The sequence below is a fragment of the Dechloromonas hortensis genome, from assembly GCF_009469765.1.
In the GTDB taxonomy this organism is placed as follows: Bacteria; Pseudomonadota; Gammaproteobacteria; order Burkholderiales; family Rhodocyclaceae; genus Azonexus; species Azonexus hortensis.
In genome coordinates this window covers 166,843-222,090 of the sequence record NZ_SSSQ01000001.1, presented here as the reverse complement: position 1 = coordinate 222,090, position 55,248 = coordinate 166,843, and the positions used below count along the sequence as shown (strand labels likewise).

The 55,248-nt window shown below is 63.3% G+C and carries 54 protein-coding genes and 1 tRNA gene; 26 read left to right on the top strand and 29 right to left on the bottom strand.

The window, feature by feature from the left end; translation table 11 throughout:
* Positions 1-32: 32 nt before the first annotated feature.
* The 6 genes from GH663_RS01105 (at position 33) to GH663_RS01080 (ending at position 5,620) form a co-directional block, all read left to right on the top strand.
* A complete protein-coding gene (locus GH663_RS01105; RefSeq protein WP_153129903.1) occupies positions 33-629 on the top strand; it encodes a hypothetical protein in 597 nt (198 codons plus the stop codon).
* Positions 630-693: 64 nt separating this feature from the next.
* On the top strand, positions 694-2,079 hold the full coding sequence (locus GH663_RS01100; RefSeq protein ID WP_153129902.1) for an efflux transporter outer membrane subunit: 1,386 nt from the start codon (positions 694-696) through the stop codon (positions 2,077-2,079).
* The gene (locus GH663_RS01095) at positions 2,079-2,528 is read left to right on the top strand and encodes a hypothetical protein (RefSeq protein ID WP_153129901.1); all 450 of its coding nucleotides are present in this window, start codon (positions 2,079-2,081) and stop codon (positions 2,526-2,528) included. Before GH663_RS01100 ends, GH663_RS01095 begins: the two co-directional genes overlap by 1 nt.
* Positions 2,525-3,529 carry an HlyD family secretion protein gene (locus GH663_RS01090; RefSeq protein ID WP_153129900.1) on the top strand — a complete coding sequence of 335 codons (1,005 nt, stop codon included), beginning with the start codon at positions 2,525-2,527 and terminating at the stop codon, positions 3,527-3,529. The genes GH663_RS01095 and GH663_RS01090 overlap by 4 nt, the downstream gene beginning before the upstream one ends.
* A 76-nt stretch (positions 3,530-3,605) precedes the next feature.
* The gene (locus GH663_RS01085; RefSeq protein ID WP_153129899.1) at positions 3,606-3,938 is read left to right on the top strand and encodes a potassium channel family protein; all 333 of its coding nucleotides are present in this window, start codon (positions 3,606-3,608) and stop codon (positions 3,936-3,938) included.
* Between the two features lie 26 nt (positions 3,939-3,964).
* Positions 3,965-5,620: a SulP family inorganic anion transporter gene (locus tag GH663_RS01080; protein ID WP_211371035.1), complete on the top strand. Its 1,656-nt coding sequence runs from the start codon at positions 3,965-3,967 to the stop codon at positions 5,618-5,620.
* Positions 5,621-5,639: 19 nt separating this feature from the next.
* Here GH663_RS01080 and GH663_RS01075 read toward each other — a convergent pair whose 3' ends face one another.
* The 7 genes from GH663_RS01075 to GH663_RS01045 form a co-directional block, all read right to left on the bottom strand.
* Positions 5,640-5,918, bottom strand: coding sequence for a type II toxin-antitoxin system HicA family toxin (locus GH663_RS01075; protein ID WP_153129898.1), 279 nt, complete (start codon positions 5,916-5,918; stop codon positions 5,640-5,642).
* 55 nt (positions 5,919-5,973) lie between these two features.
* Positions 5,974-6,471, bottom strand: coding sequence for a phosphatidylglycerophosphatase A family protein (locus GH663_RS01070; RefSeq protein WP_246181470.1), 498 nt, complete (start codon positions 6,469-6,471; stop codon positions 5,974-5,976).
* On the bottom strand, positions 6,464-7,432 hold the full coding sequence (gene thiL / locus GH663_RS01065) for a thiamine-phosphate kinase (RefSeq protein WP_153129896.1): 969 nt from the start codon (positions 7,430-7,432) through the stop codon (positions 6,464-6,466). Before thiL ends, GH663_RS01070 begins: the two co-directional genes overlap by 8 nt.
* 4 nt (positions 7,433-7,436) lie before the next feature.
* A complete protein-coding gene (gene nusB / locus GH663_RS01060) occupies positions 7,437-7,925 on the bottom strand; it encodes a transcription antitermination factor NusB (RefSeq protein WP_153129895.1) in 489 nt (162 codons plus the stop codon).
* The gene (gene ribH / locus GH663_RS01055; RefSeq protein ID WP_066887382.1) at positions 7,922-8,395 is read right to left on the bottom strand and encodes a 6,7-dimethyl-8-ribityllumazine synthase; all 474 of its coding nucleotides are present in this window, start codon (positions 8,393-8,395) and stop codon (positions 7,922-7,924) included. The genes nusB and ribH overlap by 4 nt, the downstream gene beginning before the upstream one ends.
* 3 nt (positions 8,396-8,398) lie before the next feature.
* A complete protein-coding gene (gene ribBA / locus GH663_RS01050) occupies positions 8,399-9,508 on the bottom strand; it encodes a bifunctional 3,4-dihydroxy-2-butanone-4-phosphate synthase/GTP cyclohydrolase II (RefSeq protein ID WP_153129894.1) in 1,110 nt (369 codons plus the stop codon).
* A gap of 103 nt (positions 9,509-9,611) precedes the next feature.
* Positions 9,612-10,205, bottom strand: a complete 594-nt coding sequence (locus tag GH663_RS01045; protein WP_170291307.1) for a YceI family protein — start codon at positions 10,203-10,205, stop codon at positions 9,612-9,614.
* A 61-nt stretch (positions 10,206-10,266) separates the two neighbouring features.
* Between GH663_RS01045 and GH663_RS01040 the strand changes: the two genes are divergently transcribed.
* Positions 10,267-11,766 (top strand): polyamine aminopropyltransferase, encoded by a 1,500-nt coding sequence (locus GH663_RS01040; RefSeq protein ID WP_153129892.1) that lies wholly within the window; start codon positions 10,267-10,269, stop codon positions 11,764-11,766.
* Here GH663_RS01040 and GH663_RS01035 read toward each other — a convergent pair.
* From GH663_RS01035 to GH663_RS00995, 9 genes are all read right to left on the bottom strand, one after another.
* A complete protein-coding gene (locus GH663_RS01035; protein ID WP_246181469.1) occupies positions 11,756-13,510 on the bottom strand; it encodes a putative bifunctional diguanylate cyclase/phosphodiesterase in 1,755 nt (584 codons plus the stop codon). The genes GH663_RS01040 and GH663_RS01035 overlap by 11 nt on opposite strands.
* A gap of 15 nt (positions 13,511-13,525) precedes the next feature.
* On the bottom strand, positions 13,526-14,617 hold the full coding sequence (gene ychF, locus GH663_RS01030) for a redox-regulated ATPase YchF (protein WP_153129891.1): 1,092 nt from the start codon (positions 14,615-14,617) through the stop codon (positions 13,526-13,528).
* Positions 14,618-14,640: 23 nt separating this feature from the next.
* Complete coding sequence (gene pth, locus GH663_RS01025; protein ID WP_153129890.1) at positions 14,641-15,219, bottom strand: aminoacyl-tRNA hydrolase; 579 nt, start codon at positions 15,217-15,219, stop codon at positions 14,641-14,643.
* Between the two features lie 69 nt (positions 15,220-15,288).
* Positions 15,289-15,882 (bottom strand): 50S ribosomal protein L25/general stress protein Ctc, encoded by a 594-nt coding sequence (locus GH663_RS01020; protein WP_153129889.1) that lies wholly within the window; start codon positions 15,880-15,882, stop codon positions 15,289-15,291.
* A gap of 56 nt (positions 15,883-15,938) precedes the next feature.
* Complete coding sequence (locus GH663_RS01015) at positions 15,939-16,889, bottom strand: ribose-phosphate pyrophosphokinase (protein WP_066887402.1); 951 nt, start codon at positions 16,887-16,889, stop codon at positions 15,939-15,941.
* An 81-nt stretch (positions 16,890-16,970) separates the two neighbouring features.
* A tRNA-Gln gene (locus GH663_RS01010) sits at positions 16,971-17,047 on the bottom strand.
* Between the two features lie 77 nt (positions 17,048-17,124).
* Positions 17,125-17,970 carry a 4-(cytidine 5'-diphospho)-2-C-methyl-D-erythritol kinase gene (gene ispE / locus GH663_RS01005; protein ID WP_153129888.1) on the bottom strand — a complete coding sequence of 282 codons (846 nt, stop codon included), beginning with the start codon at positions 17,968-17,970 and terminating at the stop codon, positions 17,125-17,127.
* The gene (gene lolB, locus GH663_RS01000; RefSeq protein WP_170291306.1) at positions 17,967-18,542 is read right to left on the bottom strand and encodes a lipoprotein insertase outer membrane protein LolB; all 576 of its coding nucleotides are present in this window, start codon (positions 18,540-18,542) and stop codon (positions 17,967-17,969) included. Before lolB ends, ispE begins: the two co-directional genes overlap by 4 nt.
* The gene (locus GH663_RS00995) at positions 18,539-20,263 is read right to left on the bottom strand and encodes a tetratricopeptide repeat protein (protein WP_153129886.1); all 1,725 of its coding nucleotides are present in this window, start codon (positions 20,261-20,263) and stop codon (positions 18,539-18,541) included. The genes lolB and GH663_RS00995 overlap by 4 nt, the downstream gene beginning before the upstream one ends.
* Positions 20,264-20,364: 101 nt before the next feature.
* Here GH663_RS00995 and mutM point away from each other — a divergent pair, with 101 nt between their 5' ends.
* Positions 20,365-21,198 (top strand): bifunctional DNA-formamidopyrimidine glycosylase/DNA-(apurinic or apyrimidinic site) lyase, encoded by an 834-nt coding sequence (gene mutM, locus GH663_RS00990; RefSeq protein ID WP_153129885.1) that lies wholly within the window; start codon positions 20,365-20,367, stop codon positions 21,196-21,198.
* 66 nt (positions 21,199-21,264) lie between these two features.
* Positions 21,265-23,214 (top strand): dynamin family protein, encoded by a 1,950-nt coding sequence (locus GH663_RS00985; protein ID WP_153129884.1) that lies wholly within the window; start codon positions 21,265-21,267, stop codon positions 23,212-23,214.
* A gap of 70 nt (positions 23,215-23,284) precedes the next feature.
* On the opposite strand, the gene GH663_RS00980 is transcribed toward GH663_RS00985, so the two are convergent.
* The 5 genes from GH663_RS00980 to GH663_RS00960 are packed head-to-tail and all read right to left on the bottom strand — an operon-like array spanning position 23,285 to position 27,259.
* On the bottom strand, positions 23,285-23,542 hold the full coding sequence (locus GH663_RS00980; RefSeq protein WP_153129883.1) for a YfhL family 4Fe-4S dicluster ferredoxin: 258 nt from the start codon (positions 23,540-23,542) through the stop codon (positions 23,285-23,287).
* 25 nt (positions 23,543-23,567) lie between these two features.
* On the bottom strand, positions 23,568-24,056 hold the full coding sequence (gene coaD / locus GH663_RS00975) for a pantetheine-phosphate adenylyltransferase (protein WP_153129882.1): 489 nt from the start codon (positions 24,054-24,056) through the stop codon (positions 23,568-23,570).
* Complete coding sequence (gene rsmD, locus GH663_RS00970; protein ID WP_153129881.1) at positions 24,053-24,595, bottom strand: 16S rRNA (guanine(966)-N(2))-methyltransferase RsmD; 543 nt, start codon at positions 24,593-24,595, stop codon at positions 24,053-24,055. Before rsmD ends, coaD begins: the two co-directional genes overlap by 4 nt.
* A complete protein-coding gene (locus GH663_RS00965) occupies positions 24,592-25,881 on the bottom strand; it encodes a M16 family metallopeptidase (protein ID WP_153129880.1) in 1,290 nt (429 codons plus the stop codon). The genes rsmD and GH663_RS00965 overlap by 4 nt, the downstream gene beginning before the upstream one ends.
* A 19-nt stretch (positions 25,882-25,900) precedes the next feature.
* A complete protein-coding gene (locus GH663_RS00960; RefSeq protein WP_153129879.1) occupies positions 25,901-27,259 on the bottom strand; it encodes a M16 family metallopeptidase in 1,359 nt (452 codons plus the stop codon).
* A gap of 109 nt (positions 27,260-27,368) precedes the next feature.
* Between GH663_RS00960 and ftsY the strand changes: the two genes are divergently transcribed.
* From ftsY to GH663_RS00935, 5 genes are all read left to right on the top strand, one after another.
* On the top strand, positions 27,369-28,385 hold the full coding sequence (gene ftsY, locus GH663_RS00955) for a signal recognition particle-docking protein FtsY (RefSeq protein ID WP_153129878.1): 1,017 nt from the start codon (positions 27,369-27,371) through the stop codon (positions 28,383-28,385).
* Entirely contained in the window at positions 28,382-29,032 is a 651-nt protein-coding gene (gene ftsE, locus GH663_RS00950; RefSeq protein ID WP_153129877.1) for a cell division ATP-binding protein FtsE, read from the top strand. Before ftsY ends, ftsE begins: the two co-directional genes overlap by 4 nt.
* Positions 29,029-29,928, top strand: coding sequence for a permease-like cell division protein FtsX (gene ftsX, locus GH663_RS00945; protein WP_153129876.1), 900 nt, complete (start codon positions 29,029-29,031; stop codon positions 29,926-29,928). Before ftsE ends, ftsX begins: the two co-directional genes overlap by 4 nt.
* Positions 29,921-31,561, top strand: coding sequence for an FAD-dependent oxidoreductase (locus GH663_RS00940; RefSeq protein ID WP_246181468.1), 1,641 nt, complete (start codon positions 29,921-29,923; stop codon positions 31,559-31,561). Before ftsX ends, GH663_RS00940 begins: the two co-directional genes overlap by 8 nt.
* A 106-nt stretch (positions 31,562-31,667) precedes the next feature.
* A complete protein-coding gene (locus GH663_RS00935) occupies positions 31,668-32,483 on the top strand; it encodes a M48 family metalloprotease (protein WP_153129875.1) in 816 nt (271 codons plus the stop codon).
* Between the two features lie 66 nt (positions 32,484-32,549).
* On the opposite strand, the gene GH663_RS00930 is transcribed toward GH663_RS00935, so the two are convergent.
* The 3 genes from GH663_RS00930 to GH663_RS00920 all read right to left on the bottom strand — a co-directional run bounded on the left by GH663_RS00930 (position 32,550) and on the right by GH663_RS00920 (position 36,050).
* Positions 32,550-34,199, bottom strand: coding sequence for a methyl-accepting chemotaxis protein (locus GH663_RS00930; protein WP_153129874.1), 1,650 nt, complete (start codon positions 34,197-34,199; stop codon positions 32,550-32,552).
* 94 nt (positions 34,200-34,293) lie between these two features.
* Positions 34,294-35,508, bottom strand: a complete 1,215-nt coding sequence (locus GH663_RS00925) for an exo-beta-N-acetylmuramidase NamZ family protein (RefSeq protein ID WP_153129873.1) — start codon at positions 35,506-35,508, stop codon at positions 34,294-34,296.
* The gene (locus GH663_RS00920; protein ID WP_153129872.1) at positions 35,505-36,050 is read right to left on the bottom strand and encodes a DOMON-like domain-containing protein; all 546 of its coding nucleotides are present in this window, start codon (positions 36,048-36,050) and stop codon (positions 35,505-35,507) included. The genes GH663_RS00925 and GH663_RS00920 overlap by 4 nt, the downstream gene beginning before the upstream one ends.
* A 171-nt stretch (positions 36,051-36,221) precedes the next feature.
* Between GH663_RS00920 and GH663_RS00915 the strand changes: the two genes are divergently transcribed.
* From GH663_RS00915 to GH663_RS00895, 5 genes are all read left to right on the top strand, one after another.
* Entirely contained in the window at positions 36,222-37,586 is a 1,365-nt protein-coding gene (locus GH663_RS00915; RefSeq protein ID WP_153129871.1) for a TrpB-like pyridoxal phosphate-dependent enzyme, read from the top strand.
* 4 nt (positions 37,587-37,590) lie between these two features.
* Entirely contained in the window at positions 37,591-38,313 is a 723-nt protein-coding gene (locus GH663_RS00910; RefSeq protein WP_153129870.1) for an SPOR domain-containing protein, read from the top strand.
* Positions 38,310-38,933: a dephospho-CoA kinase gene (coaE, locus tag GH663_RS00905; protein ID WP_153129869.1), complete on the top strand. Its 624-nt coding sequence runs from the start codon at positions 38,310-38,312 to the stop codon at positions 38,931-38,933. The genes GH663_RS00910 and coaE overlap by 4 nt, the downstream gene beginning before the upstream one ends.
* Before the next feature lie 61 nt (positions 38,934-38,994).
* Positions 38,995-39,753, top strand: a complete 759-nt coding sequence (zapD, locus tag GH663_RS00900) for a cell division protein ZapD (RefSeq protein ID WP_153129868.1) — start codon at positions 38,995-38,997, stop codon at positions 39,751-39,753.
* Positions 39,753-39,950, top strand: coding sequence for a DNA gyrase inhibitor YacG (locus GH663_RS00895; protein ID WP_153129867.1), 198 nt, complete (start codon positions 39,753-39,755; stop codon positions 39,948-39,950). Before zapD ends, GH663_RS00895 begins: the two co-directional genes overlap by 1 nt.
* A gap of 17 nt (positions 39,951-39,967) precedes the next feature.
* Here GH663_RS00895 and GH663_RS00890 read toward each other — a convergent pair whose 3' ends face one another.
* Positions 39,968-40,912 carry a Nudix family hydrolase gene (locus GH663_RS00890; RefSeq protein ID WP_153129866.1) on the bottom strand — a complete coding sequence of 315 codons (945 nt, stop codon included), beginning with the start codon at positions 40,910-40,912 and terminating at the stop codon, positions 39,968-39,970.
* Entirely contained in the window at positions 40,909-41,799 is an 891-nt protein-coding gene (locus GH663_RS00885; protein ID WP_153129865.1) for an ATP-binding protein, read from the bottom strand. The genes GH663_RS00890 and GH663_RS00885 overlap by 4 nt, the downstream gene beginning before the upstream one ends.
* Positions 41,800-42,097: 298 nt before the next feature.
* On the opposite strand from GH663_RS00885, the gene mltA reads away from it, so the two are divergent.
* Both mltA and GH663_RS00875 read left to right on the top strand, forming a co-directional pair.
* Positions 42,098-43,063: a murein transglycosylase A gene (gene mltA / locus GH663_RS00880; protein WP_343029820.1), complete on the top strand. Its 966-nt coding sequence runs from the start codon at positions 42,098-42,100 to the stop codon at positions 43,061-43,063.
* 157 nt (positions 43,064-43,220) lie between these two features.
* Positions 43,221-44,423: an ammonium transporter gene (locus GH663_RS00875; RefSeq protein WP_153129863.1), complete on the top strand. Its 1,203-nt coding sequence runs from the start codon at positions 43,221-43,223 to the stop codon at positions 44,421-44,423.
* Positions 44,424-44,760: 337 nt separating this feature from the next.
* On the opposite strand, the gene GH663_RS00870 is transcribed toward GH663_RS00875, so the two are convergent.
* Genes GH663_RS00870 through GH663_RS00860 form a run of 3 tightly spaced genes read right to left on the bottom strand, consistent with a single transcriptional unit; the run spans position 44,761 to position 47,647 of the window.
* Positions 44,761-45,315 (bottom strand): PaaI family thioesterase, encoded by a 555-nt coding sequence (locus GH663_RS00870; protein WP_153129862.1) that lies wholly within the window; start codon positions 45,313-45,315, stop codon positions 44,761-44,763.
* A 50-nt stretch (positions 45,316-45,365) separates the two neighbouring features.
* Positions 45,366-46,151: an SDR family NAD(P)-dependent oxidoreductase gene (locus tag GH663_RS00865; protein ID WP_153129861.1), complete on the bottom strand. Its 786-nt coding sequence runs from the start codon at positions 46,149-46,151 to the stop codon at positions 45,366-45,368.
* A gap of 11 nt (positions 46,152-46,162) precedes the next feature.
* Positions 46,163-47,647, bottom strand: a complete 1,485-nt coding sequence (locus GH663_RS00860; protein ID WP_153129860.1) for an efflux transporter outer membrane subunit — start codon at positions 47,645-47,647, stop codon at positions 46,163-46,165.
* A gap of 91 nt (positions 47,648-47,738) precedes the next feature.
* Here GH663_RS00860 and GH663_RS00855 point away from each other — a divergent pair, with 91 nt between their 5' ends.
* From GH663_RS00855 to GH663_RS00835, 5 genes are all read left to right on the top strand, one after another.
* Entirely contained in the window at positions 47,739-48,356 is a 618-nt protein-coding gene (locus GH663_RS00855; RefSeq protein ID WP_153129859.1) for a TetR/AcrR family transcriptional regulator, read from the top strand.
* 82 nt (positions 48,357-48,438) lie between these two features.
* On the top strand, positions 48,439-49,575 hold the full coding sequence (locus GH663_RS00850) for an efflux RND transporter periplasmic adaptor subunit (protein WP_153129858.1): 1,137 nt from the start codon (positions 48,439-48,441) through the stop codon (positions 49,573-49,575).
* Complete coding sequence (locus GH663_RS00845) at positions 49,572-52,673, top strand: efflux RND transporter permease subunit (RefSeq protein WP_153129857.1); 3,102 nt, start codon at positions 49,572-49,574, stop codon at positions 52,671-52,673. The genes GH663_RS00850 and GH663_RS00845 overlap by 4 nt, the downstream gene beginning before the upstream one ends.
* Positions 52,674-53,254: 581 nt before the next feature.
* On the top strand, positions 53,255-54,124 hold the full coding sequence (locus tag GH663_RS00840; protein ID WP_153129856.1) for an AraC family transcriptional regulator: 870 nt from the start codon (positions 53,255-53,257) through the stop codon (positions 54,122-54,124).
* A gap of 599 nt (positions 54,125-54,723) precedes the next feature.
* Positions 54,724-55,026, top strand: coding sequence for a hypothetical protein (locus GH663_RS00835; RefSeq protein WP_153129855.1), 303 nt, complete (start codon positions 54,724-54,726; stop codon positions 55,024-55,026).
* Positions 55,027-55,248 lie beyond the last annotated feature (222 nt).

Here is a 55,248-nt window from a genome sequence, read left to right as displayed (position 1 = left end):
AATAATGTTTTTTCTCTTACAGAAAGATGATCATGAACAAAATTTCCACGTTGTTGGCTGCGGCCATGCTCTCGATGCCCCTGCTGGCCGCTGCCCAAAATACTCCGCAAGCAGCGGTCATCGCCGCCACGGCACCCGGCCAGGCTTCAGTTGGCGAGGCTGTGCAATTACAAGGCAAGATCAAGTCGATCGACAAGAAGAGCCGTAGCGTCGTTGTGGTTGGCGCCCAGGGGAATGAAATTTTCATGGCACTGGGTGAGGGCGCACGTAATTTCGATCAGATTCGCGTCGGCGACCTGGTTACCCTGACCTACGTCCAGGCACTGGCCCTCAAGCTACGTAAGGTCGAGAACAGCGGCATCCGCGAGCGCTCCGAGTCTACTCAGGCCGTCCGGGCCAAAGAGGGTGATAAGCCGGCTGGCGCTGTCGAGCATACTGTTCGCGTCGTCGCCAATGTGGTGGCGGTCAATCCGAAGGCTGGTACCGTGACCCTGCGTGGTCCGAAGCGTACCGTCGAACTGGCGGTCAATGATCCGGCCCAGTTCAAGGAAATCAAGGTTGGTAACCAGGTCGAGGCAGAGTTCGTCGAGGCCGTTGCGCTTGAAGTGACTGCCGCACCGCGCAAGTAAGCCTGATCGAAACAGGGGGGATGCCCGGCATCCCCCTCGCCCCGCCGAGGATTTGGGTTTGTCTATGTCGTCAGTCTTTCGTCCCCTGATCAAGCCACTGGCCCTCAGTGCCGTTCTCGGCTTGGCTGGCTGCTCCGTTATCTGGCCGGTCTACGAGCCACCCAGCCTCGATCTGCCGGCGGCGGCCCTAAAGCCGCTGAGTGTTGACCGCCAATGGTGGAAAGCCTTTGCCGATCCGGTTCTTGACCAACTGGTCGAGCAGGCGCTGGCCAACAACCTTGACCTCGCCAAGGCTGCGGCCAATATAGAAGAAGCGCGAGCCAATGCCGGAGCTGCTCGCGCTCTGCTTTCGCCGCGCGTAGACGGCGTCGTCAAGGCCGGCCTCAGCCAGCGTCAGCTCAATCTGACGATGACCGAAGACGAGTTGAACAAGACCAATGCGATGGGCGCGGTCGGTGCCGCCGTCAATTGGGAAATCGATCTCTGGGGCCGTATTCGCCAGACCAACGACGCCGCCCTGGCCCGGTTGGCTGCCTCCGAGCACACCCGCAACGCCACTGTCCTGTCGGTCTCCTCGGCCGTTGTCGACACCTACCTGCAGTTGCGTACCCTCGATGCCAAGCTGGTCATGACCCGCGACGCAGCCAAAGATCTCAAATACGCATCTAACCTTGAATATCGCCGCTGGAAGGCCGAAGCGGGGACTGAACTCGCCTATCGACAAAGCCTGGCCGAATTGTCGGCCACCGAAGCCCGCATTCCGAACATCGAAGCCGCCATCGCCAAGACCGAACTCGCCCTGCAACTGCTGGTCGGGAGCAGCCCACGGCAGATGGCAGGCCATCTGCCGCGCGGCGCTCAGCCTCGCGTGCCCGATACGCCGCGCGAATTCGATTCCGCCCTGCTGCTGCGTCGGCCCGACGTTGCCTCTGCCGAACAGATGCTGGTCGCTGCCCATGCCGACCTGAACGCGACCCGGGCCGAACGTTACCCGCGCCTCAATCTGGCCTTGCTGGCCGGCCTGATCGCCAGTACCACCGGCGCTATAACCGGTTTCCCCTTCTTCTGGGATGCCAGTGCCACCCTGAGCGGCCCGATCTACGATGCCGGCCTCGTCCAGTCGAAGAGCGAAGGGGCCGAAGCTCGCCGCGAGAAGGCCGTCGCCCACTATCGCTACACCGTTTCGGTTGCCTTTCGCGACACCTACGAGGCGATGCTGCTGCGCGACACCAGCGACAGTCAGGTGGCCTCCTCGGAAGCCGAAGTGGCGACCCGCAGGAAATCGCTGGCCCTGACCCAGAAGAGCTACGACGCCGGGCGTTCCAGCAAGTTCGAAGTCCTCGCCGAATCGATCAAGGTGCTCAATGCCGAACTATCGCTAGCCGATGCACGACAAAATCAACTGTTGGCCCGCAGCCAATACTACAAGGCGCTGGGAGGAGGTTTCTGATGATTTTCCATGTCTATAGCGAGCCGAAGCCCGAGGGCTATTACGTCAATGAACCCTTCGGTATCTATCGCACGATTCTTGATGCCGACTGGCTGCTTTACCTGCTGTTGCCGTTGTTGCTGCTCATCGTCGTCGGCGTACTGATGCTGGCCTGGCGGGTGCACGAAATCCCGGCCCACAAGGCCGATCACAAGAAAATGCGCCAGGCCGAGCTGGTCAGTGCCCTGACCCTGCTTGGCTTGCTCGAGCACTGGGTATGGGCGGTGGCCCTCTTCCTCGCTTATGTGGACTGGCAGGCTTTCGAGGACTTCATGGTCAATATCCTGCGTCGTTCCCGTACGCCGGCTGAAACCGATGGTAAATCGATCCAGGCGGCGCCGGCCGAGACGGCTTCGGCGGAGGCCGTCTCGGCTCCGGCCATCCAGAGCGTCGAGGAGCGCCAAGCATGAAACTCACTCTCGTTCCTTACCTGCTGATCTGCTGGCTGCTCGTCAAGTTCGGCATCGTCAAGAAGACGCCCGGCAATTTCGTCGCCATGGGCTTGGGCGCGGTCTTCGTGCTCTTCGTGCTGCTCACTTTTACCCGCTTCTACGCCTTCATCGACCTGACCGCAACGACCACGGTCAAGGCGCCGCACATCGTGCTCAACAGCCCGGCTGGCGGCGAGATCGACCATCTCTACGTGACCCACAACCAGAAGCTCAAGGCCGGCGATCCGATATACAGCTACAAAACCGACCGCTACGAAATCCAGATGGCGGCCAAGCGGGCCGAGAAGGCCAGACTGCAGACGCAACTAGGGAAACTGGAGAACGACCTCAAGCGCCTCGGAAAACTGCGTGGTGAAATCGTGCCGCAAGCCGAGTACGACGCCAAGGTGGCTGAAGTCGAAGCGCAGCGCGATCTGGTGACCAAGGCCGAGCAGGATATGGCCGATCTGCAGTGGAAGATCGACAAGGCCCTGGTCGTCGCCCCGGTCGACGGCCAGGTGGCAGTGCAGTTCTCGTCGGAGGGACAGTATTTCGACGAATTTCGGCCGGCGTTCATCCACATGTTCACGACCAAGAAATTCATCGAACTGCGCATTCCGGATCAGGTATATGAGTACATCAAGCCGCGTGCCTTCGCGGAATTCTATGTCGATGCCTACCCGGGCAAGATCTTCCGGGCCCGGGTGCATAGCATTACCGAATCGACCGGCGAGGCGCAGGGCTCGCTGTTTGGCACACCGCAAAGCGTCACCCAGCATGTGCTGAAGAATCAAAACGAGATCGGGCGGACGCTGATTCTCGAATTCGAGGAGCCGGAGGGAGTGCATATCCCGGTCGGCGCTACCGGCAAGGCCTGGGTCGCTGCCGAGAAACCGATTCATCTGCTCGGCTTCCTCGATCTGGTGATCGGCTCGTTGCTTCGTTTTGCTGCGGCCGAGGCCTATTTGAAGGCCATGTAGGCGGCAGTCGGTGTGATAGGGATTCGACGCATGCCTGGCCGTCAGTTTCTAATCTTTTGCCAATGACAGGACTATCTTGAAACAGGCAACCCGAGTTCGCCGTCGGTTTTATTGCGCGTTGCTGGCCGCCTTGCGCGTCGTCTGGCCGGTCTTTTCCATTCTGCTCGGCGCGATGCTTGGCCTTGGCCTGGGCGTGGCCTATCTGGAGGATTGGAGTCTGGGCGACGGGATCTATTTTGCCTTTGTCACCGGGTTGACCGTCGGCTATGGCGATCTGGTGCCCCGCCAGTCGCTGGCGCGCCTCATGGCAATTGGTATTGGTTTTACCGGTGTCTTGCTTACCGCGCTGTTTGCAGCCGTCAGCGTTCGCGCCCTGCAAGAGGCGGTGCAGGAAACGCCGCAGCCGTAGGGTCAAATTTAACCGGAGCAAGCGCCGTGATACCCGAATCCGATTCTGCCAAAACGCCTGCTCACGGAATTCGCCTCGATCTGGTCGCCGGCTTGACGGCGGCCGCCGTGGTGCTGCCCAAGGCGATGGCCTATGCGACGGTCGCCGGGCTGCCGGTTGCCGTCGGTCTTTATACGGCCTTCCTGCCGATGCTGATTTACGCCTTGCTCGGCACCTCGCGCGTTCTCAGTTTCAGTTCGACGACTACGCTGGCCATCCTGGCCGGGACGCAACTCGGCCTGGTCGTGCCGGACGGCGATCCAGCCAAGTTGATCGTCGCAGTCGCCACCCTGAGTGCGCTGACCGGGGCGATCCTGGTTCTCGCTGCACTGCTTCGTCTCGGCTTTGTCGCCAGCTTCATTTCCAGTCCGGTGTTGACCGGCTTCAAGGCCGGGATCGGCCTGGTTATCGTGCTCGATCAAGTGCCCAAGCTGCTCGGTGTGCACTTCACCAAACAGGGCTTCTTCCGCGACTTGCTCAGCCTGATCGACCAACTCCCGGAAACCTCGCTGCTGACGCTGGCCGTTGCCGCGGGAACCCTACTCGTGCTGCTCGGCATGGAGCGCTTGTGGCCGCATTCGCCGGCACCGCTGGTCGCCGTTGGCGGTGGCATTGCCGCCTCCTGGTTCTTTGGTCTGGACGGACAGGGCGTTGCCATCGTCGGCCTGATTCCGCAAGGTCTGCCCTCGCTGACGCTACCCGATCTGGACCTCGTCGAGCAACTGCTGCCGGGGGCGATCGGTATCGCCCTGATGAGCTTTACCGAATCGATCGCCGCCGGGCGGGCCTTTGCCGACAGTTCCGAACCGCCGATCAAGGCCAATCGGGAACTGCTGGCCAGCGGGGCTGCCAACCTGGGTGGCGCGCTGTTCGGCGCCATGCCGTCCGGGGGCGGCACCTCGCAGACGGCGGTGGTGCGGGCGGCAGGCGGTCGGTCGCAAAAAGCAGGCCTGGTCACCGCCGGCGCCGCCGCCGCCACCATGCTCTTCCTGGCGCCGCTGCTCGGCCTGCTGCCTTATGCAACGCTGGCTGCCGTGGTCATCGTCTATTCGGTCGGGCTGATCCAGCCGGGTGAATTCCGCGCCATCCGCCGGGTGCGCACGATGGAGTTTCGCTGGGCGGTCGCCGCCTTTTTCGGTGTCCTGATCTTCGGCACGCTGCAGGGCATTGTCGTCGCCATCATCATTTCGCTGATCGCGTTGGCCAGCCAGTCGGCCAATCCCAGGGTCTATGTCATCGGGCGCAAGCGCGGCGCCGATGTGCTGCGCCCGTTGTCGCCGGAGCATCCCGATGACGAGACTTTTCCCGGCTTATTGATCCTGCGTCCGGAAGGGCGCTTGTTCTTTGTCAATGCGCCTTTGGTCGCCGAGCAGATAAGAGCGCTGCTCGACCGGTACCAGCCGCGGGTTGTCGTGCTCGATCTGAGCCGGGTGCCGGATATCGAATATTCGGCGCTGCAGATGCTGATCGAAGGCGAGCGGCTGATCGCCGAGCGCAACATTACGCTGTGGCTGGCCGGTCTGAATCCGCGGGTACTCGAGGTGGTTCGTCATGCCGGTCTGGCCGAACGCCTCGGGCGCGAGCGCATGCTGTTCAATGTCCGTGCCGCCATCGAGCGCTACCAGAATCTGCCGGCCGCCTGAGAGCGGCGGCCCGGGCGTTTCAGTTTTCGCCGGCCTCGTAGGAGGACAGTGTCACCCCGGCGTGGGCCAGCACTTCGCGCAAGGCCTTGATGTCGTTCCTGCTGCAGGTGCTGCTGTTGTGCGGGTGGTGCAGGAAGGCTTCGACCTTGTTCAGCGTGATCTTGAAGCGGGCGCCGTGCGAGGGCTCGATTTCGGCACCGAGATGGTTGAGCAGCGATTCGACTTCGCGCCAGTGGATGTTGGCCGAGGGCGGGTCCTGGAAGATGCTGCGCATCAGGTGGGCGTGCTTGTGACTCATGATGAATCTCCGGACGGTTTGCGCCCGTTCATTCTATGCCTCTGGCACGCCGCCGTCAGGCGAAAACGATCTTCAGCAGGGCCAGCAAGAGCAACGTGTAGCCGGCCGCCACCAGGTCGTCGGCCATCACGCCAAAGCCGTTCTTGACGTGCTGGTCGAAATAGCGGGCCGGTTGCGGCTTGGTGATGTCGAAGTAGCGGAAGAGGACGAAGGCGGAGAGCTGCCAGAGGAAAGTGGCCGGGGTCAGCAGCAGGACCAGCCAGAAGGGCACGATTTCATCCCAGACGATGCTGCCGTGGTCCGGGTCGCCGATGGCGCGGCCGGTGACGTCGATGACCCAGATGCCGAGCAGGTAGGCGGCGGTGAACGCCGCCAGCAGGGCAAAATCCGAAAAATACGGGCGAAAGAGCAGGAAACTGCCCCACGCGAATAGTGTGCCGAAGGTGCCGGGCGCTTTCGGGGCGAGGCCGCTGCCGCAGCCGAGCGCCAGGAAATGGGCCGGGCTGGCAAGCAGGAATTTCAGGCTCGGCGTGCCGCGCGCTTGTTCAGCCAAAGTGGTCGAAGCCCTTCTGTTCGAATTCGACCGGCTTGCCATCCGGGTCGAAGACGGTGACCTCGCCGGCCGGGCCGGCGGTCATTTCGCCGATGCACCACAGCGGCAGTTCCAGTTCGGCGGCGATGCGGCCGATGGCGAGGCTTTGCGGGCCGGGCGCGGTGAAGCAGAGTTCGTAGTCGTCGCCGCCGGCGAGCTGGCATTCGAGCGCCAGCTTGCGCAGCACGGCATCGTAGCTGTCGCCCTTCGGCAGGTGCGGCAACTGGACGAGCTTGACGGCCGCGGCACAGCCCGAGCGTTCGGCAATGTGGCCGAGATCGGCGAGCAGGCCGTCGGAAACGTCAATCGCCGCACTGGCGATGCCGTTCAGCGCCAGACCGAGGGCGATGCGCGGCCGTGGTTTTTCGAGGGCGCCGACGCACAGCCGCGGCCATGGCTCGGGCAGCTTGATCTTGCCCTGCAGATGGGCGAGGCCGAGGCTGGCCAGGCCGGGGCGGCCGGAGACCCAGATCTGGTCGCCCGGCTTGGCGCCATCGCGACGCAGCGCCTGGCCGGGCTCGACTTCACCGAGGGCGGTGATGCATAGGTTGAGCGGGCCGCGCGTCGTGTCGCCGCCGACGACATCGACGCCGTATTCGGCGGCACAGGCGAAGAAGCCTTCGGCGAATTTGGCGATCCACGCCTCGTCGACCGCCGGCATGGCGCCGGCCAGCGTTACCCAGCGTGGCTGGGCGCCCATCGCGGCGAGGTCGGACAGATTGACGGCGAGGGCCTTCCAGCCGAGGTTCCTGGGATCGGTGTCGGGCAGGAAATGGGTGCCGGCGACCAGCATGTCGGTGGTGACGGCAAGTTGCTTGCCGGGCGACGGTTGGAGCAGGGCGCAGTCGTCGCCGGGGCCGAGCACGGCCGATGGGGTGGGCCGGGCGAAATACTTGTCGATCAGCGCAAACTCACCGGCCATCGTTTCAGCGGGCCTTCTTCTTGGCGGCGACTTCGTCGGGGCGAACGCTGGCGGCGACCTTGTCGAGCACGCCATTGACGTACTTGTGGCCGTCGGTGCCACCGAAGGCCTTGGCCAGTTCGATCGCCTCGTTGATGATGACACGGTACGGCGTTTCGGGATGATGGTTCATCTCGAAGCAGCCCATCATCAGCACGCAGGCTTCGATCGGCGAAAGTTCGCTGAACGGCCGGTCGAGGTGGGCGGTGATTTGCGAAACCAGCGCTTCGCGCTGGGCGATGACGCCGCGCAGCGTGCCGACGAAGAATTCGCGGTCGGCCTTGGCGAAACCTTCCATTTCCGGGGCATAGGCTTCGATGGCGGCTTCATCGGCACCGCCGACGCGCCACTGGTAGAGGCCCTGCAGGATGAATTCGCGCGAGCGGCGGCGGGCCGACTTGGGCGGCGCCTTCGGTTCTTCCGGATGTTCGGTGTCGCTGAGGAAAGTGGTCATTGGAGCAGGGCTTTCTGAAGATTGGCCATCTCGACGGCGGCCTGGGCGCAGTCGGCGCCCTTGGGTTGCATGCGGACTTCGGCCTGCTCGTCGGTGTCGCAGGTCAGGATGCCGTTGGCGATCGGCACGCCGGTATCGAGCTGGACTTCCATGATGGCGCGGCAGGCGTCGTTGGAGACGACCTCGAAGTGGTAGGTGTCGCCGCGGATGACGGCGCCGAGGGCGACCAGCGCATCGAAGCTGCCGCTCTGCGCCATCGTTTGCAGCACCAGCGGCACTTCCAGTGCGCCGGGCACATTGGCGATGGTCATGTCGGCATCGGCGACGCCGAGGCGCTTCAGTTCGGCGACGCACGACGAGAGCAGGCCTTCGCAGACCGGCAGGTTGAAGCGGGCCATCACGATGCCGACTTTGAGGCCGGCGCCGTTCAGGTTGTTGTCGTATTCAAAGATATTGTCGAAACGGGCCATGGATTAGAGCTCGGAAGGTGAGGTGACGAAACCGGTGACTTCGAGTTCGAAGCCGGTCATGGAAGGCATCTTGCGCGGGCTGGAGAGCAGGCGCATCTTGGTAACACCGAGGTCGCGCAGGATCTGGGCGCCGATGCCGTAGGTGCGCGGATCCCACTTGACCGGGGCGCTCGGCGCCGTGCCGGTCAGGCGGGAGAGCAGGGCTTCGCCGTCTTCCGGGCGATGCATCAGGACAATGACGCCGTGGCCGTGCTTGGCCAGCGCGGCCTGGGCCTGGTCGATCGAAAAGGCCTGGCGCTTGCTGGCCGGGTCGAGGAAATCGAGCACCGAGAGCGGCTCATGGACGCGGACCAGGGTTTCGCCGCCGGCCGGAATCGTGCCCTTGACCAGGGCGAGGTGGGTGGCGCCACTGGCGCGGTCAACATAGGCGTGCAGCGTGAATTCGCCGTGGGCGGTCTGCACCGGCTTGCTGGTGACGCGCTCGACCAGGGTTTCGGAGGCAGCACGGTAGTGGATGAGGTCGGCGATGGTGCCGATCTTCAGGCCATGTTCCTTGGCGAACTCGATCAGTTCCGGCAGGCGGGCCATCGTGCCGTCGTCGTTCATGATTTCGCAGATTACCGAGGACGGTTCGAGGCCGGCCATGCCGGCCAGGTCGCAACCGGCTTCGGTGTGGCCAGCGCGGACCAGGACGCCACCTTCGCGGGCGGTGATCGGGAAGACGTGGCCGGGCTGCACGATGTCGTCGATGGTCGTGTTCTTGGCGACGGCGACCTGGATGGTGCGGGCGCGGTCGGCGGCCGAGATGCCGGTGGTGACGCCTTCGGCGGCCTCGATCGAGACGGTGAAGGCGGTGCCGTACTGGGTCTTGTTGTTGCGTGCCATCTGGGTCAGGCCGAGCTTCTTGCAGCGCGCTTCGGTCAGCGTCAGGCAGATCAGGCCACGGCCGTGCTTGGCCATGAAATTGATCGCTTCCGGCGTGATGTGCTCGGCGGCCATGACGAGGTCGCCCTCGTTTTCGCGGTCTTCTTCATCGACCAGGATGACCATGCGGCCGGCCTTCAGTTCGGTGACGATTTCGGCAGTGCAGGCAATGGCGGGATGGGGGGGCATGAGGTTCATGGAAGAGCAAAAAGGGGGCTGCTATTTTCGCAGAAACAGCCAGGTAGCACATGACTTTAACGAGGTGCCGGGCCGCTGCCGGCCGGGCGGCGGATCAGGGTTGGTAGGCCTCGACCTGGATGCGCAGGCGGACTTCGTCGCCGATGAAGGGCAGGCCATTGTTCAGTCCGAATTCGGAACGGCGCAATACGCCGCTGGCGTCGGCGCCGCAGCCATACTTGCGGTTGGCGAGATTGAGGCCGCATTTGAAGCGGCTGATGTCGAGGCGCATCGGCCGAATCTGGCCGAGCATGGCGAGCGTGCCTTCGACGGCGACCGGGCGCTCCTGTTCGAAGATGAAGCGCTGGCTGCGGAAGAGCAGGTTGGGGAAGGCCTGCGTGTTGAACCAGTCTTCACCGCGCAGCACTTCGTCGCGCATGGCGAAGCCGGTATCGAGCGAACTGGCGTCGATGGTGATATCGATGCTGCCGCTGCGGCTTTCCGGGTCGAAGCGGATGCTGCCCGAACTGCGGTTGAACTGGCCGCGCTGGGTCGAAAAGCCGAGGTGGTCGATTTCGAAGCCGGCATAGGTATGGGCCGGGTCGATCGCGTAGTCGGCGGCCAGCGCCGGCCAACTCAGGCCGAGCAGCAACGCGGCGCAGGGCAGTCCGGCGGTCGACGGGCGAAAAAGGCCAAAAAGGGCGGGCATGCTGCTCTGACCTGCGAGCGGGGCGCGCCGTTCCCGATGTTTTTCGGTAGCATGCCTGCCCATGCGGCATGCCCTCCTCTTTTCCGTCTTCGTCATTGCCTCCTGCGGCCTGGCCTACGAGCTGATCGCCGGAGCGCTGTCGTCCTACCTGCTCGGCGACTCGGTGACGCAGTTCTCGACGGTGATCGGCACCTATCTGTTCGCGATGGGGGCCGGCTCCTGGCTGTCGAAATACGTGACGCGCGACCTGATCGGCCGCTTCATCCAGATCGAGCTGATGGTCGGCTTGCTCGGCGGCTTTTCGGCGGCGGGGCTGTTCCTCGTCTTCACCTGGCTGGCTGGACCGTTCAAGCTGGTCCTCTATCTCGCGGTATTCGGGGTCGGCGTCCTGGTCGGCCTGGAAATCCCGCTGGTCATGCGTATTCTGAAGCGCGATCTCGATTTCAAGGACCTGGTGTCGCAGGTGCTGACCTTCGACTACCTCGGCGCGCTGGTCGTCTCCATCCTCTTTCCGCTGATTCTGGCACCGCATCTCGGCATGGTGCGGACCGGCCTGTTGTTCGGCATCCTGAATGTGGCGGTCGCGCTGTGGGCGCTGCACCTGTTCCGCGACCAGTTGCCGGGCCGACGCTGGCTGGCGGTGCAAAGCTGGACGGTGTTCGGCCTGCTCGCCGCCGGTTTCGCCGGGGCTGGGCAACTGACGACACTGGCCGAAGCGCATCTCTACGCCGACGAGATCGTCTACGCCGAAACGACGCCTTACCAGCGTATCGTCGTCACCCGCTGGCGCGACGACCTGCGGCTGTTCCTGAACAACAACCTGCAGTTTTCGGCGCACGACGAGTACCGCTACCACGAAGCGCTGGTCCATCCCGGCCTGGCCAGCCTGCCGGGGGCGCGCAACGTGCTGGTGCTGGGCGGCGGCGACGGCCTGGCGGTGCGCGAAATCCTGAAATACCCGCAGGTCGAGACGGTGACGCTGGTCGATCTCGATCCGGCGATGACCGAGCTGTTCGCCACGGCGCCGCCGCTGGTCGCCCTGAATCAGGGCGCGTTGAAGTCGCCGAAGGTCAAGGTGGTCAATGCCGATGCCGTGCAATGGCTGGAGCAGAGTCGCGACTATTTCGACTTCGTCGTCATCGACTTTCCTGATCCGGCCAATTTCGCCCTCGGCAAGCTCTACACCTCGGCTTTCTACCGCCTGCTGGAAAAGCGCCTGTCGGCACACGGCCGGCTGGTCGTCCAGTCCACGTCGCCGCTCTACGCCCGGCAGTCTTTCTGGTGCGTCGTGACGACACTGGAGGATGTCGGTTTCAAGACGGCGCCCTATCATGCGCTGGTGCCGTCCTTCGGCGAGTGGGGCTTCATCATCGCCGGCCGGCAGGATTTCACGATGCCGGCGGTCGACCCGCAAAAAACCCGGTTTTTGACGCCGGAGACACTACCTGGCCTGTTCGCCTTCCCGGCCGATATGGCCCGCCTGCCGGCTGAGGTGAACCGGCTGAACAACCAGGTGCTGGTTCGCTACTTCGAGGCCGAGTGGCGCAAGGTTATTCGCTGACGCCCTGCTGCGCCTGCAGGTAGGCGATGATTTCGGCGAAGGGGAGCGGCTTGCTGTACAGGTAGCCCTGCAGGTAATCGCAGCCCAGACGCGACAGGAACTCGCTCTGCATCGCCGTCTCGACGCCTTCGGCGACCAGTTCCAGGCCGAGGTTGTGGCCGAGGGCGATGATCGCGGCGCAGATCGAGGCATCGTTGGCATCGGTCTCGATGTCGAGCACGAAGGAACGGTCGAGCTTCAGGCTCTTGATCGGCAGGTGCTTCAGGTAGGCGAGCGACGAGTGGCCGGTGCCGAAATCGTCGATCGCCAGCTTGATGCCCATGCTGGCGAGCTGATCGAGAATATCCAGCGTTACCTCCGGATTCTGCATCGCCGTGCTTTCGGTGATTTCCAGCTCGATGGCATCCGGCGTCAGCTCGTAGCAGGCCAGCGCGCCGCGGACCAGCAGCAACAGGTTTTCGTGGCGCAGTTGCTGGGCCGAGATGTTGATTGCGACGCGAACGCCGGTAATGCCGCGCTGCCGCATGTCGTGGATCAGGCGGCAGCTTTCCCAGATCACCCAGTCGCCGAGCGGCTGAATGAGGCCGGTTTCCTCGGCAATCGGGATGAAACGGAGTGGCGAGATCGCACCGAATACCGGTGAAGTCCAGCGCAACAGCGCCTCCAGTCCGACGACGCGGCCATTCTTGGTCGAAATTTGCGGCTGGAAATGCAGCGCGAATTGGCAGGTCTCGGGCAGGCCGATCGAGGCGATCGCCTGGCGCAGCGCGTTCTCCATCTGCAGTCGCTCGCCGGCCGACTCGTTCATCCGGCTGGCGTAGAACTGGTGGTTGTTACGGCCGGCATCCTTGGCGTGATACATCGCCGAGTCGGCATTGCGCAGCAGCATCCCGGCATCGACGCCGTCAGTCGGATAGAGGCTGATGCCGATACTCGGCGTCGTGTATAGCAGATGCTCGTTGACCCGGTAGTTCTCGCCCAGCGCGGTCTGGATCTTGCCGGCGACGCGGGCCGCGGTCAGCGACCCTTCGATTTCGGGCAGCACGACGACGAACTCGTCGCCGCCGAGACGGGCGACCAGGTCGCTCGAGCGCACCGATTCGCGCAGACGGCCGGCGACCTGCTGCAGCAGGGTGTCGCCGATATGGTGGCCGAGCGTGTCGTTGATGTTCTTGAAATTGTCGAGGTCGATCAGCATCAGCGCCAACTGCCGATTTTCCCGGGCGCAGATGCGCAGCGCGTGCGCCAGTTGCGACTCGAAGGCCAGCCGGTTGGGCAGATGGGTCAGTGCGTCGTGGTAGGCCAGTTGGGCGAGGCGGTCGGCGGCCTGCTTGCTGGCGCTGATGTCGGTAAAGTTGGCAACGTAATGGCGGACCTGGCCACTCTCGTCGCGCAGCACGGAAATGCACAGCCACTTCGGGTAGAGGCTGCCATCCTTGCGCTTGTCCCAGATTTCGCCTTCCCAGAAATCGTACTGGGAGAGGCCTTCCCACATCGCCGCATAAAACTCTGGCCCGGCATTGCCCGAAGACAGGATTTTCGGGTTCTGGCCCAGGACTTCGTCGGCACCATAGCCGGTCAGCCGGGTGAAGGCGGCATTGACGGCAATGATCCGGTTTTCGCCGTCCGAGACCAGCACCGCCTCGTGGCTCTGCTCGTAGGCACGCCACAGGATATCCATCGACAGCTTGATGCTGCCGATGGAAGATTCCGGCGGGTTGGCCGGGGTGCTGTCCTGTGTCATGCCCGGAAAGGTCGGCTAGACGTTGAACAGGAAGTTGAGAACATCGCCGTCCTTGACGACGTATTCCTTGCCTTCGGCGCGCATCTTGCCCGCTTCCTTGGCGCCGGCTTCACCCTTGTAGGCAATGAAGTCGTCGAAGGCAATCGTCTGGGCGCGGATGAAGCCGCGTTCGAAGTCGGTGTGGATGACGCCGGCCGCCTGCGGCGCGGTGTCGCCCTGGTGAATGGTCCAGGCGCGCACTTCCTTGACGCCGGCGGTGAAGTAGGTGGCCAGGCCGAGCAGCTTGTAGCCGGCGTGGATCAGGCGGTCGAGGCCGGGTTCTTCGAGGCCGAGGTCGGCCAGGAACATCTGCTTTTCCTCGTCGTCGAGGTCGGCGATCTCGGCTTCGATGGCGGCGCAGACCGAGACGACTTCAGCCTTCTCGGTCGCGGCATGGGCGCGCACGGCGTCGAGCAGCGGGTTGTTTTCGAAACCATTTTCGGCAACGTTGGCGACGTACAGCACCGGCTTGCCGGTGATCAGACAGAAAGGCTTGATCAGCGCCAGTTCTTCCTTGGAAAGATCGAGGCTGCGCACCGCCTTGGCCTGGTCGAGTACGGCAAAGCACTTTTCGAGGACGGCGACCAGCGCCTTGGCGTCCTTGTCGCCGGAGTTGGCCGGGCGACGGTAACGGTTGAGCGCCTTTTCGACGGAGGCCATGTCGGCCAGCGCCAGTTCGGTATCGATGACTTCGATGTCGCGGATCGGGTCGACGCCGCCGGAAACGTGAATCACGTTGTCGTCGGCGAAGCAGCGCACGACGTGCACGATGGCATCGGTTTCGCGGATGTTGGCGAGGAACTGGTTGCCCAGCCCTTCGCCCTTCGAGGCGCCGGCGACCAGGCCGGCGATATCGACGAATTCGACGATGGCTGGCTGCATGCGTTGCGGCTTGACGATTTCAGCCAGCTGGGCCATCCGCTTGTCCGGCACTTCGACAATACCGACGTTCGGCTCGATGGTGCAGAACGGGTAGTTCTCCGCTGCGATGCCCGACTTGGTCAGGGCGTTGAAGAGGGTGGATTTGCCGACGTTGGGCAGGCCGACGATGCCGCATTTCAAAGACATGGATTTTCCTAAGGTTTTGCCAACTATACGGCTTTGCCGTGCAACTGTTGTTGGGCGCCGGCGAAGTCGCCGGCAGCAAGTTTCGGCCAGGCCAGCAGGCAGCGGGCGAGGGCGTGTTCGATATCCGGCAGTTCTTCCTTGCGCGGCTGATGCAGCACGAAATCGACGACCTGCTGGGATAGGCCGAGCGTGCGCGGGTGGCCGATGCCGAGGCGCAAGCGCCAGAAATCCGGCGTGCCGAGCTTGGCCTGGATGTCCTTCAGGCCATTGTGACCGCCGTTGCCGCCGCCCTGCTTGAGGCGGATGCCGCCTGGCGGCAGGTCGAGTTCGTCGTGAATGACGAGGATCTCCTCGGCCGGAATCTTGTAGAAATTGGCCAGCGCCGCGACCGCCTGCCCGGAACGGTTCATGAAGGTGGTCGGTTCGAGCAGCCAGGTTTCGCCGGCGCGCGCCGCCTTGCCGAAAAACTTGGCCTGCGGGGCGAGCGAGGTCTTCAGCTTGTCGGCCAGCTGGTCGACAAACCAGAAACCGACGTTATGCCGGGTGGCTTCGTATTCCGGGCCGGGGTTACCGAGGCCGACGATGAGGCGAGGTGGGTTCATGGCGATAAGTGCGAAAAGGCCGCCGGCGGCAAAATGCCAGCGGCGGCCAAGACAGCGGAGTGCCCGAAATTACTCGGCGGCAGCTTCGCCTTCGGCGGAACCACCCTTGCCGACGATGCCGACGACGACGTCGTCAGAGGCGTGGGCAACCAGCTTGACGCCAGCCGGCAGCTTGAGCTGGGACAGGTGAATGCTGTCGCCAACCTTGAGGGCGCTCAGGTCGACTTCGATGAAAGCCGGCAGATCCTTGGCCAGGCAGAGGACTTCGACTTCGGTCACGACGTGGTTGACCAGGCCGCCGCTCAGCTTGACGCCCGGGGCGACTTCTTCGTTGATGAAGTGGAGCGGCACCTTGATGTGCAGTTCGTGGGTCGCATCAACGCGCTGGAAGTCGATGTGCAGAACCAGCGGCTTGTAGGCGTGCGTCTGGTAGTCGCGCAGCAGCACGGCTTCCTTCTTGCCATCGACGACGAGGCTGATGATCGAAGAATGGAAGGCTTCCTTCTTCAGCTTCAGCAGCAGGTCGTTGTGGCCAACTTCGATAGCCTGGGCGGCGGCTTCACCACCATAAACGATGCCCGGGACGGTGCCGGCACGACGCAGGCGGCGGCTCGCACCCGTTCCCTGCAGCGTACGCGCTTGCGCGATCAGTTCAAAAGTCATTGTGATACTCCAATAGATTTCCCCAACCGCGACCAGTCAGGGAAGGTTAAAAAAACTTAGTCGATGAACAGCGACGAGACGGAGTCGTCGTTGCTGATCCGGCGAATGGTTTCGGCCATGATGTCGGCCACCGATAGCTGGCGGATGCGCGGGCAGGCAGCGGCATCGTCGCGCAGCGGGATGGTGTCGGTGACGACCAGGGCATCGAGGTCGGAGTCGTTGACGCGCTCGACGGCCGGGCCGGAGAGAACCGGGTGCGTGCAGTAAGCGACGACCTTCTTGGCGCCGTGCTGCTTCAGTGCGGTGGCGGCCTTGCACAGCGTGCCGGCGGTGTCGACCATGTCGTCCATGATGATGCAGGTACGGCCGTCAACTTCACCGATGATGTTCATCACTTCGGAGACATTGGCCTTCGGGCGGCGCTTGTCGATGATCGCCAGGTCGCATTCGAGGCGCTTGGCCAGCGAACGGGCGCGAACGACGCCGCCGTGGTCGGGTGAAACGACCAGCGGGTTTTCGTAATTCTGCTTCTTGATGTCTTCGAGCAGGATCGGCAGGGCGTAGATGTTGTCGACCGGGATGTCGAAGAAGCCCTGGATCTGTTCGGCGTGCAGGTCCATGGTCAGCACGCGGTCGACGCCGGAGGCGACGAGCATGTTGGCGACCAGCTTGGCAGCGATTGGCACACGTGAGGAACGCGAGCGGCGATCCTGGCGGGCATAGCCGAAGTAGGGGATGGCGGCGGTGATCCGGCCGGCCGAGGCGCGCTTCAGCGAATCGACGACGACCAGCAGTTCCATCAGGTTGTCGTTGCAGGGGGCGCAGGTCGATTGCAGCACGAAGATGTCACGGCCGCGCACGTGTTCCTGCAGTTCGACGGAGACTTCGCCGTCGGAGAAACGACCGACGTTGGCACGCCCGAGATCGACGTTGAGTTGTTTCGCGACTTCGACAGCCAGTTTCGGGTTGGCGTTGCCGGTGAAGACCATCAAGCTGTTGTAGGCCATTTCAACATCCCTCAGGGCAATTGCATACTTTTGCTTGCCGCAATAGAAATCGGGCAGGTTGAAACCTGCCCGAGGAAAGCTTGGCTGGGGAAGAAGGATTCGAACCTTCGAATGCCGGAATCAAAATCCGGTGCCTTGACCAACTTGGCGACTCCCCAGCGGATCGTCTGTTCGGCGTTGCGTTCAAACGAGGCGCGCATATTACCGGGCGATTTTCAGGATGTCTACTGTTTCGTTAAATTTTTGCCAGCGGATGTTCGGCAAGGCCTTCGGCCAGCCAGCCGTCGAACCCGGCCGGCAGGGCCCGGAAGACTGCTTCCGCCGCGCTGCGCCGGGCAAAGCCGGCAAAGACGCAGGCGCCCGAGCCGGTCATCATCGCCTCTGGTGCATGCTGCTTGAGCCAGGCCAGATGCGCGGCAACTTCCGGAAATTTGCTGCAGGCGACGGCTTCGAGATCGTTGTGGCCCTGGCCGGGGCGCCATTCGGCGGCTTCTATCGGTGGCGTGTCGCGGCGCAGCTCCGGGGCGCCGAAAATGGCCGCGGTCGGCACGTTGACCGCCGGATGCAGGACCAGATAGCTCGCTGCCGGCAGTTCGAGGTCGGTAAAGGCTTCGCCGACGCCTTCGGCAAAGGTGTTGCGGCCATGCACGAAGACCGGCACGTCGGCGCCGAGGCCGAGGCCAAGTTTTTCCAGGGCGGGGCGCGACAGTCCGGTTTGCCACAGGTGGTTGAGGGCGAGCAGCACGGTGGCGGCATCGGAACTGCCGCCACCGAGGCCGCCGCCCATCGGCAGGCGCTTGTCGAGACTGATCGTGGCGCCTTGCGTGCAGCCGGTGGCCTGTTGCAGCAGGCGGGCGGCGCGCACGGTCAGGTCGCTGTCGGGCGGCACGCCGGGGATCGGCGTGGCGAGGACGATCCGGTCGTCGGCGCGTGGTGCGAAGCGTAGTGTGTCGGCGCGGTCGATGAAACGGAAGACGGTTTGCAGCAGATGGTAGCCATCGGCCCGGCGGCCGACGACGTGCAGGAAGAGGTTGAGCTTGGCCGGTGCCGGCCAGTCGCTGTCCCAGGTCCAGGATTTCATGGGGCTTCTTTCCATTCTTCGATGCGCAGGCGCAGTTCGATTTCTTGATTGCGGTTCAGGGTCAAGCGGCTGGGTAGCGCGCTGGGGGCAAAGTCTTCGTAGTCGTAGTCGATCCGCCACTCGCCTTCTTGCAGGTGGCTTGGGCGACCCAGCGGGTCGATGCTGACAGCGGCGTTCGGGCCGGGGCGGCCGAGCAGCCAGGCCGGCAGGCGGGTGACCGGCAGGCGCTGGCCGGTGACTTCTTCCATCAGCGCATCGGCGTCCGGCGATTCAAGGCGCTTGCCGTCGGCGGTTTGCAGGCGGGAGAGGGCTGGGGTGGTTTCGATTTCGGCCAGCGCGATACCGAGCGGGTTGGCGATCAGGATGCGATTGGCGTCGTTTTTGTGCTCCCAGGACAGTCGACCGCCGGCACTTTGCGGCGCGCTGTCCGGTAGCGTGACGCGTAGCGCAAAACGGGCTTCGAGGGCGAAGTCGCCGACCTGGTCGCGTCCGGGCAGGGCGCCCGGTGGCAGGCTGGAACAGCCGGCGAGCAGGACGAAAGCGGCGAGGAGGGCGCGGCAGCGGACCCTCAAGGCAGCAGTTTCTTGATCGTGCCGGAGAGGACGTCGTTGTCCGGGTGCTGCTTGGCGGCCTCTTCCAGCAGGCGGCGAGCGCCGTCCTTGCGGTCGAGTCGCCACAGCACTTCGCCGAGGTGGGCGGCGATTTCCGGGTCGGCCTTGATGGCGTAGGCGGTTTCCAGCGTTTTCAGCGCTTCGCTCAGTTTGCCCTGGCGATACTGCACCCAGCCCATGCTGTCCATGATGAAAGGGTCTTCCGGCGCCAGGCGCAGGGCCTTGGCGATCAAGGTCTCGGCTTCGTCGAGGCGGATGTTGCGTTCGGCCAGCGAATAGCCGAGGGCGTTGAGGGCGTGGGCGTGATCGGGTTTCAGTTCGATCAGGTGCTTGAGATGGGTTTCGAGCAACTCCGGTTTGCCAACGCGTTCGGCGAGCAGGGCGGCTTCGTAGAGCAGTTCAGGGCTGTCCGGCTGGCGGGCGAGGGCGCTTTCGAGCAGGGCAAGCGCCTCGTCGTTGCGGCCGGCGTCGCGCAGCAGTTGGGCTTCGGCGAGCAGCAATTGGGTTTTTTCGGCACTGTTGCCGCTGCTGTCGTGCAGCAAGGCGCGTGCTTCCTCGATCCGGCCTTGTCGCTGGAGGATCTGGGCGGCCCGGGCGCGGGCCGGAATGTACTGGTCGCCACTGTTGACCTGGCGGTAATGGACAAGGGCGGCGTCCGGTTTCTTCTGCTCTTCGTCGAGCTGTCCGAGGAAGAAATGAATGGTGCTTTTATCCGGGAAGTCGGTTTGCAACAGTTTTTCCAGTTGCTGGCGACCGGTCGTCGCGTCGCCCTGCTGCAGGGCGAGCATGGCAACCGGGTAGATGACCTCCGGATTATCCGGGTTGTCCTTGATCAGACGGTCGAAATGGACGCGTGCCTCGTTGTAGTGCTTTTCGCTGATCAACAGTCGGGCCAGGGTCAGGCGGGCGTCGCGCGCATTTTCGTTGCGGCTGACGAAGCCGCTCAGGCTGTCGATGGCGGTGGTCGTCGATTGGCGGGCCTGCAACTGGGCGCGGGCCAGTGCGGCGACTTCCCAGTCCGGCCGCAGGATCAGCGCTTTCTCGGTTTCGGTCAAGGCGCGCAGGTTGTCGCCGGCATTGGCGGCAGCCTGGGCCATCGCGAAATGGGCCTCGGGAACGCCGTCGTAAGGACTGGCGACGCGGTCGACCAGCCGTTGCACGGCTTTCTTGTCGGTGTGGCGGGCCAGGATGCGATTCAGGTGGAGCAGGTTGCTGGGCAGATTGGCCGGGTCTTTTTCGAGCAGGGTCGCCAGTTGCGGCGCCAGTTCGTCGATGCGATTGGCCATGACGAGCAGCGAGGACTCGGTTTGGCGGGCTTTGGCCGAATCCGGTTCGACTTCCAGCCAGAGCTTGGTCAGCTCGAGCGCCTTGTCGTACTGGCGGGCGAAACCGGCGACCTCGACAGCGCGGGCGATGGCCTGAGGGTCGCGGGTGCGCAGAGCGAGATCGCTCCAGGCGTCGAGTCCGAGTTTGACGTCGCCCCGCTGTAGCGCAAAGTCGCCGAGCAGTGACTGAAAGACCGTGCGCGCCAGCAAGTCCTCCGAGGCGGCCCGCATCGCACCTTGGGCGAGCGAGCGCTTGGCGGCAGGCTTGGGCGGCGTTTCGCCGGCGGCCTGGCTGAATGGGCCGTGGCTGATACCCAGGGCCAGCATGAGGGCGGCGACGATGGACTTCGGTTGCATGGTGCGGCTTTCTGTCGAGGTGTACGCGGGATTTGGCTGTTGGAGCGCATAGAATCCAATTAGTTTGCGATGTTATTTGGGTTTTGACGGAGGAACAAGCGATGCCGGAGTTGCCGGAGGTGGAAGTTTGTCGGCGCGGGATAGCGCCGGAATTGCTGGGTCGGGTCATCAAGGCTGCGGTGATTCGGGTGCCCAAGCTGCGCCAGGTCATTCCGCCGGCCCTGGTCGAACTGCTGCCAGGTTGCCAAATCATCGCCGTTCGCCGGCGTGGTAAATATTTGTTACTGGACTGTTTGGGCGAGGACGTTCAGGGTTGCCTGATCATTCACCTCGGCATGTCGGGCAAGCTGCGCTTCGTGCCGCATAGCCTGCCGCCGGCCAAGCACGACCATTTCGACCTGGTGCTGGCCGAGCAGATCCTGCGCTTCAACGATCCCCGGCGCTTCGGCGTCGTGCTCTGGCAGCCGGGGCCGCCCGAAACCGCTGAAAATCATCCCTTGCTGGCGACGCAGGGCATCGAACCCCTGTCCGATCTCTTTACCGCCGACTGGCTGCATGCCGCCTGCGTCCGGCGCGGCGGGCCGATCAAGCCGATCCTGATGGACAGCCACCTGGTGGTCGGTATCGGCAATATCTACGCTTCGGAAAGCCTGTTCCGGGCAGGTATTTCACCGTTGCGGGCGGCCAACCGGATCAGCAAGGCGCGCTACGAACTGCTCGTGCCGGCCATTCGCGAGACCCTGTCGGCAGCGATTGCGGCCGGCGGCAGCAGTATTCGCGATTACGTGCACAGCGATGGCGGGAGCGGCTGGTTCCAGATCCAGGTCGGGGTGTACGACCGTGACGGGCAGCCTTGCCTGCGTTGTGGCGGGGTCGTCAAACAGGTCCGGCAGGCTGGGCGCAGTACCTATTACTGTCCTTCGTGCCAGCATTAAATTGCGGGGGCAAGCCCCTGTTTTTATGCTAAATTGAAGCTTCCGAACGTAATTACGGTGCATGACATGTCATTAGCCAATCAATTCGCGGCCTACACCAACTGGCGGGCTGGTCTTTCCAGCTATATCGGCGAGTTCCAGGACTGGTTGTCGCAGAACGAGCTCTCCGATGCGCAGACCGACCTGCGCCTGACGCAGTTGCTCGAGCGCCTGCGCGAGGACCGCCTGAACGTGGCCTTTGTCGCCGAGTTTTCGCGCGGTAAGTCGGAACTGATCAATGCCATCTTCTTTGCCGATTTCGGTAACCGGATGCTGCCTTCCTCGGCCGGGCGGACGACGATGTGTCCGACCGAACTGCTCTTCGACGGCAACAAACTGCCCTGCATCGAACTGCTGCCGATCCAGACGCGGGCCTCGAACTCCGGGGTCAGCGAATACAAGGGCTTTCCCGACGAATGGACCAGCGTCGGCCTCGATGTCGAGTCGCCAGATGCAATGCAGGATGCGCTGCGCCATGTCAGCGAAACGACGCGGGTGACCCCGGAAGAAGCGGCCCGCCTCGGTTTCGAAGTCGGTCAGGGCGAGGTCGAGTTGTACCGCGTCGGCGAGGACGGGCTGGTCGAAGTGCCGCGTTGGCGGCACGCGATGATCAATTTCCCGCACCCGCTGCTCAAGCAGGGGCTGGTCATTCTCGATACGCCGGGCCTCAACGCGATCGGCGCCGAACCTGAACTGACCCTCTCGCTGCTGCCCAATGCCCACGCCGTTCTGTTCATCCTGGCGGCCGATACCGGTGTCACACACTCCGATCTGGCAATCTGGAAGGAGCACATCTGTGGTGGCGGCATGGCCAAGCGCGGCCGCATGGTCGTGCTGAACAAGATCGACGGCCAGTGGGACGAACTGAAGAGCGAAGCGGAGATCGATGCCGAAATCCGGCGTCAGGTCGAAACCAGTGCCGAGATTCTCGATTTGCCGGCGGCTCAGGTCTTCCCGGTTTCGGCCCAGAAGGGGCTGGTCGCCAAGATCAACGACGATGCCGCCTTGCTCGAACGCAGCCGCCTGCCGCTGCTCGAAGCCGCACTGTCCGACGAACTGATTCCGGCCAAGCGCGATATCGTCTGCGACAGCACCGACAGCGAGTTCGGCGATGTCAGTCGGCGCGTCCGTGGCTTGCTCGACTCGCGGCTCGTAGGCTTGCGCGAGCAGCTGACCGAATTGACCGAGTTGCGCGGCAAGAACAAGGGCGTCGTCGAGTACATGATGGGCAAGGTTCGTGCCGAGAAGGACGAGTTCGAATCCGGCCTGCAGCGCTATTACGCGGTGCGCAGCGTTTTTTCGACGCTGACCAACAACCTGTTCGGCCACCTCGGTCTCGACGTCCTGCGCCAGATGACGCAAAAGACCCGCGATGCGATGCTCGAAGCCAGTTTCTCGAAGACGCTGTCCGATTCCATGGCGGCGTTTTTCAGCAATTCGCGCGAGGCGCTGACCAAGTCGAACCACGAGATCAACGAAATCCTGTCGATGATGGAGGCGGTGTACAAGCGTTTTGCCGTCGAGCATGGCCTGAAGCTCGGTTCGCCGACCGCCTTCTCGCTGCTCCGCTACGAAAAGGAGCTGGATCGCCTCGAAGCCTGGTGCGACAGCCATCTGAACACCATGGTCAGCCTGCTGACGCACGACAAGAAAAACATCACGCAGAAGTTCTTCGAGGAAGTGGCGGTGCAGGTCCGGCGCGCCTTCGAACATGCCAACCGCGATGCCGAAACCTGGCTGCGGGCGATCATGGCGCCGATGGAAACCCAGGTCCGCGAACATCAGATCCAGTTGAAGCGGCGACTGGAGAGCATCAAGCGTATCCATCAGGCGACCGACACGCTGGAGGACCGGATTGCCGAACTCGAAAGCGTCGAGAAGAACCTGCAGCAGCAGATTCAGTCGCTGGAGACAATCGTCGGCCGGGTCCGCGAAATGTTGCGGCCGCTGCCGGCCAGCGAACTGAAGGCGGCCTGAATCGTCAGTCCGGCGGTCGACAATAAAAAACCCGCGATTTTCGCGGGTTTTTTATTGGGGCCGGCCAGGCTCAGGGGCGCTTGTTGCCGGTCAGCTTTTCGTACTTGACCCACAGCACGTCTTCGCTTTCGACGTGGTTCGGGTCCTTGGGGATGCAATCCACCGGGCAGACCTGCACGCACTGCGGCTCATCGTAGTGACCGACGCACTCGGTGCACTTGTTCGGGTCGATTTGATAAATTTCCTCGCCCTGGGAAATTGCTTCATTCGGGCACTCGGGTTCGCAGACGTCGCAGTTGATGCACTCGTCGGTGATGATCAGAGACATGGCCGTTCTTCCTCTCTCGGTTAACTTAAGTTTTCGCCCGCAGGCGCTTTTCTACACAAGGTTGTACAAATTTGCTGACATCGCCGCCCAGACGTGCGATTTCGCGCACCATCGTGGCGGAGATGAACATGTGTTGCTCGCCCGGCGTCAGGAAGACTGTCTCCACTTCCGGGTACAGGCTGCGGTTCATGCCCGCCATCTGAAACTCATACTCAAAGTCTGAAACCGCGCGCAATCCCCGGACGATAACTTTGGCACCCTGCTCGTGCACAAAGTTCATCAGCAGGGTGTTGAAGCCGACGATTTCGACATTCGGGATGCCGCCGAGGATTTCCTTGGCCATGTCGACCCGATCGGCCAGCGCGAAGCGGGGCTGTTTCGACGGGCTTTCGGCAATCGCCAGGATCAGCTTGTCGAACAGGCTCGCCGCACGATGCACGAGGTCTTCGTGGCCGCGGGTGATCGGGTCGAAGGTGCCCGGGTAGATCGCTACGCGATGATTGAGTTTGGTCAAGCTGCTTCCCGCCGCATCAGTTGAAAGTGAACTTCGCCTGCCTTGCCGTGCCGCACCGTGCGCCAGTCGCCCAATGCGTCGATTTCATGCTCCGCCTCGACATAGATCGCTGCATCTTCATTCATTACGCCGGGCAAGAGTGGCTCCAGGCGCGGAATCCAGCCTTTTTTGTAAGGCGGATCGAGGAAGATCAGGTCAAATCTGCATTTTGACGAAGCCAAATATTGTAGCGCATCCCCGCGAATGATCTCCAGCGCCGCCGGTTTATGGAGCAATTCGCGGTTTTCATGCAGCGCAGCCAGCACGCGCGGAGCCTGTTCGACCATGACGACCTTGGCCGCGCCGCGCGACACCGCTTCGAAGCCGAGGGCGCCGCTGCCGGCGAAGAGGTCGAGGCAGCTCCAGCCGTCCAGTTCCTGGCCGAGCCAGTTGAACAGCGTTTCCCGAACGCGGTCCGGCGTCGGACGCAGGCCTTCGCTGTCCGGAAATTTGAGGACACGGCGGCGATACTCGCCGCCGATGATGCGTACCGAGTTCAATCTGCAGCGACCGTCACGGTAATCAGTTCGGTCGGGCGGACATGGCGGGCAAAGGCCTGCCGGATTTCGTCGGCGGTCACCGCCTGTACCTTGGCCTGGTATTGGTCGAGATAGTCGAGCGGCAGGCCGTAGAAACCGATGGCCGCCACGTTGTCGAGCAGTTTCTTGTTGCTGTCCAGGCGCAGCGGGAAGCTGCCGGTCAGGTTGGCCTTGGCGGCCGCCAATTCGTCCGGGCTCGGGCCGTCCTTGAGGAAGCCGTCAAGGACGTCGCGGGCCACCTTGATCGCGTCCTGGGCTTGCGAGCGCTTGGTCTGCAGGCCGATCTGGAAGGGGCCGCGCTGCTTGAGCGGGGCGAAGTAGCTGTACACGCTGTAGGCATAGCCGCGCTGGTCGCGGACTTCCTTCATCAGGCGGGAGACGAAGCCGCCGCCGCCCAGCGTGTAGTTGCCGACGAGCAGCGGGAAGTAGTCCGGATTGCCGCGCTCGATGGCCGGCAGGCCGATGTAGATGTGGGCCTGGCTGGCCGGGTGGGGTAATTTGGTCAGGCCGCCTTGCGCCGCCGCCGGGGCGGCCGGCAAGGTTGCGGCCCCTCCCTTGGGCAGGCCGGCTGCGAGCGATTCGGCGATCCGCTCGGCATCGCTGCGCGAAATGTCGCCGACCAGCGTGATGCTGGCGTTGGCGGCGGTGTAGTAGCGGGTGTGGAAGGCTGCCAGATCGTCGCGGTTGAGCGTGGCGACGCTTTCCGGGCTGGCCTGCTTGCCGTACGGGTGGTTGGGGTACATTGCCGCCCAAAAGGCCTTGCCGGCAATGCTGTCGGGGCGGGTCAGGGCTTCCTTGAGGCTGGCGATGGTGCGGGCCTTTTCGCGCTCGAAAATGGCGGCATCGAAACGCGGGCTTTGCAAAACGGCACGCAGGATGTCGAGCGCCGGGTCGCGTTTGTCCCTGGCCGACAGCGTGCGCAGCGCGACGCTGGCGCGGTCGGTGTCGGCGCCGCCGCCGAGGTTGGCGCCGATGTCGGCCATCTGTTCGGCGATCGCGGTTTCATCGAGCTTGCCGGCGCCGAGGTCGAGCCCGGCGCGGGTCAGTGCAGCGAGGCCCGACTTGCCGGCCGGGTCGAACATCGAGCCGGCGGCGAAGTCGACCTGGACGTCGAGCATCGGCAGGACGCGGCTTTCGACGAAATAGACGCGGGCGCCGGAGGGCGACACCCAGTGCTCGATCTTGACGCCGGCCAGGGCAACCTGGGTGACGAGCAGGGCGATTGCTGCGGTCAACAGTTTTTTCATGGTCATTTTCTGCGGGGCCTCAGTGGCGGATGGCGACGGCCGGGCGGCGGGGTTTGCCGTCCAGCGGCTGTGGCTCGAGGATGCCGACGGTCAACGTGTCGTCGGTGAAGTATTTTTTGGCAACGGCCTGGACTTCGGCGGCGCTCACCTTCTGCAGCTTTTCGAGTATCCGGTTGAGCTGCTGGTAGGGAATGCCGGCCGATTCGGTCTGGCCGATTTCCATCGCCTGGCCAAACATCGAATCCAGCTTGTACACCTGGCCGGCCAGCAGTTGCGCCTTGGCCCGCTTCAGTTCCTGTTCGCTGACGCCATCATTCTGCAGGCGGGCGATCTCGGCGCGCAGCGCGGCTTCGAGGTCGGCCACGCTATGCCCTTCCGAGGGCGTGCCGTGCAGGTAGATCATGCCCGGGCCACGGGCGGTGGCGTCATAGTCGACGCCAATCGACTGGGCGACCTTGTCTTCGCGGACCAGCTTCTTGTTGAAGCGTGCGGCATCATGGCCGTCGAGAATGGCGCTCAGCATGTCGAGGGCGTACGGCTCGCTGTCCTTGTCGGCATCGCGCAGGATCGGCGCCTTGTAGCCCATGATCAGCACCGGCAGTTCGGCCGGTGCCTTGACGCTGACCCGGCGGGCGCCTTCCTGGGCCGGTTCGATCTGCTGCTTGCGGACGGGCAGGGCGCGCCCTTCGAGCGGGCCGTAGTGTTTTTCGGCCAGTGCGAACACCGCCTTGTGATCGACGTCGCCGGTGATCACGACGTAGGCGTTGTTCGGCACGTACCAGGTGTCATACCAGGCCTTGGCGTCAGCCGCCGTCATCGTTTCCAGGTCGTTCATCCAGCCGATGATCGGCCGGCGATAGGGGTGGGCCTGGAAGGCGGTGGCGTTCATCTGCTCGAACAGCTTGGCCTGCGGGTTGTCGTCGGTGCGCATGCGGCGCTCTTCCATGACGACCTTGATCTCCTGCGCGAATTCCTTGGCATCGACGTTCAGATGGCGCATGCGGTCGGCTTCGAGCTGCATCATCTCGTCCAGCTTTTCCTTCGGTACCTGCTGGAAGTAGGCGGTGTAGTCGCGGCTGGTGAAGGCGTTGTCGCGACCGCCGGCGGCGGCGACGCGCTTGTTGAACTCGCCGGGACCGACGCTCGGCGTGCCCTTGAACATCATGTGCTCGAGAACGTGGGCGACGCCGGAGGCGCCATCGACCTCGTCCATGCTGCCGATGCGGTACCAGACCATCTGGACGGCGGTCGGTGCGCGCCGGTCTTCCTTGACGATTATCCGCAGGCCGTTCTTCAGCGTGGTTTCGTAAGGGTTGGCGAGTGCGGCGGTGAACAGCCAGGGGGCGAGCAAAACGGGAAGGACGTGTCGTATGCGCATGGGGAAACGGGTCTTTCTGCTAGAATTCGAGCCTGATTTTGCATCAATCCGGGCGGCATCTTAACGGCTTGCCGCTTGCCTGTCAGCAAGGCCTGAGACCCCATTCCCCATGTTCAGTTTCCTGAAAAAATCCAAGTCCACGCCGGAGACGGCCGAGGCTGTGCCGGCAACGCCCGTTGCCACGCCCGCAGCGGACGCGCCCGTCGCCGAGACGCCCAAGCTTTCCTGGCGCGAACGCCTGTTCAAGGGCCTGGCCAAGACCCGCGCCCAATGGGGCGGCAAGCTCAAGACCATCTTCTCGCGCGGCAAGGTCGACGACGAACTGCTTGAAGAGCTGGAAACCCTGCTGCTGACCAGCGACTGCGGCATCGAGGCGACCCAGCACCTGCTCGACGAACTGAAAAAGGCCGCCAAGCGCGACAAGCTCGATACGCCGGAAGCGATCCAGCGTGCGCTGCACGATGCCCTGCTGGCGACCCTGCAGCCGCTTGAGCAGCCGCTCGACATCAGCGGCCACAAGCCCTACGTGATCATGATCGCCGGCGTGAATGGTGCCGGCAAGACGACTTCGATCGGCAAGCTGGCCAAGTATTTCCAGAACCAGGGCAAGAGCGTGCTGCTCGCCGCCGGCGACACCTTCCGCGCCGCCGCCCGCGAACAGCTGGAAACCTGGGGAGAGCGCAACAATGTCACAGTCATCGCGCAGGACAAGGGCGACCCGGCCGCCGTCGTCTTCGACGCCATTTCCGCCGCCAAGGCGCGCGGCATTGACATCGTGCTGGCCGACACCGCCGGCCGCCTGCCGACCCAGTTGCACCTGATGGAAGAAATCGCCAAGGTCCGCCGCGTCATCCAGAAAATCGAGCCGAGCGGGCCGCACGAAACCCTGCTCGTGCTCGATGCCAACATCGGCCAGAACGCGTTGCAGCAGGTCAAGGCCTTCGACAAGGCGATCAACGTCACCGGCCTGGTCCTGACCAAGCTCGACGGCACTGCCAAGGGCGGCGTCGTCACCGCGATCGCCCGCCAGTGCCCGAAGCCGATCCGCTTCATCGGCGTCGGCGAGCAGATCGACGACCTCCGCCCCTTCTCGGCCAAAGACTTTGTCGACGCCCTGTTCGAATGATTGTTGCCAGTAACCTGAGCAAGCGTTACCCGGGCGGCTACGAGGCCGTCCAGGACGTCAGCTTCGAGATTTCGGCCGGCCAGATGGTGTTCATCACCGGCCATTCCGGGGCCGGCAAGACAACGTTGGTCAAGCTGATCGCCTCGATCGAGCGGCCGACCGCCGGCAGCCTGGTGGTCAATGGCCAGAACCTGTCGGCCCTGCGCCGTAGTGCCATTCCTTATGTCCGTCGGCATCTCGGCATGGTTTTCCAGGACCAGAAGCTGCTCTTCGACCGCAGCGCGCTCGATAACGTGCTGTTGCCCTTGCAGATCGTCGGCATGCCCCGCCGCGAGTCGATTCGCCGGGCCCAGGCAGCGCTCGACAAGGTTGGCCTGCTGGCCCGCGAAAAGGCCCGGCCGATTGCGCTGTCCGGCGGTGAGCAACAGCGCCTGGCCATTGCCCGCGCCGTGGTCAACCGGCCGACCGTGCTGCTCGCCGACGAGCCGACCGGCAATCTCGATGCCGATTCTGCGACCGATATCCTCGAAATCTTCGCCGACTTCCACCGGGTCGGCGTCACCGTCGTCGTCGCGACGCACGACCAGAACTGGATTGAGCGTTATCACCCGAACGTCCTGCGGCTGGATCACGGGAGGCTGCTATGAAGGCCTGGTTCGCCCAGCATCAGGCGGCGCTTGCCTCGGCTTTCCATCGCCTGTGGTCGACGCCGCTCAACACGCTGTTGTCGTTGCTCGTCATCGGCATTGCGCTGACCTTGCCGGGCGCGGGTTACGTGCTGCTCGACAACCTGCGCGACCTCGGCCGCAACGCGTCCGGCGTGCAGCAGATCAGCCTGTTCATGAATCTCGATGCGAGCAAGAAGGACGTCGGTGACATCGAAAGCCGTTTGCGTTCGGCTGGCGCTGGCAAGTGGAAATTCGTGCCCAAGGAAGAGGCGCTGAAGCGGATGCAGAAGAGCGAAGGGATGGCCGAAATCGTCGCCAGCCTGCCGCGCAATCCGCTGCCCGACGCCTTCATCATCGAACCGGCCAATACCGAGCCGGAGGCGCTCGAAGTGATGCGCAAGGAGATCGCCGGCTGGCCGAAAGTCGCCCATGTCCAGCTCGATTCGGCCTGGGTCAAGCGCTTCGATGCCTTCCTGAAACTCGGCAAGCTGGCCTTGTGGATGCTCGGCGGTATCTTCGCCGCCGGTCTGGTCGCCGTTACCTTCAACACCATCCGCCTGCAGGTGCTGGCCCAGGCCGCCGAAATCGAAGTGGCGCGGATGATCGGCGCCACCGACGGTTTCATCCGCCGGCCCTTCTACTACTTCGGCGCCCTGCAGGGCGGCCTCGGCGGCCTGCTAGCCGCGGCGCTGGTAGCGGGGGCGGTCGGCCTGCTCGGCGGGCCGGTCGGCGATCTGGCGACGCTTTACGGCGGCAGTTTCGCGCTGAACGGGCCGAGCCTGCTTGATGCCCTGGTGCTGGCCTCGGCCGGTGCTGTGCTCGGTTGGCTGGGGGCCCAGCTTTCGGTCAGCCTGTCGCTGCGAAAGTTTGACTAAACCGGTCGATTCGATGGCCCGCGGCCTGTCCGGTGCGGGCGTCAGCCGGCGTGAATTTCTCTGTACGGTGGCAGCAGCCGCCGTCGCTGGCTGTGGCCCGCGCGGCAGCCCGGCCTTGCCGCCGGGCGAACGGCTCGGCATGTCGCCGGCGCTCGGTCATCGCCTGCGTGACGGCAACTTCCCGCCACCCTCCGAGGTGCGCAAGACTGGCGTCCTGATTGTCGGCGCTGGCATTTCCGGCCTGTCGGCGGCCTGGCAACTGGCCAAGGCGGCGTTCGACGACTTCCTGGTGCTGGAAATGGAAAACGAGGCCGGCGGTAATTCGCGGGCCGGCCAGTCGCCGCTCGTTGCCTATCCATGGGCAGCGCATTACCTGCCGTTGCCGGGGCCGGAAGCGACGCTGGTTCGCGAACTGCTGGCCGAACTGGGCGTGCTGCAAGGCGACCCGGCCGCCGTCAAGCCCGCTTACGACGAGCGTTACCTGTGCGCCACGCCGCAGGAGCGCGTCTATCGCAACGGCCTGTGGGACGACGGCCTGCTGCCGCAGCGCGGCCTCGAGGCCGGCGAGCGCGAGCAGCAACGGCGCTTCCAGGCCCGCATGGACGAGCTCAAGCAGGCGCGGGGCAGCGACGGCCGGCGGCTGTTCGCCATCCCGATGGAGCTGTCGAGCCGGGATCAGGCATGGCGCGCCCTCGACCGCATCTCCTTCAAGCAGTGGCTGGACGACAACGGTTTCACGGCGCCGACGCTGCACTGGCTGGCCAACTATGCCTGCCGCGACGATTACGGTACGAGTCATGCGGAAACCTCGGCCTGGGCCGGCCTGCATTACTTTGCCTGCCGTAACGGTGAAGCGAGCAATGCGGCCGGCGACAGCGTGCTGACCGCGCCCGAGGGCAATGCCTGGCTGGCGCGCGGCCTGGCCCGTCATGCCGAGGGCCGGATCATCACCGAGGCGCTGGTCTGGCGGATTGAAGAGGGCAAGACGAGTCTTGCGGTCGACGTGCTGCAGGGGGCAAAAACCGTGCGCTACGAGGCCCGGCAACTGATCTGGGCCGCCCCGGCTTTCGTGCTGCCGAGTGTCTGGCCGGCGATGCCCGGCGAACTGCGGGCGGCCGCGCTGGCCGGCGACTACGCGCCGTGGCTGACCGCCAATCTGCACCTGTCCGACTTTCCCGAGGAGCGGCGCGGTGCGCCGCCGGCCTGGGACAACGTCTTCTACGACAGCCCCGGGCTCGGTTACGTCGTTGCCACCCATCAGTTGATCCGCCGTCGGCTGCCCGGCACCGTGCTGACCTATTACCGCGCACTGCATGACGTGAAGCCGGCCGAGGGCCGGCGCCTGCTACTCGAGACACCGCGCGAGGCCTGGGCGGCAGGCATCCTGGCCGAACTGGAACGGGTGCATCCGGATATCCGTCGCCTGACGACGCGGCTCGATGTTTTTCGCAGCGGCCACGCCATGCGCCGGCCGACGCCGGGTAGCCTGTTCGACGGTCGACGCGAAAAATTGGCCAATTTCCGCCATCCGCGCATCGCGCTGGCGCACGCCGATCTGTCCGGCTTTTCGCTGTTCGAAGAAGCCCAGTATCGCGGCGTGCTGGCCGCCAGGCGCGTGCTGGATAGGCTTTGAGTCAATGATGCCGGCTTGACTGTCGTTGATGTCAGATGCATAGTGCCGCGTTTCCCGATGCCTCCGGGCGCCGGGTTTTGTTCACTACGGCGAATAGGAAATGACGATGACTACTGCGTATGAAGTGGGGGCTGCACAAGGTGTGAAAACGGTTCCGGCGGGATTGAAGACAGGTTTGCTGGCGCTGGCGCTCGGCCTCTCGGTAGCCGCCTGCGGCGGCAAGGGTGGCACGACGGACAGCGTCAGCGGGCTGACCAGTGCCGGTACTTCGGCCCTGAAGGCCGCAACCTTGAGCGATGCCGAGGTCAAGGACTTGTCCGACAAGTCATGCGCCGCACTCGACGCCCAGTCCAAGATCGCCGCGCCGAAGAGCAAGGAAGCGCTGCGTCTGGCCCGGATCGTCAAGGGCATGCCGCCGGCGGTCAATGGCGTGCCGATCAACTACAAGGTTTATCTGACCAAGGACGTCAATGCCTGGGCCATGAACAACGGCTGCGTCCGCGTTTACAGCGGCCTGATGAGCCTGATGAACGACGACGAAGTGCGTGGCGTGATCGGCCATGAAATCGGCCACGTCGCGCTCGGCCACGCCAAGTCGTCGATGCAGACCGCCTATGCTGCTTCGGCGGCTCGCCAGGCAGCGGCCGCGGCCGGCAATTCAGCGGTCGCCGCGCTGAGCAATTCGCAGTTGGGCGAGCTGGCCGAAAAGCTGGTCAATGCTCAGTTCTCGCAAGTTCAGGAAAGTGCGGCCGACGATTACGCCTTCGATCTGCTGACTGCCGGCAAATTCAAGCGTGAAGGCCTGGTCAGCGCTTTCGAAAAACTGGCCAAGCTCGGCGACAACAGCAGCATGTTCAGCTCGCACCCGCCCTCCAGCGAGCGGGCTCAGCACATGCGCGAGCGCATTGCTGCCAAGAAGTAGGTAATTCGCTGTCGTGCCTTGCGGCACGGAAGTCTTGAAGGCCGGGGTCAGCCCGGCCTTTTTGTTTCAGGCGACGCGGAAGCCGGCGACCGATTGCAGCAGGCCGGCCGACAGTTGTTGCAATTCACCGCTGGCTTGGCGGATGTTGAGCGCGGTGACGCTGGTTTCCTCGACCATGTTGGCGATGCGCTCCATGCTCTGGGCAATTTCGGTCGAGGCGACGCGTTGCTCGCCGACCGAATTGGTGATCTCGGTGACGCCTTGTGTCGAGTGTTCGACCGAGTCGCGAGATGAGAGCAGGGCATCTTCGACCTCGGCGGCGAGCAGGCCACTCGCCGTGATGGCTCGCTCGCCGGCTGCGATGGCTTCCTGGACGGCGGCGGACTGGGTAACGATCGAGTGCGTCACCGCATCGATCGCGCCGGCCGATTTGCCCGATTTTTCGGCCAGCTTGCGGACCTCGTCGGCGACCACGGCGAAACCGCGCCCGGCTTCGCCGGCCCGCGCTGCTTCAATCGCGGCATTGAGGGCAAGCAGGTTGGTCTGGTCGGCAATGTCGCGGACTTCCTGGGTCATGCCGGTGATGGCATGGGTGCTGGTCATGAATTCGGAAACCTTGGCGGAAATGTTTGCCATGTTGCCCTGCAGCCGACCGATCTCACCGGTCAGTTGGGAAACCTTGTTCGAACCCAGCGCGGTACGGGCCACGCTTTCCCTGGCTTGGTTCTGGACTTCGCCGGCGGTTTCCGAAACCGAGGCGATGGCAACGGTCAGTTGCTCGACGGCGGCGGCGCTGCCGGAGACGGCGCTCGACTGCTGCTCCGAAACATCGGCCAGCACGGACGATGAGCTGGAGAGTTGGACGGCAGCGCTGGCGACACGGTCGCTCGAGGTGCGTACTTCGCCGATCAGTTTCTGCAACTGCCCCATCATGGCGTTGAAGGCGCCGGCCATGCGGCCGATTTCGTCATTCTGGCTACGCTCGGCGCGGCGCGTCAGGTCGCCGGAGGTGGCAATCTGTTCCATCGTCTGTTCAAGTGCGCCGAGCGGACGGGTGATCGAGCGGATCAGGGCGTAGGCGAGGGCAATCAGGATGGCGATCGCTCCAATCGCGAAAAGCAGCAAGCCGCTCCTGACGGCCGCATAAATGGCCTGGGCATCGGCCTTTTCCCGGCTATTCAGTTCGGCCGTCAGTTTTTCCATGTCGCTGATCAGGGTGTCGATAGCCTTGGTCGGTTCGCGGTCGATGCCGCGGACCAGTTTGTCGACCAGTGCGGCGGGATCGGCGGCGGTACGGTCGTACTGTTTGAGAGCCTCCCGATAGGCCGGGCCCAGGGCATCGAAGCTGGCGGTGATCTTGGCAAGATCGAGGCGATTCTCCATCTGCAGCGTGCTCAATGCGCTTCGGACATTGGCCAAATCCTTGCGCACGGCGGCTTCTTCCGCGTCGAATCCCTTCAGGTGCTTGTCGAAGGCTTCCGGGTTCTTGCCGCGCAACAGGATGTTTTTCCATTCCTGGACTTGCGTTTTGAAGGCAACCTGGGCGGCACGTGCCGAGTCGACCGCCTGGGTGACTGCGGCATGCGTTTCGATCGCCTCGTTCAATTGTGTGTGCAGGCGGCCGGCCTGAATGAAGGCAAAGATGCTGGCACCGATCAGGGCGAGCAGGGCGACTGCCACCAGTAACATCAGCTTCTGCTTGATCTGCAGGTTCATTTCAGTCTCCTCTGTCGGTCTTGCGAGGAGACGTTAACCTAAAAAATCGGCTGTTGCAGCAGTATCTTGCGGCCGGAGATTGCTGAATCTCCGGTCAGTAGATCAGGAAGGGTTGCTGCTCCTTCTGCCAGTGCTCTTCATCGTTTTTGACCAGGGCATCGAGCTGCTCGGCGGTGCTGCTCGGCTCGTCCACCCATTCGCGCAACAGCGGCGAGCCGTTGATCAGGTCGATGGCCAACCGCTCGTGTTCGTATTCATAGGCAAAGTCGCGCCACAGCCGGTAATCCGGGTAGAGCCGGCGGATTGCCTTGAAGGCCAGTGCCTGGAGTCGCCAGGGACGGAAGGCGGCGTGCTGGTAGCTGCCGTCCTCGACGTGAATCTGCAGGCCGTGGCACAGCTGGCCGGCGTGCTTGTGGAAAGTCGGCTCGAACCAGCATTCGCGCAGCCGGCAGCCGGTTAGCCAGTGCGGCGCGAAGGCGCGCATTTCGGCGAGCACGGCGCGGGCATCGAGGTCCGGGGCGCCGAACAGTTCGAGCGGCCGGGTCGTGCCGCGCCCTTCGCTGAGCGTCGTCCCTTCGAGCATTACGGTGCCAGCGTAGGCGCGCGCCATCCACAGGTTGGGCGCATTCGGGCTGGGGTTGATCCAGGTCCGCTCGCCGAGCGGCCAGCCGTAGCCGGGCGCCGCCTCCGGCTGCCAGCCCTGCATCTCGATGACCCGGTAATCGACGTCGAGCTGCAGCGTGGCGATGAACCAGCGGCCGAGTTCGCCCATGGTCAGGCCGTGGCGCATTGGCATGGCGCCGGCGCCGACGAAACTTTCCCAGCCGGCGCGCAGGCTCAGGCCTTCGACCGGACGGCCGGCCGGGTTTGGGCGGTCGAGTACCCAGACGGTCTTGCCGTGTTTCGCGGCGGCTTCAAGTACGTAGCGCAGCGTCGTGATGAAGGTGTAGATGCGGCAGCCGAGATCCTGCAGATCGACGAGCAGCACGTCGAAGGTCGCCATCATCGCGTCGGTCGGCCGGCGCACTTCGCCATACAGGCTGAAGACGGGAATGCCGTGCCGCGGGTCGAGGAAGTCGGGCGATTCGACCATGTTGTCCTGCTTGTCGCCGCGCAGGCCGTGTTGCGGGCCGAACGCGGCAGTGATGTTCAGGTCGGGCAGCGCGGCCAGCGCGTCGAGCGAGTGGGCCAGGTCGGCGGTGACTGAGGCCGGGTGGGCGAGCAGGGCGACGCGGCGGCCGGCCAGCGGGCGGCGCAGGTCGGGGTCGGCGAGCAGGCGGTCGAGGCCGAACTGGATGCGTGAGGTCATGGCGTGTTTCGCGGCAAGGTCAGGGCAAAGCTCTGACGGAGATGAAAGTCGGGTTGAGCGGCAGCGTGGCGCAGCGCCCAGTAGCTTTTGCTGCCATCGGCGGCTTCGATGACGGCGGTCAGGCCGAGCTGTAGGCTCCGGCCGTTCGGAAGTAGGGCGGCATCGAGGCGAGCCCTGAGTTCCAGGTAATCGGCGCCGCCGTCGAGTTCGATGCACGGGGCGATGGCGGGCTGGAAGGCGGCATCGCGCTGGCGGTAGTCGCTGAAGCGATAGGCAGCCCACTGGCCGGACGGCGAGAAATTGAATTCCTGGTAGGCCGGGTCGTTTACCGCAGCAATGAAGGCTTCGCAGCAGGTGTACTGCCACAGGTTGTCGGCTGGACCCGGCGCTTGCGGTGCTGGCAGGCGGAGGGCGGCGGGCGCTGCGGCAAGGCGATAGCACAGCACGAGCGCACCATCGTCGGCAAAGTGCGCGCTGACGGCGATGGCAGACACGGCAGGCGCCGGGGTGGCCGGGTGGCAGATCAGGGTTTGGGCAGGCAAGGCGTCGATTTCCGGCGGCAAATTCAGGCAGGTCGTACTTTACCCGCTCGTCGTGCCAATTGCTTGCGGTCGACCCGCTAAAAACGGCCAAAATGCCGGCGGCGCCCTTGGTGGGGCGGGGCTTTTGGAGTAATTTACCGCCTTTGCCGAACAGCTTGCCGGGAGAGAAAAATGACACCGCTGCGCATCAACCTCGAACAAGAAGAAATTCCCACCCACTGGTACAACGTCGTCGCCGACATGCCCAATCCGCCGGCACCGCCGCTCGGCCCGGACGGCAACCCGGTACCGCCGGAAGCGATGGGCGCCATCTTCCCTGGGCCGATCCTCGAACAGGAAATGTCGGCCGAACGCTGGATCGCCATCCCGGAAGAAGTCCGCCAGATCTACGCCCAGTGGCGGCCGGCCCCGTTGTGTCGGGCCCTGGGGCTGGAACGGGCACTCGGCACGCCGGCCAAGATTTTCTTCAAATATGAAGGGGGCTCGCCGGCCGGTTCGCACAAGCCGAACTCGGCCGTGCCGCAGGCCTACTTCAACAAGCTGGCCGGCACCAAGCGGCTGACCACCGAAACCGGCGCCGGCCAATGGGGCTCGTCGATCGCCTATGCCGGCCAGATGTTCGACCTGCCGGTGCGCGTCTTCATGGTCAAGGTCAGCTACCAGCAGAAGCCGTTTCGGCGTTCGATGATGCAGACTTGGGGGGCCGAAGTCTTCGCCAGCCCGACCGATCTGACCAACGCCGGGCGCGCTGCGCTGGCCGCCGATCCGCACAATCAGGGCTCGCTCGGCCTGGCCATCTCGGAAGCGGTCGAGGAGGCTGCCGCCGATCCCGGTACCTGCTACACGCTGGGCTCGGTGCTCAATCACGTGCTGTTGCACCAGACGGTGATCGGCCTTGAAGCCAAGAAGCAGTTCGACAAGATCGGCCTCTATCCCGATGTGATCTTCGGACCCTGCGGCGGCGGTTCCAGCTTTGGCGGCATCGCCTTCCCCTTCCTCGCCGACAAGGCGGCCGGTGACAAGCGGGCGACCAATCTGCGCTGCGTCGCCGTCGAGCCGACCTCCTGCCCGACGCTGACCAAGGGCCACTACGCCTACGACTACGGCGATGTCTCCGGCTACACGCCGATCATGAAGATGTACACGCTCGGTCACGACTTCATGCCACCCGGCATCCACGCCGGCGGCCTGCGCTACCACGGCGACTCGCCGCTGGTCTCGCAACTGCTGCATGAAGGCAAGCTGGAAGCCGTCGCCGTGCCGCAGGTCGCCACCTTCGAGGCCGGCGTTCAGTTCGCCCGCGCCGAAGGCATTATCCCGGCGCCCGAATCCTGCCACGCCATCCGTGCCGCGATCGATGAGGCGCTGCGCTGCAAGGTGACCGGTGAAGCGAAGACCATCCTGTTCTGCCTGACCGGCCACGGCCATTTCGACATGGCGTCCTATGACAAATATTTCTCCGGTCAACTCGAGGATTATTCCTACCCGGAAGAGGCCATCACCGAGTCGCTGAAACACTTGCCCAAGGTCGGTTAAGCCCGTGAAAGTCCTCGTCTTCCTGCTCGTGCTCGCTAATCTGCTGTTCTACGCCTTCAGCGCCGGCTATTTCGGCCGGCCGGAAAATCCGGATGCCGGGCGTCTGGAGCAGCAGGTCGAGCCCGACAAGATGCGTCTTGTCTCGCATGGCGAAGCGCCACCGGCGAACAAGAAGACCGTCGAGCCGGCGCCTGTTGCGCCAGTCGAGGTGGCACCTGTACCGGAGGCCGAGCCAGTCGCGGCACCCGCCCCAGCGCCTGTCGTCGAAAAAATCTGTCTGCGCTGGGAGCATCTGCCGGTGGCCGAGGCCAACCGCCTGTCGGCCCGGATCGACGAGAAATTCGCCGCTTTCAAGCAGGTCAAGCGGGCCGTTGCCGCCGAAGGGGCGGGCTGGTGGGTCTATATTCCGCCGCTGCCGGGCAAGGACGAGGCCGAGAAGAAAGCCGGGGAATTGCGCCAGTTCGGCGTTACCGACTACTTCATCATCCAGGAAGCGGGGCCCAGCCGTTTCGCCATTTCGCTCGGCGTCTTTTCGAGCGAAAAAGGTGGTCAGGAGCGGCTGGCCGAGTTGAAGGCCAAGGGCGTCCGCTCGGCCAAACTCAACGTGCGGCCGGGCAAGGAAAGCCTGATTACGCTGGAGGCGAGCGGCCCGGCGACCGACAAGGCGGCGCTGAGCAAGGCAGCGCTGGCCATCGTGCCGAAAGCGCCGGCGGTGGATTGCAAGTGAGCGATTTCGTGGTCGGCCTGACAGGCGGCATTGGTAGCGGCAAGAGCACGGTCGCCGAGCTGTTTGTCGCCGCCGGCGCGGCGCTGGTCGACACCGATGCGATTGCCCACGAACTGACGGCGCCCGGCGGTGCGGCGCTGCCGGAACTGGTTGCCGCCTTCGGGCCGGAAATCACCGACGAGCACGGCGCCCTCGACCGGGCCGCGATGCGCCGGCTGGTCTTTGCCGAGCCGGCGGCCAAGGCCAAGCTCGAAGGTATCCTGCATCCGCTGATTCGCCGGCTGGCTGCCGAGCGCTGCCGCCTGGCGGCGACGCCTTATGTCGTGCTGGCCGTGCCGCTACTGGTCGAATCGGGCAATTACCGCCAGCGTTGCGACCGGGTTCTGGCGGTCGACTGCCCGGAAAGTCGACAAATCGAACGCGTCATGGCGCGCAACGGCATGGCCGAAAACGAGGTCAAAGCGATCATGGCGGCACAGGCGACGCGGCAGCAGCGGCTGGCTGCTGCCGATGACGTCGTATTTAATGATGGAGGGCTGGAAGCGCTTTCGCCGCAGGTAGCCGAGCTTCATCAGAAGTATCTACGCCTATCGGCAGAAAAAGCTAAAGCAAACTGTTGAGATTTGCCTGCAAATAGCTCAGAATTAGGACAATTTTCCCATTCTCCCCACTCAAGGTCGCGTGATTAATTACGAATATCCTTTCAACGAGCGCATCCGCACACTGCTGCGTCTCGAGGATTTGTTCGAAAAGACGGCCTACTTTGCCCAGAGTGAGGGACAGCTTGAGCATCACGCCTCGCTGGTGACGCTGTTCGAGATCCTCGAAGTCGCCGGTCGTGCCGATCTCAAGATGGATCTGATCCAGGAACTTGAGCGCCAGCGTCAGACCCTGCTGGCCTACCGCAACAACCCCGATATTTCCGAAGAGGCGCTCTCCGGCGCGCTCTACGAGATCGAGCAATCCTCGGCCGCCCTGCTCAGCATGACCGGCAAGATTGGCCAGTACCTGCGCGACAACGACTGGCTGATGGGGATCAAGAGCCGCGCCGTGATTCCTGGCGGCGTTTGCGAATTCGATTTGCCGTCCTACCACTGGTGGCTGCATCGCAGTCCGGAAGTCCGGCGCGAAGCGATCGACGGCTGGACCAAGCCGCTCTACCCGCTGCGCGACGCGGCGGCCATCGTGCTGCGGCTGCTGCGCTCGAGCGGCGGGCCGAAGCAACATACGGCGGTCAACGGCCAGTTCCAGCTCAATCTCGGCGGCTCGGCGGCCCAGATGGTGCGTGTCGCAGTACATGAGGACGAGCCGGCGATTCCCGAAGTCAGCGCCAACAAGTATTTCCTCAACATCCGCTTCACCAAGCCGCCGGCCGGTGAAATCAAGGCTCGCGGCTGCGAGCGCGATGTTTCCTTCGCGCTGACCTTCTGCAATCTGTGATGACTGCGCGCAAGGTTCGTTGCCCGCAATGTGGCGGAGACTCCTTGTGGTCTCCGGAAAATCCGTGGCGTCCGTTCTGTTCCGAGCGTTGCAAGCAGATAGATCTCGGTGCCTGGGCCAGCGACAGCTACCGGATTCCGGTCGCGGTCGATCCCGACGATCCCGAACTGATCATTCCCGAGACCGACCGCGGCTGATCCGGCGGCTCTGCCGGCTACCAGCCGCGCATCATGGCGATGCCGTGCGCGCCATGCTGTTGCGCCTCGCCCAGTAAACTTGCCTGCAGGCCGCCGAGCGCGAAGACCGGGATCGTATTGCCGGTCGCTGCCGCGCTGAAGCCGTCCCAGCCGAGGCCGCTCGCCTCCGGGTGGGTGGCGGTTGGCAGGACCGGCCCGAGTAGCGCGTAGTCCAAACCCAATTCGCCGGCCCGGGCAATTTCCGCGGCCGAGTGGCAGGAGGCGCCGACCCAGGCGAAGTCCGGCCGGCTGTGGCAACTGGCCAGGCGGGCGGCGGACAGATGCACGCCATCGGCACCGACCTGACGGGCGATCTCCTCGCTGTCGTTGATGAGAACCAGCGCCTGGCGCTGGCGGGCGATACGGGTCACCGTTTCGGCAAACCACAGGCGTTCGGCCGGCGGCCAACCCTTGTCGCGCACCTGGATCAGGCGCAGGCCGTTGTCGAGTGCTTCTTCCAGCCGTTCGAGCTGGCGTTCGACGCCCTCGATCTCGCCCATCGTGATCGCCATCGTCGTCGGCAGGGCGAGGGCTTTCAGGATCGGGTCGTTGGCCGGCAGGATGGGGGCGACGTGGGCGGTTTTGCCACATTCCAGCCAGTCGACCGCAGCATGTTCGAGCGGCGCGGTAATTCCGATCTCGCCGCGCCAGGCAGTGACACGCCAGAAGTGCAGGCGGACGGTGGCATGCGGATAGGTGAATTGACGGGTCAGCCAAGGCGAGCAATCGGTGACGGTGATGCCGAGTTCTTCGTTCAGTTCGCGGATCAGCGCCTGGCGCACGCTTTCGCCGGCCTCGAGCTTACCGCCCGGGAACTCCCAGTAACCGGCGTAAACCTTGCCTTCGGGACGCTGGGCCAGCAGGAATTCGCGGCCATCGGTGCGCAGCATGACGGCAGCGGCGACTTCGACGATCTGGCTCACTTGTGCTTCTTTCCGGCCGGTTTCTGTTGCCCGGCCAGGTCGCGGGCAAATTGCCAGGCGACGCGGCCGGAACGCGAGCCGCGGCTGAGCGCCCAGTTCAGCGCATCGCGCTCGCTGGCGGCAATGGTCTTGTCGCTGACGCCGAGTTCGCGCAGCCAGTGATTGACGATGTTCAGGTAATCGTCCTGGCTGAACGGGTAAAAGGAAATCCACAGGCCGAAGCGCTCGGACAGCGAAATCTTTTCCTCGATCGCTTCGCCGGGATGAATTTCGTCGTCGACGCGGGTGGTTTCGAGATTTTCCGAAAAATACTCCGGCATCAGGTGGCGGCGGTTCGAGGTGGCGTAGATCAGCACATTGTCCGGCGGCGCCGCGATCGAGCCGTCTAGTACCGTTTTCAGCGCCTTGTAGGCGGTTTCGCCGGCCTCGAAGGAAAGGTCGTCGCAGAAGATGATGAAGCGCTCCGGGCGTCCATCCAGCAGGTCGACGATATCCGGCAGGTCGATCAGGTCATCCTTGTCGACTTCGATCAGGCGAAGGCCGTCGCCGGAAAATTCGTTCAAGACCGCCTTGACCAGGGAGGACTTGCCGGAGCCGCGCGAGCCGGTCAGCAGCACGTTGTTGGCCGGCCGGCCGGCGACGAACTGCTGCGTATTGAGCGTGATGCGTTCCTTCTGGTCGTCGATGTTGTTGAGATCGGCCAGGCGGATCGGGTGCGGATGGCGGACGGCCTGCAACCAGCCGTGATCGCGGCTCTTGCGCCAGCGAAAGGCAACTGCCGCCTGCCAGTCAGGTTGAGCCGGCGCCAGCGGCAGGGTGGCTTCAAAGCGGCCGAGGACGGCTTCGGCGCGGGCCAGCAGACGTTCTAGCTGAAGGGAGTTGGGCATGGTCGATTTATACTTCGCGGAGAATCTGCGAACTCTAGCGAAACCCATGCGAAAACTCCAAGCTGCTTTTCTCGTTGCCACCCTTTTTCTGTCGGCCTGCAGCACTTTTCAGCGCCCGGAAACAGCGCCAGCCTGCGCTCCTTGCGCAGCCTGCCCAACATGTCCGAGTCCGGCGGTGCCACCGACGGCACTGCCTTTTTCGCGTACTTTGCAGCCCGCCAGCTGGAGCGAATTGCCAGGCTGGGCCGAGGATGACCATGCCGCGGCCTGGGGAGCCTTCCTGCAGTCCTGTCGAGGGATGGCCAGTAAACCGCATGGTCCGGCCTGGAAACGGGTCTGCGATCTGGCACGGGCGACCAATGGCAGCGAGGCCGGCAATGGCAAGGCGGCGCGCCAGTTCTTTGAAACCCATCTGCGGCCTTACGCCGTGCTGGCCGGTGACGGCAACGCCAGCGGCATGATTACCGGCTATTACGAGCCGCTGCTGCGCGGTAGCCGCCATTTGAGCAAGGGTTTCGAGCAGCCGGTGCGCGGCGTGCCGGACGACCTGCTGACCATCGATCTTTCCGCCGTTTTCCCGGAGCTTAAAGACAAGCGGGTCCGTGGCCGCCTGGAGGGCAACAAGGTCGTGCCCTATTGGTCGCGGGCCGAGATCAGCGCGCGTGGCGAGAAGTTGCCGCTGAAGACGCTGCTTTACGTCGATAACGCCGTCGAACTGTTCTTCCTGCAGGTCCAGGGCTCCGGGCGGGTCAAGTTGCCGGATGGCAGCATGGTGCGCCTCAACTATGCCGACCAGAATGGCCACCCGTATCAATCGATCGGCCGGGTGCTGGTCGAGCGCGGTGAGCTGAAGCTGGAGGAGGCGTCGATGCAGGGCATCCAGGCCTGGGCGCGGGCCAATCCGTCGCGTCTGGACGATCTGCTGAATACGAATCCGAGCTACGTCTTCTTCCGCGAGACGCCCAACAGCAAGGATGGTCCGGTTGGCGCGCTGGGCGTGCCGCTGACCGCCGAGCGCAGCATCGCCGTCGACCCCCGTTCCATCCCGCTCGGCGCGCCGGTGTTCCTGGCGACGACGCGGCCGAATTCGGCGCAGGCGATGAACCGCCTGATGCTGGCCCAGGATACCGGCGGGGCGATCAAAGGGGCGGTGCGCGCAGACTTTTTCTGGGGTTTTGGCAAAGAAGCCGGCGAGCAGGCGGGGCGGATGAAACAGAGTGGTCGCATGTGGCTGTTGTTGCCGCCCGAGGCTGCACCCAAATAAGGCAACGACGCACCGAGATCAGGCACAAAGTGCATAAAGCGCACTTTACTGGTGCGTTATCCAATTGCACAAATAAAATAACGCACTGATTTGAAACAAATTTGATGCACTGGAATGGTGCTTGCTTTTGTCCCCCGATCTTTCGTTTGGGGGTTTCATGGAAGCGTTTCAATCCGGCAGCAATGTGCTGTTTATCCTGCTCGGCGCCATCATGGTGTTGGCCATGCATGCAGGTTTTGCTTTTCTTGAGGTGGGAACGGTCCGCAAGAAAAATCAGGTCAACGCCCTGGTCAAAATCCTGACCGATTTCGGCATGTCTACGCTGGCCTATTTTTTCGTTGGCTACAGCGTCGCCTACGGCGTCAATTTCTTCACCGGCGTTGAGACGCTGATGGCGAAAAACGGCTTCGAACTAACCAAGTTCTTCTTCCTGCTGACCTTTGCCGCCGCCATTCCCGCCATCATTTCCGGCGGTATTGCCGAGCGCGCCAAGTTTCACCCGCAGTTGATGGCGACCTTCCTGCTGGTTGGCTTTGTCTATCCGTTTTTCGAAGGAATCGCCTGGAATCAAGCCTTCGGCATCCAGGCCTGGCTGAAAGCGACCTTTGGTGAAGAGTTTCACGACTTCGCAGGTTCCGTGGTCGTGCATGCAATGGGCGGCTGGATCGCCTTGCCGGCGGTGCTCCTGCTCGGTCCCCGCTACGGTCGTTACAGCAAGGACGGGCGGATTTCGGCACACCCGCCTTCATCGATTCCCTTCCTTGCCCTGGGGGCCTGGATTCTGACGGTCGGCTGGTTCGGCTTCAACGTGATGAGCGCCCAAACGCTGGACAAGATTTCTGGCCTTGTCGCCCTTAATTCCTTGATGGCGATGGTTGGCGGCACCATGGTTGCCTTATTGCTCGGCAAGAACGACCCTGGTTTTGTGCACAATGGTCCGCTCGCCGGGCTGGTTGCCGTCTGTGCCGGCTCCGACCTGATGCACCCAATGGGGGCGCTGGTCGTTGGCGGCGTGGCGGGCGCACTGTTCGTGGTGATGTTCACGCTGACCCAGAATCGCTGGAAAATTGATGACGTGCTGGGAGTCTGGCCCTTGCATGGTTTGTGTGGAGCCTGGGGCGGCATCGCAGCCGGTATCTTTGGCAGCAAGGCGCTGGGCGGTGCTGGCGGTATCGCCTTCATGCCACAGTTGATCATGACCGGAGTGGCGATCGTGGTTGCCCTGGTTGGCGGGGCAATCGTCTATGGCGGGCTGAAGGCGGTACTGGGGCTGCGCCTTGATCAGGAAGAGGAGTATGAAGGGGCCGACTTGAGCATCCACAAGATCACTTCGACGCCGGAGCGCGAGCCGAACTGGTAGTTGATGGTGATCTTGTGAAATAAAGTCTGTCGGAGTGAAATAATGTCTGTCGGACAGGTTTGGACAAGGAGCCCCGCGATGATGCGGGGCTTCTTGTTTGTGAGTAGAGCAGTGCTGGCGTTCTATTGAGGCCGCGACCGAAAAATTCGGCTTATCGGCCAAAGCCGATCCTGGACATCATCGGAAAGCCCGGCGGCATTGGGGCGGTTACCCGCCGCTCGAAGATTTCAAATGCGGCCATTCAGGGTAACGCTACGCCAAGCGAAAGCTACCGTTTGCTGGGCTAGGGTATCCCCATGATCGAGGCACGAGCAGGACAGAAATCTTTAGTTCCGCGCTAGGAAGCGAGATCAAATATCAGGCAAGTGGTGGTCGCATGGGCATAGAGTTTGCCATCCGGTCCCACCAGCCGGGCTTCTGCGGTCGCCACCTGGCGGCCGCCGTGGACCAGCCGGGCTTCCGCGCGCACCAGCGGAACGGCGTTGGTGAGAGCGCGGACAATGTTGAGCTTCAGTTCCAGGGTGGTGTAGGCCTTGCCCGCCGATAGCGTGGAATGCACGGCGCATCCCAGGGCGCTGTCGAGCATGGTCGCGAACCAGCCGCCGTGCACCGTGCCCATCGGGTTGAAATGACTGAACCCTGGCCGCCCCTGGAATACTGCGAATCCGGTCTCGATGCGAAGCAGGGTGAAGTCGAGTGTGACAGCCATTGGCGGGGGTGGAATTTCCCCGGCGAGCAGCGACTGAAATACCTGCAATCCGGAGCGTCCGGCGATTTGGGCTGGTGTGGCCAAGCCGGGAGCCGTCTGTAAGCGGGCGCGTACGGCCGCTTCTTCGGCCCGCCAGCGGGCAAGCGTGTCTTCAGGATTCATCGCGTCGGTTGGTGCTGTCATGAGGCTACTCCTTGCTGTGAGTGTTCGTTGTGAGCGTTTGACCTACTCGCTCACCCGTTCATCGCGTGCGACAAAAAGGCCTGGTGCAGCCAGCGCGGCGTCGCCCAGGTCACGATCACCAAAGCCTTGTTCGCCCAGCCCGCCACGACGCTGATGCGTCCGGCCTGCAAGGCGCGGATACCGGTGCGCACGACGGGCGCCGGCTGCATCATCAACAGCTTTAATGCGGGCGTCAGCTTCTGCTGCGCGGCGGCGGCAAACCCGGTATCCGACATGCCGGGGCATAGCGTCGTCACGGTGATGCCTTCGCGCTTGAGTTCGCGATGCAGCGCCTCACCCAGACGCAGCACGTAGGCCTTGGCGGCGGCGTAGACGGCGAAGTTCTGCACGCCCTGGTAGGCCAGCAAGCTGGCGACCAGCAGGATCTTCCCGCGTTTTCGCATCCGCATATCCTGGGCGAAGACATGGGTTACCGCAGTCAGGCTGGCCACATCGAGCTGCACCATGGCCAGGGTTGCGTCCAATGGGCTGTCCACAAACGGACCTTGCAACCCATGGCCGGCGTTGTTGATCAGGATTTCGATGGTAATGCCGCGCTCGCGGAGGCGCCGATGCAATTGGGTGATCGCTTCAATATCGGAGAGATCGATCTGCTCGACCACGATTTCGACGCGGTATTGCCGGCGCAGCGTCTCGGCAAGCGCTTGCAGCCGGTCCAGCCGGCGCGCGACGAGGACCAGCGAGTGGCCTTGCTCGGCATATTGGCGGGCGAACTCCTCGCCGAAGCCGCTCGATGCGCCCGTGATGAGCACCCATGAATTATTGGTTATGATCATTTGGCTTACCTCTAGTCGTTGGTGGAGAGTTTGCCGGCGAGGCGGTTGTTGTTTGCCGATGGTGTATCCCAGCCGCCGCCCAAGGCCCGGAAGGAGGCGATGGCGGCACGCGCCGCCTCGGTTTGTGCCTGGGCCTTGGCATCGCGCGCCAGCAGCAGGTTGCCGTCGGCATCGAGCACCTCGATCAGGCTGACGACGCCGCCCTGGTAGGCAGCAAACGAGTTCTCGCGTGCCTTGGCAAACGACAACTCACCCCGGGTCAGGATGCCAACTTGGGCCTCGCGGTTGACCAGGGCGGAAAAAGCGTTTTCGACATCCTCGGTCGCCCGCAATACGGCCAGCCGGTAGGCCGCCAGGGCTTCGGCCTCCTGGCCGCGCGCGGCAGCGATTTGCGCGTCGACACGGCCGAAGTCGAACAGCCGCCAGCGCAGCCCGAGGACACCCTGGGCCTGGCTGGCGGCCCCGGTGAACAGGTTGCCGCTCGCTATAGCGGTGGCGCTGCCGAGCAGCGCGCCGAGCGAGAACTTGGGGTAATACTCGGCGACCGCCACGCCGATGCGTGCATTGGCGGCAGCCAGGCGCCGTTCGGCGGCAATGAGATCGGGCCGGCGGCGCAGCATCTCGGCCGGGGTGCCGGTCTCGGCTAAGGCCGGCGCGGCCGGGATAGGCTTCAGCGGAGCCAGTTCGGCGCGGTGGGTTCCCGGCTGCACGCCGAGCAGTACGTCGAGCGCGTTCATCGCCGAATCGAGGCCGGCTTGGAGGACGGGGATCTGTGCCTCGGCCTGGGTCAGCGAACCCTCGGCCTGGTTCTTCTGGAGTTCGGCGGCGATTCCCTTCTCGTATTGGAGCTTGATCATCGCGAGCAAGCGGCGTCGGGTCTCCGCCTGCTGTTGGGCAATCGCGAGGCGCGCCTGCAGGCCGCGGATCATGACGTACACGTCCGCGGTCTGCGCGGCGATGGCCAGCCGTGTCGCAGCAACGCCAGCTTCGGACGCCTCGTATTCGGCGCGGGCAGTCTCCCGCCCGCGCCGCAGACCGCCGAACAGGTCGATCTCCCAACTCGCCCCGAGATTGGCCTCGTAAGTGCCGCCCCAGCGATCGAAGCCGGGCGAGCTATTGAGCACCTGCCCGAGCGGAGTCTCAACCGACAGGTAGCCTCGCCCGGCGCTCGTACTCACGTTGCCGGCGGGCAGCAAGGCCGCATCGGCGTAGCGCAAGGCCGCACGTGATTGGGCGACACGCGCCGTCGCTTGGGCGATGTCCAGGTTCTGCTCGAGCGCCAGGGTGACGTAGTGCGCGAGCAAGGCATCCTCGAAGCCGGCCCACCAGTGTTGCAGGTCTGCCTTACCTTGTACCGAACGTTGCTCGACACCCTTCTGCCCGAGAAAGCTGGATGTCAGCTCGACCAAGGGCGGCCGGTAGTTGGGGCCAACAGCGCAGCCCGACAAGATGCCGGCGCTCAGAAACAGGACGAGAGAGCGGGGATGGGTGAGCATGGGAGTCCTTCGGGAGTTGGTTTGTTGTTGTGACTATAGCCCAGTTTGGTCACTGGTTGTCAACCGACAGCAAACGCGGTATTGTTTTCCCATGAGCGAAATCGAATCTTCCACCCCACAGGCCCGCGGCCCCGTCGACCACAGCGTTCGTGATCAGATCGTCGAGGCGGCCGAGGCGCACTTCAGCCATTACGGCTACGACAAGACCACGGTCTCCGACCTGGCCAAGGCGATCGGCTTTTCCAAGGCTTATATCTACAAGTTCTTCGATTCCAAGCAGGCGATCGGCGAAGCCATCTGCAGCAAGACCTTGAGCACGATCGTCGCCGCGGTTGATGAAGCGGTGGCCGGCGCCAGTACGCCGACGGAGAAATTCCGTCGATTATTCAAGGCTATGGTGACAGCGAGCGTGGAACTCTTCTTCAACGATCGCAAGCTGTATGACATTGCCGCGCATTCCGCCGGCGAGGGTTGGCCGTCCGCCGTTGCCTACGGACAGCGCATTCGGCAGACCCTGACAGAGATCGTCCGAGAAGGGCGGGAAGTGGGCGAGTTCGAGCGCAAGACGCCGCTCGACGAAACGGTGCATGCGATCTATCTCGTCATGCTGCCCTTTGCCAATCCGTTGCTGCTCCAGCACAACCTCGACCTCATCGAGGACGCGCCCAGCCAGTTGTCGAATCTGGTGCTGCGTAGCCTGGCACCCTAGAACGCTGCCTGAGAAAAAGTGACCATTGACACAATCGGTCACTCGATGGAAGATGAAGGCCTTCGCGTTAAAGGAGGTCGTCATGTTTCAGCGCCGCAATATTCCCTTCCTCGCCATCGTCGGTCTGTTGCCTATCGCCTTGGCAGCCTGCAGCGATACCACGTCTTCAATCGATCCGCGGACCCAGGCGCCACTCATCCGGATCGCGCCGGTAGCGACCGCCACCCAGGCCGAGCCTTCGTTCAGCGGCGTCGTCGCGGCACGGGTGCAGAGCGACCTGGGTTTCCGCGTTCCCGGCAAGATCCTGGAGCGCCTGGTCGATGCTGGCCAGACTGTCAAGCGCGGTCAGGCGCTGATGCGCATCGACACCACCGATTTGAAGCTCGCCACGCACGCCCGCGACGAGGCCGTTGCCGCCGCCACGGCGCGCGCGCGCCAGACCGCCGAGGATGAGTCGAGATACCGCGATCTTGTTTCGGCCGGGGCGGTGTCAGCCTCTGCCTACGACAAGATCAAGGCGGCCGCCGATTCGGCGCGAGCCGAGCTCAAGGCGGCCCAGGCCCAGGCCGACGTGGCCCACAACGAAACGGGCTACGCGGTACTGCTCGCCGATTCGGACGGCGTCGTGGTCGAGACCCTGGGCGAGCCGGGCCAGGTGGTCGGCGCTGGCCAGGTCGTCGTCCGTGTGGCCCATGCCGGGCGCCGCGAAGCGCTCATTGCGCTCCCCGAAAGCCTGCGTCCGGCGATCGGCTCCGCAGGGCGCGCGACCTTGTATGGCAGCGGGCTGATCGGTGCCGCGAAATTGCGTCAGTTGTCGGATGCCGCCAACCCACAGACACGTACTTTCGAGGCGCGCTACGTACTGGAGGGCCGGCTGGCCGACGCGCCACTCGGTTCGACCGTTTCCATCGAAATTCAAAGCGGCCGCGCCACCCCGGCGCTCCAGATTCCTGTCAGCGCGCTCTTCGATCAGGGCAAGGGGCCCGGCGTCTGGCTGGTCAAAGGTCAGGAGGACCAAGGACAGGGGCTTCAGGCAACCTGGCGCGCCGTACAGGTTGCCGGCCTCAGCAGTGAATCCGCAGCGATCACCAGTGGACTGGCGGCGGGTGATCGTGTCGTTGTGCTCGGCGCCCATCTGCTGCACGAAGGCGAACCGGTTCGACTGGCTGACAGCAGCGCCGCACCTGGCGCAGCGGCAAACGGCGGGGCACAGAAATGAGTGCTTTCAACCTCTCCGCCCTCGCTGTCCGCGAGCGATCGGTCACCCTGTTCCTGATGCTGGCGATCTTCATCGCCGGTGTCATCGCCTTCCTGACCCTGGGTCGAGCCGAGGACCCCGCCTTTACCATCAAGCAAATGACCGTGATCACCGCCTGGCCCGGGGCGACCGCCAAGGAGATGGAAGAACTGGTCGCCGAACCGCTGGAAAAGCGCATGCAGGAACTGCGCTGGTATGACCGGACCGAGACCTTTACGCGGCCGGGGCTGGCTTTCTCCACGGTATTTCTGCTCGACAGTACGCCGCCGGCCGACGTCCCCGACCAGTTCTATCAGGCGCGCAAGAAACTCGGCGACGAGGCGCTCAAACTGCCGCGTGGCGTCATCGGCCCGATGGTTAATGACGAATATGCCGACGTGACCTTTGCGATCTACGCCTTGAAAGCCAAGGGCGAGCCGCACCGGCACCTGGTGCGCGACGCGGAAACCATGCGTCAGCGTCTGCTGCACGTACCCGGCGTCAAGAAGGTGAACATCATCGGCGAGCAGGCCGAACGGATTTTCGTCGAGTTCTCGCATGACCGCCTGGCGACGCTGGGCGTCTCCCCGCGCGAACTCTTCGCAGCGCTCAACAGCCGCAATGTCATGACGCCTGCCGGCTCGATCGAAGCCAAGGGCCCACAGGTTTTCATCCGGCTGGAGGGTGCGATCGACGATCTGGAAGCGATCCGCAATACGCCGGTCGCGGCGCGCGGCCGGACGCTGAAACTCGGCGATATCGCCGAGGTCAAGCGCGGCTACGAAGACCCGGCCACCTTCCTGATCCGGAACAACGGCGAACCAACCCTGCTGCTCGGCGTGGTCATGCGCGAGGGCTGGAACGGCCTCAATCTGGGCAAGGCGCTGGAGGCGGAAGCGGCGACGATCAACGCCGAAATGCCGCTCGGCATGAGCCTGTCCAAGGTGACGGACCAGTCGGTGAATATCCAGTCGGCGGTTGGCGAATTCATGGTCAAGTTCCTGGTCGCCCTCGGCGTGGTGATACTGGTCGGCTTTCTCAGCATGGGCTGGCGCGCCGGTGTCGTGGTTGCTGCTGCAGTGCCGCTGACCCTTGCCGCCGTTTTCATCATCATGGCGGCGACCGGCAAGAATTTCGAACGAATTACGTTGGGCTCGCTGATCCTGGCACTGGGGCTGCTGGTCGACGACGCGATCATCGCCATCGAGATGATGGTCGTGAAGATGGAGGAAGGCTACGACCGCATCCGCGCCGCGGCCTATGCCTGGAGCCACACCGCCGCGCCGATGCTGGCCGGCACGCTGGTGACGGCAATCGGCTTCATGCCCAACGGCTTTGCCAAGTCGACCGCCGGTGAATACACCAGCAACATGTTCTGGATCGTCGGCACGGCCCTGATCGCCTCGTGGATCGTTGCCGTCGTGTTCACGCCCTACCTCGGGGTCAAGCTGCTGCCAAACTACGAGAAGCACGCGGGCGGGCATGGGGCCATCTACGCCACGCCGAATTACGAGCGCTTCCGCCGGCTGCTGGTCTGGGTGATCCGGCGCAAATGGCTCGTCGCGGCAAGCGTGATCGGTGCCTTCGTTATCGCGATTCTCGGCATGGGCGTCGTCAACAAGCAGTTCTTCCCGACCTCGGACCGGCCGGAGGTTCTGGTCGAGGTGCAGATGCCGTATGGCACCTCGATCGCGCAAACCAGCGCTGCGACAGCCAAGGTCGAAGCCTGGCTGGCAGAGCAGCCAGAGGCCAGGGTCGTGACGTCCTATATCGGCCAGGGCGCGCCCCGCTTTTTCCTGGCGATGTCACCTGAATTGCCCGATCCGTCGTTCGCCAAGATCGTGGTCCTGACGGGCGATGACAAGGAACGCGAAGCCCTCAAGTTCAGATTGCGCCAGGCGGCAGCCGACGGTTTGGCGCCCGAGGCACGGGTGCGCGTAACCCAGATCGTCTTCGGCCCCCCATCGCCATTTCCCGTGGCCTACCGCGTCATGGGGCCGGATCCCAACAAGCTGCGCGACATCGCGGCAGAGGTGCGTGGCGTCATGCAGGCCTCCGCTCAGATGCGGACGGTCAACACCGACTGGGGCGAGCGTGTGCCGGCACTGCATTTTTCGCTCGATCAGGATCGCCTGCAGAACATCGGCCTGACGTCTACCGATGTGGCCCAGCAGCTGCAGTTCCTGCTGAGTGGCATCCCGATTACGGAAGTGCGCGAGGACATCCGTTCGGTGCAGGTCACAGCTCGTTCGGGCGGCAACACGCGACTCGATCCAGGCAGGATAGTTGACTTCACCCTGGTCGGCGCGGGCGGTCAAAAGATTCCGCTGTCGCAGGTCGGCAAGGTTGATGTCCGCATGGAAGACCCCATCCTGCGCCGCCGCGACCGCACCCCAACTATCACCGTGCGTGGTGATATCGCCGAGGGCCTGCAGCCGCCGGATGTCTCCAACGCCGTGTGGCAGGAGCTGCAGCCGATCATTGCCAAACTGCCGGCCGGTTACCGGATCGAAATGGCTGGCGCCATCGAGGAGTCGGGCAAGGCCAATCGGGCACTGGCGCCGGTCTTCCCGATCATGATCGCGCTGACCCTGATCACCATCATCTTCCAGGTGCGCTCGATCGCCGCGATGATGATGGTATTCGCCACCGCACCGCTCGGCTTGATCGGCGTCGTGCCCACCCTATTGCTGTTCGGGCAGCCGTTCGGCATCAATGCCCTGGTCGGTCTGATCGCCCTGTCCGGCATCCTGATGCGCAACACGCTGATCCTGATCGGGCAGATCCGCGACAACATCGCGGATGGATTGGCGCCCTTCAACGCTGTCGTCGAGGCCACCGTGCAGCGCGCCCGTCCGGTCATCCTGACCGCACTCGCCGCCATGCTGGCGTTCATTCCGCTGACCCATTCGGTGTTCTGGGGCACGCTGGCCTATACGCTCATCGGCGGCACCTTCGCCGGGACGATTCTGACCCTGGTTTTCTTGCCAGTCTTGTACGCGATCTGGTTCAAGATCAGGCCAACGGCGGGAGACGGGAAGGCCGTTCCTGCGATGGAGCCGGAGCCGGTCGCGGCCTAGCTAGCACAAGGAATCGGTACGCCGGCCCCGCTGCGGATTGCCGGCGTACCGCCACTTTTTCTAGGTTCAGCGCTACTCCCTGAGTATGGCCTGGCATATCAGCGCTTTGCTACGTGGAGTTCGCCGAGCTTTGACTTTTGACGTCCGCTTTGAACCGAGTCGAGTATGGAGGCTGCTGCTCACCAAGCTTTGACACTGACCGGCAGGTATCCAGCCAATTGCTGACCGCCACAGACCAACTACTGAATGGCGGCATTGGCCGATGAGTACGCAGTCAGCCTTCGGGCTGTGCGACTGCTCCGCTCAGTAAGCGGCCGCTGAACTGCCGAGTTGGTGAATGTCTCTTGTGGGTCGGGTCCGGCCATCTGCTTTTCCCGAGAGCGGCCACAGCTACAAGCGACCGCTATCAGGCATGGTCCGAGCCAAACGCAATCGTCAAGCAATTGGAAAGCGAATATCCTTAGCAAGTTTGAGCAATTGTTCCCTTCCAATTGATTTCTTTGCTGGCATATTGAGCAATTGCGGTCAGGAATTGCCATCGCGTTCCGCGCATAGTGTGCGCTGTGAACGAAGGATGAATGATGAGCGACACACAGGCAAAAAACTACGCAAAGCGTTTCGAGAAGGTGCTCGACTACATCGAGTCCAATCTAGACGAATCGCTAAGCACTGAATACCTTAGCCAGATCGCGAACTTCTCCAAGTTCCACTTTCATCGGCAATTCGCCGAATACGTCGGTACCAGTGTTGGACGATATATCCAGTTGTTGCGTTTGCGGCAAGCCAGCTATCAGCTCGCCTTCAGCCCCCAGAACAAGGTTATCGATATCGCCCTAGACGCTGGCTTCGAAAACCCGGAATCGTTTACGCGCGCCTTCAGGAACACTTTCGGCCAGTCGCCATCAGAATTCAGGCGGCAACCGGACTGGGAATCCTGGCATGAGCGCTATCGCTTCCGTATCCCGGAAAGGAAACAAACCGTGCAAGTCGAGATCGTCGATTTCAAATCTATCCGCATTGCCGTCATGGAGCATCGCGGCCCAACCGAAAGAGTCAATGACTCCGTCGGACAATTTATCGCTTGGCGTAAGGAAAGCGGCCTTTCGCCTAAAGAAATCAGCCGAAGCTTTGGTATTGCTTATGACAATCCGGACACAACCGAGCCGGCCGAATTCCGCTTTGACATCTGCGGAGAAGTAACCGACGAAGTGCCTCTCAACCGACAGGGTGTGGTCACGAAAAGCATTCCCGGCGGCCGTTGCGCGCGGGTGCGGCATTACGGCTCCCATGTCAGAATCGGCGAAAGCATTTACCCCCTCTACCGCAACTGGCTACCGGAAAGTGGTGAGGAGTTACGCGATTTTCCGCTCTATTTCCATTACCTCAACTTGATGCCGGAAACACCAGAGCATGAGTTGGAGACCGATATCTACTTGCCATTGAAGTCGTAGATCTATGGCGGCTTCTGGGGAAACCGACATGGCACTGAATGCGTCATGCGACTTTTCCGAAGCTGCCTTTTGTTGAGATCGAACGTAGGATCAATAAGCTCTCACCGTCTCAGAATGACAATGGCCGGTCTGTACTTAGAACCGGCCTTTTTTCATTGAGGTCGCTACCGGCCGCTTAGGTCTACGAGTGGACGCTCGAAGCTAGGCTATATCTGGCCCCGACAGACTATATTTCCGACTTGAAATGTCTATTTGCATATTTCAGGTGATCCGACAGACTTTGCTGGACTTCCACTAATTTTCCGTTGCACAGAATTTGGGGCTTGCCGAGGGGGGGGGCCGACAGACTTTATTCATCGCGATCAGTTGGTAGAAAACAATAACGTCTGTCTTACATCAGATAAGCAAAGCCCGGCAATTGCCGGGCTTTGCGCTTTTTGACCTTGCGCTATTTCAGCATTGCTGATGTTCGGTTGAAACTGCACAGCAAAGGCCGACACCGAAGCGATCGCTTCGCAACAATGAGTTACCTGTTGCTACAGAACTTCAAGGCTTCGGGTGATATCTATTAGACAGAGATCAACAAAAGGAGATTGGGCATGAAGCGTTCATTTGCTGCCGTTGCCAGTTGCCTCTGCCTGATTGGTGTTGCGCTCGCCGACGATAGCATCATCAATAAAACTGAATCAGCGCTCGAACGCGGTGCAGAGGCGACTGCTCACGGTATTAAGCGTGGCGTCGAGGCGGCTGGAAACGGAATCAAGCGCGGAGCGGAGGCGACCCGTCATGGTATTGAAGTCGGGCTATCCGCTACGGGCCGAGGAATTAGGCGTGGTGCCGAAGCAACTGGTCATGCCTTGGAGAAGGCGGCAGAAAAAATCAGTCCGTCGTCTGGTAGCTGAGTCGGATTATCGCGTTGCCGATTGAAGGCAATCCGATGGAGCAACTGTTGTTCTTCAAGCAATACCGACGAATCGCAGAATGCAGGCTGAGTGGCTGACAGGCCTGCCGGCAGTGCCTGAGCGACGCAAGCTGTTATACCCGTTGCAGTCGGGGCGAGGCGGTTGGATTTTGCCGCTGCCCCCTTGGATATCCCTTCAGAATCCACTCCTCTCCTGACTTGG

Excerpts from the sequence above, each read along its gene's own strand:
- GH663_RS01105 (WP_153129903.1), top strand. The coding sequence starts at position 33 with ATGAACAAAATTTCCACGTTGTTGGCTGCGGCCATGCTCTCGATGCCC.
- GH663_RS01100 (WP_153129902.1), top strand. The coding sequence starts at position 694 with ATGTCGTCAGTCTTTCGTCCCCTGATCAAGCCACTGGCCCTCAGTGCC.
- GH663_RS01095 (WP_153129901.1), top strand. The coding sequence starts at position 2,079 with ATGATTTTCCATGTCTATAGCGAGCCGAAGCCCGAGGGCTATTACGTC.
- GH663_RS01090 (WP_153129900.1), top strand. The coding sequence starts at position 2,525 with ATGAAACTCACTCTCGTTCCTTACCTGCTGATCTGCTGGCTGCTCGTC.
- GH663_RS01075 (WP_153129898.1), bottom strand. The coding sequence starts at position 5,918 with ATGAGTCACAAGCACGCCCACCTGATGCGCAGCATCTTCCAGGACCCG.
- thiL (WP_153129896.1), bottom strand. The coding sequence starts at position 7,432 with ATGGCCGGTGAGTTTGCGCTGATCGACAAGTATTTCGCCCGGCCCACC.
- nusB (WP_153129895.1), bottom strand. The coding sequence starts at position 7,925 with ATGACCACTTTCCTCAGCGACACCGAACATCCGGAAGAACCGAAGGCG.
- ribH (WP_066887382.1), bottom strand. The coding sequence starts at position 8,395 with ATGGCCCGTTTCGACAATATCTTTGAATACGACAACAACCTGAACGGC.
- ribBA (WP_153129894.1), bottom strand. The coding sequence starts at position 9,508 with ATGCCCCCCCATCCCGCCATTGCCTGCACTGCCGAAATCGTCACCGAA.
- GH663_RS01045 (WP_170291307.1), bottom strand. The coding sequence starts at position 10,205 with ATGCCCGCCCTTTTTGGCCTTTTTCGCCCGTCGACCGCCGGACTGCCC.
- GH663_RS01040 (WP_153129892.1), top strand. The coding sequence starts at position 10,267 with ATGCGGCATGCCCTCCTCTTTTCCGTCTTCGTCATTGCCTCCTGCGGC.
- GH663_RS01035 (WP_246181469.1), bottom strand. The coding sequence starts at position 13,510 with ATGACACAGGACAGCACCCCGGCCAACCCGCCGGAATCTTCCATCGGC.
- ychF (WP_153129891.1), bottom strand. The coding sequence starts at position 14,617 with ATGTCTTTGAAATGCGGCATCGTCGGCCTGCCCAACGTCGGCAAATCC.
- pth (WP_153129890.1), bottom strand. The coding sequence starts at position 15,219 with ATGAACCCACCTCGCCTCATCGTCGGCCTCGGTAACCCCGGCCCGGAA.
- GH663_RS01020 (WP_153129889.1), bottom strand. The coding sequence starts at position 15,882 with ATGACTTTTGAACTGATCGCGCAAGCGCGTACGCTGCAGGGAACGGGT.
- GH663_RS01015 (WP_066887402.1), bottom strand. The coding sequence starts at position 16,889 with ATGGCCTACAACAGCTTGATGGTCTTCACCGGCAACGCCAACCCGAAA.
- ispE (WP_153129888.1), bottom strand. The coding sequence starts at position 17,970 with ATGAAATCCTGGACCTGGGACAGCGACTGGCCGGCACCGGCCAAGCTC.
- GH663_RS00995 (WP_153129886.1), bottom strand. The coding sequence starts at position 20,263 with ATGCAACCGAAGTCCATCGTCGCCGCCCTCATGCTGGCCCTGGGTATC.
- mutM (WP_153129885.1), top strand. The coding sequence starts at position 20,365 with ATGCCGGAGTTGCCGGAGGTGGAAGTTTGTCGGCGCGGGATAGCGCCG.
- GH663_RS00985 (WP_153129884.1), top strand. The coding sequence starts at position 21,265 with ATGTCATTAGCCAATCAATTCGCGGCCTACACCAACTGGCGGGCTGGT.
- GH663_RS00980 (WP_153129883.1), bottom strand. The coding sequence starts at position 23,542 with ATGTCTCTGATCATCACCGACGAGTGCATCAACTGCGACGTCTGCGAA.
- GH663_RS00965 (WP_153129880.1), bottom strand. The coding sequence starts at position 25,881 with ATGAAAAAACTGTTGACCGCAGCAATCGCCCTGCTCGTCACCCAGGTT.
- GH663_RS00960 (WP_153129879.1), bottom strand. The coding sequence starts at position 27,259 with ATGCGCATACGACACGTCCTTCCCGTTTTGCTCGCCCCCTGGCTGTTC.
- ftsY (WP_153129878.1), top strand. The coding sequence starts at position 27,369 with ATGTTCAGTTTCCTGAAAAAATCCAAGTCCACGCCGGAGACGGCCGAG.
- ftsE (WP_153129877.1), top strand. The coding sequence starts at position 28,382 with ATGATTGTTGCCAGTAACCTGAGCAAGCGTTACCCGGGCGGCTACGAG.
- ftsX (WP_153129876.1), top strand. The coding sequence starts at position 29,029 with ATGAAGGCCTGGTTCGCCCAGCATCAGGCGGCGCTTGCCTCGGCTTTC.
- GH663_RS00935 (WP_153129875.1), top strand. The coding sequence starts at position 31,668 with ATGACTACTGCGTATGAAGTGGGGGCTGCACAAGGTGTGAAAACGGTT.
- GH663_RS00930 (WP_153129874.1), bottom strand. The coding sequence starts at position 34,199 with ATGAACCTGCAGATCAAGCAGAAGCTGATGTTACTGGTGGCAGTCGCC.
- GH663_RS00925 (WP_153129873.1), bottom strand. The coding sequence starts at position 35,508 with ATGACCTCACGCATCCAGTTCGGCCTCGACCGCCTGCTCGCCGACCCC.
- GH663_RS00915 (WP_153129871.1), top strand. The coding sequence starts at position 36,222 with ATGACACCGCTGCGCATCAACCTCGAACAAGAAGAAATTCCCACCCAC.
- GH663_RS00895 (WP_153129867.1), top strand. The coding sequence starts at position 39,753 with ATGACTGCGCGCAAGGTTCGTTGCCCGCAATGTGGCGGAGACTCCTTG.
- GH663_RS00885 (WP_153129865.1), bottom strand. The coding sequence starts at position 41,799 with ATGCCCAACTCCCTTCAGCTAGAACGTCTGCTGGCCCGCGCCGAAGCC.
- mltA (WP_343029820.1), top strand. The coding sequence starts at position 42,098 with ATGGCCAGTAAACCGCATGGTCCGGCCTGGAAACGGGTCTGCGATCTG.
- GH663_RS00875 (WP_153129863.1), top strand. The coding sequence starts at position 43,221 with ATGGAAGCGTTTCAATCCGGCAGCAATGTGCTGTTTATCCTGCTCGGC.
- GH663_RS00870 (WP_153129862.1), bottom strand. The coding sequence starts at position 45,315 with ATGACAGCACCAACCGACGCGATGAATCCTGAAGACACGCTTGCCCGC.
- GH663_RS00865 (WP_153129861.1), bottom strand. The coding sequence starts at position 46,151 with ATGATCATAACCAATAATTCATGGGTGCTCATCACGGGCGCATCGAGC.
- GH663_RS00860 (WP_153129860.1), bottom strand. The coding sequence starts at position 47,647 with ATGCTCACCCATCCCCGCTCTCTCGTCCTGTTTCTGAGCGCCGGCATC.
- GH663_RS00855 (WP_153129859.1), top strand. The coding sequence starts at position 47,739 with ATGAGCGAAATCGAATCTTCCACCCCACAGGCCCGCGGCCCCGTCGAC.
- GH663_RS00850 (WP_153129858.1), top strand. The coding sequence starts at position 48,439 with ATGTTTCAGCGCCGCAATATTCCCTTCCTCGCCATCGTCGGTCTGTTG.
- GH663_RS00845 (WP_153129857.1), top strand. The coding sequence starts at position 49,572 with ATGAGTGCTTTCAACCTCTCCGCCCTCGCTGTCCGCGAGCGATCGGTC.
- GH663_RS00840 (WP_153129856.1), top strand. The coding sequence starts at position 53,255 with ATGAGCGACACACAGGCAAAAAACTACGCAAAGCGTTTCGAGAAGGTG.
- GH663_RS00835 (WP_153129855.1), top strand. The coding sequence starts at position 54,724 with ATGAAGCGTTCATTTGCTGCCGTTGCCAGTTGCCTCTGCCTGATTGGT.